At 64.8% G+C, this 54,834-nt stretch carries 56 protein-coding genes (2 of these 56 running past the window's edge); 27 read left to right on the forward strand and 29 right to left on the reverse strand.

The annotated features are described in order from the left end of the window. Positions 1-70, forward strand: the end of a protein-coding gene (locus tag AC5ZFO_RS12240; protein WP_282520261.1) for a hypothetical protein. The gene continues 503 nt to the left of window position 1, outside the view; 70 of the gene's 573 nt are visible here — the last part of the coding sequence; its start codon lies off the left edge, out of view; its stop codon occupies positions 68-70. 59 nt (positions 71-129) lie between these two features. Continuing rightward, complete coding sequence (ftsZ, locus tag AC5ZFO_RS12245) at positions 130-1,383, forward strand: cell division protein FtsZ (RefSeq protein WP_282520260.1); 1,254 nt, start codon at positions 130-132, stop codon at positions 1,381-1,383. Positions 1,384-1,659: 276 nt separating this feature from the next. Here the strand turns inward: ftsZ and AC5ZFO_RS12250 are convergent, their stop codons facing one another. Next, positions 1,660-2,298 (reverse strand): nucleotide exchange factor GrpE, encoded by a 639-nt coding sequence (locus AC5ZFO_RS12250; protein ID WP_282520259.1) that lies wholly within the window; start codon positions 2,296-2,298, stop codon positions 1,660-1,662. 197 nt (positions 2,299-2,495) lie between these two features. Between AC5ZFO_RS12250 and AC5ZFO_RS12255 the strand changes: the two genes are divergently transcribed. Both AC5ZFO_RS12255 and AC5ZFO_RS12260 read left to right on the forward strand, forming a co-directional pair. Continuing rightward, positions 2,496-3,872 (forward strand): T6SS phospholipase effector Tle1-like catalytic domain-containing protein, encoded by a 1,377-nt coding sequence (locus tag AC5ZFO_RS12255; protein ID WP_282520258.1) that lies wholly within the window; start codon positions 2,496-2,498, stop codon positions 3,870-3,872. Positions 3,873-4,147: 275 nt separating this feature from the next. Next, on the forward strand, positions 4,148-4,393 hold the full coding sequence (locus AC5ZFO_RS12260) for a PilZ domain-containing protein (RefSeq protein ID WP_282520257.1): 246 nt from the start codon (positions 4,148-4,150) through the stop codon (positions 4,391-4,393). Positions 4,394-4,450: 57 nt separating this feature from the next. On the opposite strand, the gene AC5ZFO_RS12265 is transcribed toward AC5ZFO_RS12260, so the two are convergent. The 7 genes from AC5ZFO_RS12265 to cobS all read right to left on the reverse strand — a co-directional run bounded on the left by AC5ZFO_RS12265 (position 4,451) and on the right by cobS (position 11,392). Next, on the reverse strand, positions 4,451-4,858 hold the full coding sequence (locus AC5ZFO_RS12265; RefSeq protein ID WP_282520256.1) for a hypothetical protein: 408 nt from the start codon (positions 4,856-4,858) through the stop codon (positions 4,451-4,453). Positions 4,859-4,973: 115 nt separating this feature from the next. Then, positions 4,974-6,086 carry an NADH:flavin oxidoreductase/NADH oxidase gene (locus tag AC5ZFO_RS12270; protein WP_282520255.1) on the reverse strand — a complete coding sequence of 371 codons (1,113 nt, stop codon included), beginning with the start codon at positions 6,084-6,086 and terminating at the stop codon, positions 4,974-4,976. 119 nt (positions 6,087-6,205) lie between these two features. Further along, a complete protein-coding gene (locus tag AC5ZFO_RS12275; protein ID WP_282520254.1) occupies positions 6,206-6,928 on the reverse strand; it encodes a hypothetical protein in 723 nt (240 codons plus the stop codon). 80 nt (positions 6,929-7,008) lie between these two features. Then, positions 7,009-8,079, reverse strand: a complete 1,071-nt coding sequence (locus tag AC5ZFO_RS12280; protein ID WP_282520253.1) for an esterase-like activity of phytase family protein — start codon at positions 8,077-8,079, stop codon at positions 7,009-7,011. Next, positions 8,076-9,983 carry a cobaltochelatase subunit CobT gene (cobT, locus tag AC5ZFO_RS12285; RefSeq protein WP_014490393.1) on the reverse strand — a complete coding sequence of 636 codons (1,908 nt, stop codon included), beginning with the start codon at positions 9,981-9,983 and terminating at the stop codon, positions 8,076-8,078. The genes AC5ZFO_RS12280 and cobT overlap by 4 nt, the downstream gene beginning before the upstream one ends. After that, complete coding sequence (locus AC5ZFO_RS12290; protein WP_282520252.1) at positions 9,980-10,390, reverse strand: GNAT family N-acetyltransferase; 411 nt, start codon at positions 10,388-10,390, stop codon at positions 9,980-9,982. Before AC5ZFO_RS12290 ends, cobT begins: the two co-directional genes overlap by 4 nt. Before the next feature lie 3 nt (positions 10,391-10,393). Next, entirely contained in the window at positions 10,394-11,392 is a 999-nt protein-coding gene (gene cobS, locus AC5ZFO_RS12295; RefSeq protein ID WP_282520251.1) for a cobaltochelatase subunit CobS, read from the reverse strand. Positions 11,393-11,690: 298 nt separating this feature from the next. On the opposite strand from cobS, the gene AC5ZFO_RS12300 reads away from it, so the two are divergent. Continuing rightward, on the forward strand, positions 11,691-12,350 hold the full coding sequence (locus tag AC5ZFO_RS12300) for a DedA family protein (protein ID WP_282520250.1): 660 nt from the start codon (positions 11,691-11,693) through the stop codon (positions 12,348-12,350). Between the two features lie 183 nt (positions 12,351-12,533). Here AC5ZFO_RS12300 and AC5ZFO_RS12305 read toward each other — a convergent pair whose 3' ends face one another. Further along, a complete protein-coding gene (locus AC5ZFO_RS12305; protein WP_282520249.1) occupies positions 12,534-13,763 on the reverse strand; it encodes a citrate synthase family protein in 1,230 nt (409 codons plus the stop codon). A 79-nt stretch (positions 13,764-13,842) separates the two neighbouring features. Here AC5ZFO_RS12305 and AC5ZFO_RS12310 point away from each other — a divergent pair, with 79 nt between their 5' ends. Beyond that, the gene (locus AC5ZFO_RS12310; RefSeq protein ID WP_282520248.1) at positions 13,843-14,946 is read left to right on the forward strand and encodes a citrate synthase/methylcitrate synthase; all 1,104 of its coding nucleotides are present in this window, start codon (positions 13,843-13,845) and stop codon (positions 14,944-14,946) included. A gap of 186 nt (positions 14,947-15,132) precedes the next feature. Continuing rightward, positions 15,133-16,179, forward strand: coding sequence for a sensor histidine kinase (locus AC5ZFO_RS12315; protein ID WP_282520247.1), 1,047 nt, complete (start codon positions 15,133-15,135; stop codon positions 16,177-16,179). On the opposite strand, the gene AC5ZFO_RS12320 is transcribed toward AC5ZFO_RS12315, so the two are convergent. Then, positions 16,176-16,808: a J domain-containing protein gene (locus AC5ZFO_RS12320; protein WP_014490400.1), complete on the reverse strand. Its 633-nt coding sequence runs from the start codon at positions 16,806-16,808 to the stop codon at positions 16,176-16,178. The two genes, AC5ZFO_RS12315 and AC5ZFO_RS12320, sit on opposite strands and share 4 nt — an antisense overlap. Before the next feature lie 158 nt (positions 16,809-16,966). Here AC5ZFO_RS12320 and AC5ZFO_RS12325 point away from each other — a divergent pair, with 158 nt between their 5' ends. Further along, on the forward strand, positions 16,967-17,236 hold the full coding sequence (locus AC5ZFO_RS12325; protein WP_404979752.1) for a BolA family protein: 270 nt from the start codon (positions 16,967-16,969) through the stop codon (positions 17,234-17,236). A gap of 118 nt (positions 17,237-17,354) precedes the next feature. On the opposite strand, the gene AC5ZFO_RS12330 is transcribed toward AC5ZFO_RS12325, so the two are convergent. The 3 genes from AC5ZFO_RS12330 to AC5ZFO_RS12340 form a co-directional block, all read right to left on the reverse strand. Then, the gene (locus tag AC5ZFO_RS12330) at positions 17,355-18,659 is read right to left on the reverse strand and encodes an HlyC/CorC family transporter (RefSeq protein ID WP_063980627.1); all 1,305 of its coding nucleotides are present in this window, start codon (positions 18,657-18,659) and stop codon (positions 17,355-17,357) included. A gap of 87 nt (positions 18,660-18,746) precedes the next feature. Beyond that, entirely contained in the window at positions 18,747-19,895 is a 1,149-nt protein-coding gene (gene aroB / locus AC5ZFO_RS12335) for a 3-dehydroquinate synthase (RefSeq protein WP_282520246.1), read from the reverse strand. After that, on the reverse strand, positions 19,892-20,518 hold the full coding sequence (locus tag AC5ZFO_RS12340; protein ID WP_496122115.1) for a shikimate kinase: 627 nt from the start codon (positions 20,516-20,518) through the stop codon (positions 19,892-19,894). The genes aroB and AC5ZFO_RS12340 overlap by 4 nt, the downstream gene beginning before the upstream one ends. A 170-nt stretch (positions 20,519-20,688) precedes the next feature. Between AC5ZFO_RS12340 and AC5ZFO_RS12345 the strand changes: the two genes are divergently transcribed. The 4 genes from AC5ZFO_RS12345 to AC5ZFO_RS12360 all read left to right on the forward strand — a co-directional run bounded on the left by AC5ZFO_RS12345 (position 20,689) and on the right by AC5ZFO_RS12360 (position 25,014). Then, positions 20,689-20,835 (forward strand): hypothetical protein, encoded by a 147-nt coding sequence (locus AC5ZFO_RS12345; protein WP_035730492.1) that lies wholly within the window; start codon positions 20,689-20,691, stop codon positions 20,833-20,835. Positions 20,836-20,852: 17 nt separating this feature from the next. Further along, positions 20,853-21,809: a site-specific tyrosine recombinase XerD gene (xerD, locus tag AC5ZFO_RS12350; protein ID WP_282520244.1), complete on the forward strand. Its 957-nt coding sequence runs from the start codon at positions 20,853-20,855 to the stop codon at positions 21,807-21,809. Between the two features lie 272 nt (positions 21,810-22,081). After that, positions 22,082-23,044, forward strand: coding sequence for an acetyl-CoA carboxylase carboxyltransferase subunit alpha (locus AC5ZFO_RS12355; protein WP_282520243.1), 963 nt, complete (start codon positions 22,082-22,084; stop codon positions 23,042-23,044). Positions 23,045-23,472: 428 nt separating this feature from the next. Then, positions 23,473-25,014: a L,D-transpeptidase family protein gene (locus tag AC5ZFO_RS12360; protein ID WP_282520242.1), complete on the forward strand. Its 1,542-nt coding sequence runs from the start codon at positions 23,473-23,475 to the stop codon at positions 25,012-25,014. 198 nt (positions 25,015-25,212) lie between these two features. Here the strand turns inward: AC5ZFO_RS12360 and AC5ZFO_RS12365 are convergent, their stop codons facing one another. The 7 genes from AC5ZFO_RS12365 to AC5ZFO_RS12395 form a co-directional block, all read right to left on the reverse strand. Beyond that, positions 25,213-25,908 carry a branched-chain amino acid ABC transporter ATP-binding protein gene (locus tag AC5ZFO_RS12365; RefSeq protein ID WP_282520241.1) on the reverse strand — a complete coding sequence of 232 codons (696 nt, stop codon included), beginning with the start codon at positions 25,906-25,908 and terminating at the stop codon, positions 25,213-25,215. Next, complete coding sequence (locus tag AC5ZFO_RS12370) at positions 25,901-26,635, reverse strand: ABC transporter ATP-binding protein (RefSeq protein ID WP_282520240.1); 735 nt, start codon at positions 26,633-26,635, stop codon at positions 25,901-25,903. The genes AC5ZFO_RS12365 and AC5ZFO_RS12370 overlap by 8 nt, the downstream gene beginning before the upstream one ends. Next, positions 26,622-27,755: a branched-chain amino acid ABC transporter permease gene (locus AC5ZFO_RS12375; protein WP_282520239.1), complete on the reverse strand. Its 1,134-nt coding sequence runs from the start codon at positions 27,753-27,755 to the stop codon at positions 26,622-26,624. The genes AC5ZFO_RS12370 and AC5ZFO_RS12375 overlap by 14 nt, the downstream gene beginning before the upstream one ends. A gap of 6 nt (positions 27,756-27,761) precedes the next feature. After that, entirely contained in the window at positions 27,762-28,979 is a 1,218-nt protein-coding gene (locus tag AC5ZFO_RS12380; protein ID WP_282520238.1) for a substrate-binding protein, read from the reverse strand. Positions 28,980-28,981: 2 nt separating this feature from the next. After that, positions 28,982-29,839, reverse strand: a complete 858-nt coding sequence (locus tag AC5ZFO_RS12385) for a branched-chain amino acid ABC transporter permease (RefSeq protein WP_282520237.1) — start codon at positions 29,837-29,839, stop codon at positions 28,982-28,984. 99 nt (positions 29,840-29,938) lie between these two features. Further along, entirely contained in the window at positions 29,939-31,453 is a 1,515-nt protein-coding gene (locus AC5ZFO_RS12390) for an amidase (RefSeq protein ID WP_282520236.1), read from the reverse strand. 152 nt (positions 31,454-31,605) lie between these two features. Next, on the reverse strand, positions 31,606-32,790 hold the full coding sequence (locus AC5ZFO_RS12395) for a substrate-binding domain-containing protein (protein ID WP_282520235.1): 1,185 nt from the start codon (positions 32,788-32,790) through the stop codon (positions 31,606-31,608). A 179-nt stretch (positions 32,791-32,969) separates the two neighbouring features. Between AC5ZFO_RS12395 and AC5ZFO_RS12400 the strand changes: the two genes are divergently transcribed. Further along, a complete protein-coding gene (locus tag AC5ZFO_RS12400; protein WP_014490415.1) occupies positions 32,970-33,404 on the forward strand; it encodes a MarR family winged helix-turn-helix transcriptional regulator in 435 nt (144 codons plus the stop codon). 129 nt (positions 33,405-33,533) lie between these two features. Here the strand turns inward: AC5ZFO_RS12400 and AC5ZFO_RS12405 are convergent, their stop codons facing one another. After that, positions 33,534-34,511, reverse strand: coding sequence for a hypothetical protein (locus AC5ZFO_RS12405; RefSeq protein ID WP_282520234.1), 978 nt, complete (start codon positions 34,509-34,511; stop codon positions 33,534-33,536). Position 34,512: 1 nt separating this feature from the next. On the opposite strand from AC5ZFO_RS12405, the gene AC5ZFO_RS12410 reads away from it, so the two are divergent. The 5 genes from AC5ZFO_RS12410 (at position 34,513) to AC5ZFO_RS12430 (ending at position 38,394) form a co-directional block, all read left to right on the forward strand. Continuing rightward, on the forward strand, positions 34,513-35,484 hold the full coding sequence (locus tag AC5ZFO_RS12410; RefSeq protein WP_282520233.1) for a hypothetical protein: 972 nt from the start codon (positions 34,513-34,515) through the stop codon (positions 35,482-35,484). A gap of 22 nt (positions 35,485-35,506) precedes the next feature. Then, a complete protein-coding gene (locus AC5ZFO_RS12415) occupies positions 35,507-35,959 on the forward strand; it encodes a hypothetical protein (protein ID WP_282520232.1) in 453 nt (150 codons plus the stop codon). Between the two features lie 146 nt (positions 35,960-36,105). After that, positions 36,106-36,579 (forward strand): hypothetical protein, encoded by a 474-nt coding sequence (locus tag AC5ZFO_RS12420; protein ID WP_282520231.1) that lies wholly within the window; start codon positions 36,106-36,108, stop codon positions 36,577-36,579. A 47-nt stretch (positions 36,580-36,626) separates the two neighbouring features. Then, positions 36,627-37,724 carry a tetratricopeptide repeat protein gene (locus AC5ZFO_RS12425; RefSeq protein WP_282520230.1) on the forward strand — a complete coding sequence of 366 codons (1,098 nt, stop codon included), beginning with the start codon at positions 36,627-36,629 and terminating at the stop codon, positions 37,722-37,724. Positions 37,725-37,737: 13 nt separating this feature from the next. Continuing rightward, complete coding sequence (locus tag AC5ZFO_RS12430) at positions 37,738-38,394, forward strand: hypothetical protein (protein ID WP_282520229.1); 657 nt, start codon at positions 37,738-37,740, stop codon at positions 38,392-38,394. Here AC5ZFO_RS12430 and AC5ZFO_RS12435 read toward each other — a convergent pair. Next, a complete protein-coding gene (locus AC5ZFO_RS12435; RefSeq protein ID WP_282520228.1) occupies positions 38,377-38,889 on the reverse strand; it encodes a hypothetical protein in 513 nt (170 codons plus the stop codon). The genes AC5ZFO_RS12430 and AC5ZFO_RS12435 overlap by 18 nt on opposite strands. Positions 38,890-38,958: 69 nt before the next feature. Beyond that, a complete protein-coding gene (secA, locus tag AC5ZFO_RS12440) occupies positions 38,959-41,799 on the reverse strand; it encodes a preprotein translocase subunit SecA (protein ID WP_282520227.1) in 2,841 nt (946 codons plus the stop codon). Positions 41,800-42,153: 354 nt separating this feature from the next. On the opposite strand from secA, the gene AC5ZFO_RS12445 reads away from it, so the two are divergent. The 3 genes from AC5ZFO_RS12445 to AC5ZFO_RS12455 all read left to right on the forward strand — a co-directional run bounded on the left by AC5ZFO_RS12445 (position 42,154) and on the right by AC5ZFO_RS12455 (position 44,837). Continuing rightward, positions 42,154-43,074 carry a peptidylprolyl isomerase gene (locus tag AC5ZFO_RS12445; protein ID WP_282520226.1) on the forward strand — a complete coding sequence of 307 codons (921 nt, stop codon included), beginning with the start codon at positions 42,154-42,156 and terminating at the stop codon, positions 43,072-43,074. A gap of 100 nt (positions 43,075-43,174) precedes the next feature. Then, positions 43,175-44,416: a bifunctional glutamate N-acetyltransferase/amino-acid acetyltransferase ArgJ gene (argJ, locus tag AC5ZFO_RS12450; RefSeq protein ID WP_282520225.1), complete on the forward strand. Its 1,242-nt coding sequence runs from the start codon at positions 43,175-43,177 to the stop codon at positions 44,414-44,416. 10 nt (positions 44,417-44,426) lie between these two features. Continuing rightward, a complete protein-coding gene (locus AC5ZFO_RS12455; protein WP_038959663.1) occupies positions 44,427-44,837 on the forward strand; it encodes a (deoxy)nucleoside triphosphate pyrophosphohydrolase in 411 nt (136 codons plus the stop codon). A gap of 136 nt (positions 44,838-44,973) precedes the next feature. Here AC5ZFO_RS12455 and AC5ZFO_RS12460 read toward each other — a convergent pair whose 3' ends face one another. Next, positions 44,974-45,840, reverse strand: a complete 867-nt coding sequence (locus tag AC5ZFO_RS12460) for a methyltransferase domain-containing protein (RefSeq protein ID WP_282520224.1) — start codon at positions 45,838-45,840, stop codon at positions 44,974-44,976. 118 nt (positions 45,841-45,958) lie between these two features. On the opposite strand from AC5ZFO_RS12460, the gene AC5ZFO_RS12465 reads away from it, so the two are divergent. From AC5ZFO_RS12465 to AC5ZFO_RS12480, 4 genes are read left to right on the forward strand one after another with little or no spacing between them, the layout of a single operon-like run. After that, positions 45,959-46,768, forward strand: a complete 810-nt coding sequence (locus AC5ZFO_RS12465; RefSeq protein ID WP_496122116.1) for a ComF family protein — start codon at positions 45,959-45,961, stop codon at positions 46,766-46,768. Positions 46,769-46,803: 35 nt separating this feature from the next. After that, the gene (grxC, locus tag AC5ZFO_RS12470; RefSeq protein ID WP_071908487.1) at positions 46,804-47,079 is read left to right on the forward strand and encodes a glutaredoxin 3; all 276 of its coding nucleotides are present in this window, start codon (positions 46,804-46,806) and stop codon (positions 47,077-47,079) included. Continuing rightward, positions 47,076-47,966, forward strand: coding sequence for a carbon-nitrogen hydrolase family protein (locus AC5ZFO_RS12475; protein WP_282520222.1), 891 nt, complete (start codon positions 47,076-47,078; stop codon positions 47,964-47,966). Before grxC ends, AC5ZFO_RS12475 begins: the two co-directional genes overlap by 4 nt. Then, positions 47,963-48,445 carry a DUF1178 family protein gene (locus AC5ZFO_RS12480; RefSeq protein WP_071908489.1) on the forward strand — a complete coding sequence of 161 codons (483 nt, stop codon included), beginning with the start codon at positions 47,963-47,965 and terminating at the stop codon, positions 48,443-48,445. Before AC5ZFO_RS12475 ends, AC5ZFO_RS12480 begins: the two co-directional genes overlap by 4 nt. 13 nt (positions 48,446-48,458) lie before the next feature. Here AC5ZFO_RS12480 and AC5ZFO_RS12485 read toward each other — a convergent pair whose 3' ends face one another. The 4 genes from AC5ZFO_RS12485 to AC5ZFO_RS12500 all read right to left on the reverse strand — a co-directional run bounded on the left by AC5ZFO_RS12485 (position 48,459) and on the right by AC5ZFO_RS12500 (position 51,255). Continuing rightward, entirely contained in the window at positions 48,459-49,358 is a 900-nt protein-coding gene (locus tag AC5ZFO_RS12485) for an EamA family transporter (protein WP_282520221.1), read from the reverse strand. Positions 49,359-49,623: 265 nt separating this feature from the next. Then, a complete protein-coding gene (locus AC5ZFO_RS12490; RefSeq protein ID WP_282520220.1) occupies positions 49,624-49,905 on the reverse strand; it encodes a GIY-YIG nuclease family protein in 282 nt (93 codons plus the stop codon). 94 nt (positions 49,906-49,999) lie between these two features. Continuing rightward, entirely contained in the window at positions 50,000-50,773 is a 774-nt protein-coding gene (gene ubiG / locus AC5ZFO_RS12495; RefSeq protein ID WP_282520219.1) for a bifunctional 2-polyprenyl-6-hydroxyphenol methylase/3-demethylubiquinol 3-O-methyltransferase UbiG, read from the reverse strand. 14 nt (positions 50,774-50,787) lie between these two features. After that, positions 50,788-51,255 (reverse strand): PH domain-containing protein, encoded by a 468-nt coding sequence (locus AC5ZFO_RS12500; RefSeq protein WP_282520218.1) that lies wholly within the window; start codon positions 51,253-51,255, stop codon positions 50,788-50,790. Positions 51,256-51,428: 173 nt separating this feature from the next. On the opposite strand from AC5ZFO_RS12500, the gene AC5ZFO_RS12505 reads away from it, so the two are divergent. Continuing rightward, positions 51,429-52,685 (forward strand): aspartate kinase, encoded by a 1,257-nt coding sequence (locus AC5ZFO_RS12505; protein WP_282520217.1) that lies wholly within the window; start codon positions 51,429-51,431, stop codon positions 52,683-52,685. Here the strand turns inward: AC5ZFO_RS12505 and AC5ZFO_RS12510 are convergent. Beyond that, entirely contained in the window at positions 52,682-52,975 is a 294-nt protein-coding gene (locus AC5ZFO_RS12510) for a hypothetical protein (protein WP_496122117.1), read from the reverse strand. The genes AC5ZFO_RS12505 and AC5ZFO_RS12510 overlap by 4 nt on opposite strands. Between AC5ZFO_RS12510 and ptsP the strand changes: the two genes are divergently transcribed. Beyond that, positions 52,974-54,834 carry the 5' portion of a phosphoenolpyruvate--protein phosphotransferase gene (gene ptsP / locus AC5ZFO_RS12515; RefSeq protein ID WP_282520216.1) on the forward strand. 407 nt of this gene lie beyond the right edge of the window, so 1,861 of the gene's 2,268 nt are visible here — the first part of the coding sequence; the start codon lies at positions 52,974-52,976; the stop codon falls past the right edge of the window. The two genes, AC5ZFO_RS12510 and ptsP, sit on opposite strands and share 2 nt — an antisense overlap.

The following is a 54,834-nucleotide window of genomic DNA, read 5'->3' on the forward strand; positions in this document are numbered from 1 at the left end:
CGGAGCCGCGCGTCGATTGGGACATCTGGCCGCGGCCATCGTGGGCGCAGACCGCGCGGCTCGCAGATAGCACTCGAACCCTTCTCCATCCCGGCCTGCCGGAGCAATCGCGAGGACAGAATGACTGGCATGACCGATATTCACGAGATGAAGGCCCGCATTGTCGTGTTCGGAGTCGGCGGCGCCGGCGGCAATGCCGTCAACAACATGATCACATCCGGGCTGCAGGGGGTCGACTTCGTCGTCGCCAATACCGACGCGCAGGCGCTTGCGATGTCGAAGGCGCCGCGCCTGATCCAGCTGGGCACCCAGGTCACCGCAGGCCTCGGCGCCGGCTCGCAGCCCGAACTCGGACGCGCCGCAGCCGAGGAGGTCATCGATACGATCCGCGATCAGTTGACCGGCGCGCACATGGTGTTCGTGACGGCCGGCATGGGCGGCGGCACTGGCACCGGGGCCGCACCCATCATCGCCAGGACCGCGCGCGAGCTCGGCATCCTCACGATCGGCGTGGTCACCAAGCCATTCTATTTCGAGGGCCAGCGCCGCATGCGCTTTGCCGAAGCCGGCATCGAGGAGCTGCTGACGACGGTCGACACCCTGCTGATCATCCCGAACCAGAACCTGTTCCGGGTGGCCAGCGCGAAGACCACATTCGCCGATGCCTTTGCCCTTGCCGACCAGGTGCTTTACTCGGGCGTGGCCTGCATCAGCGACCTCATCGTCAAGGAAGGCCTGATCAATCTCGATTTTGCCGACGTTCTCTCCGTGATGCGGGAGAAGGGCAAGGCCATGATGGGACGGGGCGAGGCTTCCGGCGAGAAACGCGTGCTCGCCGCCGCCGTGGCCGCCATTTCCAATCCGTTGATCGAGAACCCCTCGATCAAGCGCGCCAGCGGCCTCATCATCTCCATCACCGGCGGCAAGGATCTCATGCTGTACGAGGTCGACGAAGCCGCGACGCGGATTCGCGACGAGGCCGACCCGGACGCCAACATCATCGTCGGCGCGTCGTTCGACGAAAGCCTCGAAGGCATCGTCCGCGTCTCGGTGGTGGCGACCGGGATCGACAATGTCGACCCGGCACTCCTGGCGCGACCGGCGGAAACTCCGCTCACGCAACTCGCCGGCAGGCTGCGCGACGACAGCCGCCGCATCGCCGATCGCATCGAGCAGCGCAGTGCGCCGCTTCCGCAGGTGGAAAGCCCGCCGCTCCGCCCGGCGGCCGGCCGACCCGCGGGGCAACCGGCAAGGCCCGATCCGGAATATGCCCGCCGCGCAGCTCAACAGCCGCTCGATCCTTACGGCCGCACGTCTCCGCGCAATATAGCCGACGAAGACCTTCTCGACATCCCGGCCTTCCTGCGCCGCTCGGCAAACTGAGCGCGATACCGCCAGAGCGTCATGGCCGGGCGTAGCCGTCTGAAGGACGGCGTCGCTTCGCTCGCCTATGTCCCGGCCATCCACGCCTTTCCCAAGGCACGGAGAACGTGGATGCCCGGGACAAGCCCGGGCATGACGACCTCGTGTAAATCTTCATATGCGATTGCCCTCCGCTTGTGGGGGAAGGCTACGCGCCGCAAAACGCGTCCTCATCCTGAGGAGCCCGCCGAAGGCGGGCGTCTCGAAGGATGGGCCGCAAGGAACCAACCGCCGCGTTCACGCTGCCGTGCTGCGCGGGGTCTCCGCTGATTCCTTTTTCTCCGGCTCCTTGTCGCGAGACAGCCATGCCGGGAAGCGAAGCAGGCGATCGATGCTGTCTTTTGATGGCTCGATGGGCGGCACGATGGGCGCTTCATTGGCCGAACGCGGGAGGTCCAGCACGGCCTGTCCTGCCCGCACCGCATCCGCGCGCTGATCGAGTTCGCGCAACAGGGGATCAAGCACGCTGTCGATTTCGGTCGCCACCGACACGATGAAACTATTGAGATCGCGGGCCTCGGGCACGACGGCCGAGGCCGACTCGATCGCCCTGGAGAGACCATCGACGACCGGTGCAAACGCGCCGGCGGCTTGCTTGATTCGCGTTCTTATCGCGTCGATTTCGCCCAGGACGCGATCACGCTCCCGCCTGGTCTTCTCTTCCGAAAGGCGGGCTTCGATTTCGGCGATCTGAGCCGTGAGAGTCGTGGCTTCGGATGCGAGTGCGTCGCGTCGCAGGCGCGCACGATCGAGATCGCGGCTGAGATTGTCCACTAGATCGTCCTTCCCGAACATGGTTTTGCTCCGTAGGACAGCCGTAACGCGAACCGCCGGCCCGATCAGCGCATGAAAGGCTGGATCGGCCAAAACAGGCATCAATTTCGGTCGCGTCATATGGGCCGACATGGTGACCCCCCATTGTCCACATTAGGCGACGGCATGGTTAACAAGCGGTTAATGTCAACAGATGATGGAGCAATGAGGCACCATGCCACTGATGCCGACTTCGTCTCCTCGCTGCCATCCGTTTTCGCTATACTCGTCCCGGTAGCATCACCGGGAGGGGCTGACCTGTGCAGCACGACGACCAGCACAAACCCAAAACCGAGCCGAAAAACCTCGTCATCTGCTGTGACGGCACCGGCAACGAGATCTCGGAGAACATCTCCAACGTCCTGAAGCTCTATCGCTGCCTGCGCAAGACCGACAAGACGCAGCCGCGGCAGATGGTGTTTTACGATCCGGGCGTCGGCACGGTGACGGAGCCTTCGACGTGGCACCGGCTCAAGGCCAACGTCAATCTCGTGCTGGGGCTCGCCACCGGCTACGGGCTCGATGACAACGTGCTCTCAGCCTATTGCTTCCTGGTCGAGCATTACGCGCCGGGCGACCGCATCTACCTGTTCGGCTTCTCGCGCGGCGCCTATACCGTGCGGGTGCTGGCGGGGCTGATCCACAAAATTGGTCTGATCTCGCCGGAGCAGGCGAACCTCGCAGGCTCCGGCCTCGTCGCCTACAAGCAATATTCCGGCACCGGGCGCGGCAACGACATCGAGGACCTCAAGGATGTCGCCTTCGACGAGAGCGGGCCGCTGCCGAAGGACGAATTCGACCTCGCGGCACAATTCGCGCGCATCACCTCGACGCGCTGGCCGACCATCCACTTCATCGGGGTCTGGGACACGGTGGCGAGCGTGATCGTGCCGCGGCGCGACAATTTCTTCTTCGTGTTCAGCCTGGAGGAGCTCGCCTTCACGCTGCGCAATCCGAGCGTCAAAATCTTCCGGCAGGCGATCGCGATCGACGAGCGGCGCTGCATGTTCCGCCTGAAAGAGTATGAGGAGCCGCAGGAATATTGGCGCAACCGCTATGTGCCCGACGAGAAGAAGGAGCCGCAGGACATTTTGCAGGTTTGGTTCGCCGGCGTGCATTGCGACGTCGGCGGCGGCTATCCGGAAGCCGAAAGCGGCGAGTCCAAATATCCGCTGATCTGGATGATCGAGGAAGCCGCGAAGGCCGGGCTGAACTTCAACCCGCGCACCGTGAACCAGCTCGCCTGGGGCATCCAGCGCAAGAACTCGCCGTTCAGGTATGTCGAGCCTGAATACACCGGCAAGGTGGGCGAGCTGCACAATTCGATGACGGCGCTCTGGCGCGTGCTGGAATATCTGCCGAAGAGCGCGAAGTACAAGGAATGGCCGGAGCGGAAGGTTTTCCTGGGCTTCTACATCCCCGATTGCGAGCCGCGCGTGATCCCCGAAGGCGCCCATGTGCACGAGAGCGTGCTGAAGCGGATGGCGGTGGAGCCGGGCTACCGGCCGGTGAACTTGCCGAAGGATTATGTGACCGTGCCGATGCCGGTGAGGCCGCATGCTGAAGCCGCTCCGGACTCGCTGCCACCCTCCCCTGGAGGGGGAGGGTCGGCTCATATTGAGCACAGCGAAATATGAGACGGGGTGGGGTGAAGGTCTCTCCACCTCCAACACTGCCCGTGTTGAGAGATCACCCCACCCCGCTCGCGCTACGCGCGATCGACCCACGAGCGAGCTTCGCTCGTCTCGGCCCCCTCCAGGGGAGGGTGGGCACCCCGCTACCGGCGCTTTCTCCGTTCGCTGCTACTTTTCATTAAAATTCTCAGGCCGGCCTTAGTCGGATCGCATCAACTCTTTTCCATCATGTCGCTCAAGACCACCCGCGCCGTCCGCGGAATTGGAGGAGAGTGCCAATGCATCCGCGCCGACATGCCCGCGTGAAACCTTCCGGGCTGGTGTCCCGCCAGGCCAAGATCATCACCGACCCGCGCGCGCCGGTGATCCCCTGCACGCTGATCGACTATTCGCCCGGCGGCGCCTGCGTCGATCTCGGCGGGCAGGTGACTATCCCCGACAGGTTCGAGCTGCTCCACGTCAACACCAAGAAGCGCTGTCGCATCGCCTGGAAGCGCGGCTCGCGGATCGGCGTGGTGTTTTAGGGAAAATAACGAGCCGCTTGCTTACCCTCCCCTGGAGGGGGAGGGTAAGAAAGAAAGCTACGCCCGCATCCTGGCTTTCGTGCCGGCGACGATCTGCATGGCGACGCCGGCGACCCAGCCGAACAGAGCGAGCCAGGTCCACGCCAAATGCGGCTCGAGGCGCAGCACGATGACGGCGACGGAGGCGAGCGCGGTGAGCGTGGCGCAGAGCGTGCCGGCGGCGCTCAGGAATTCCGCGGCGTCGATGGCGCTGTGGGCATCGTCGAACGGCAGCTGCGGCGTGTCGATGCCGAGATAGAAGCCGACGAAGCCGAGCAGCATCATCATCAGCAGAAAACCCTGCGTGGTGAGCGGGGCGATCGCAGATCCCACATAGGCGCCGACGAACAACCCGCACGCCGCGCCTGCCATCGCGAGGCCCACGCGTTCGAACACGTGGGCAGTCTTGCGAACACGAAACCGCATGGCGGGCCTCCGTGAGGAGTTGAACGCGCAGAGGTTAGGCCAGTTTTGCGGAGCGTGGAAGGTGAGGAGAGTTACGGATGCGTGAGGGCGCGGGACTTGGGCGTGCGGCGCCGCCCTACCTCGCCCCGAACGTGGTCTTGCCGAACAGCGCCTTTTGCGTCGACGGCTGCGAGCGCCAGTATTGCGGCGGGGCTTCGACTTCGCCGCCGAGTTCGGCCGCGGCGTGCCAGCCCCAGCGGGGATCGTAGAGCAAGCTGCGGCCGAGCGCGACCATGTCGGCCTTGCCGGATGCCACAATCTCCTCGGCGTGTTTGGCTTCGGTGATCAGGCCGACGGCGATGGTGGGCAATCCGGTCTCGCGCTTGATGGCCTCGGCAAACTGCACCTGATAGCCGGGGCCGAGCGGGATCTTCTGCAGCGGCGAGACGCCGCCGGAGGAGGCATCGATCCAGTCGACGCCGCGCGCCTTCAGCGCGTTGGCGAACGTGATGGTCTGCGCCAGATCCCAGCCGCCCTCGACCCAGTCGGTCGACGACACCCGCATGCCGACCGGCTTGTCGTGCGGGAAGACCGCGCGCACCGCGTCGTAGATCTCCAGCGGAAAGCGCATGCGGTTCTCGAGCGAGCCGCCATACTCGTCGGTGCGCCTGTTCGAGATCGGCGAGAGGAACTGATGCATGAGATAGCCGTGCGCGCCGTGCAGCTCGATCGCGTCGATGCCGAGCCGGGCCGCGCGCTTCGCACTGTCGACGAAGGCGTCGCGGATGCGCTTCAGGCCCGCGGCATCGAGCGCCAGCGGCGCGGCCTCGCCCTCCTTGTGCGGCAACGCCGACGGCGCCACCGTCTGCCAGCCGCCCGCACTCTGCGGAATGAGCTGGCCGCCGTCCCAGGGCCGCGCGCTGGAGGCCTTGCGGCCGGCATGGGCGAGCTGCATCGCGATGGCCGTCGAGGAATGCTTGCGCACGGAGGTGAGGATCTGCTTCAGCGCGGCCTCGCAAGCGTCGCTGTAGAGCCCGAGACAGCCCGGCGTGATGCGCCCGATCGCCTCGACATGGGTCGCCTCGATGCAGAACATCGACGCGCCCGACAGCGCGAGGTTGTTGATGTGGGTGAAATGCCAGTCGGTGGCGACGCCGTCGTCGGCCGAATATTGGCACATCGGCGACACGACAACGCGGTTCTTCAGCGTCAGGCCGCGCAGCTTGATCGGGGAAAACAGGGCGCTCATGCGGGGAGTTCCGGGGGATGGAGGGATGGAAGCGATTGCATGAAGTTTAGTAGGCGAATCGCGAATTGCCAGTTGCGCAGGCGGCATGGCCGCAGGCCGGGCCATGCATTGCGGGCGCGCTAATCCACGTCCTGGAACTTCCCCGGCTGCGGCTTGCCCATGCGGATCTTGCCATCGGGCATCAGCTCGCCATCGGCCTCCGCCGAGAACTGGATCGTATTGCCGCCGCCGTCGCGCTTCGACGCCTTGCCGAGCGGGCCGAGTTTATCGGCGAGGACAGTGTCGTCTTCCACGAACACACGATACTCGGTGAGGTGGAAGCGGCGCGGCGACAGCCAAGTCAGCGCCGGCACGGAGGTGCGCATGTCGCCGTCATTGGCGCGATCGACGGTGCGGCTGGTCGCGTCGCGGAACAGGTCCGGCCCGTCGAGCAGCTTCGCGCGGTTGCCGTCGATAGCATAGATGTTCAGCGTGACGATGTGGCGCTCGCTGCGGAACGACACCGCGACGGTGCGCGAGTCCGGCGACCAGGCGGCGTGGAAGGCATCCGGCGCCGAGTCCAGAATGTTGTCGTCGTCAACATTGTCGAGCGTCATCAGCCGGCGATGGCCGGGCTCAGCCATCAGGTAGATGCGAAAGCCTTCGCTCCCGGACTCGCCGCCGCCATGGGCTGCGACGGACAGCTTCCCGTTCGGCGCGCGGCCGCCCTGGATGATGGCGTATTCGTTCTTTCCATACCGATGCTCGGCCGTGGCGAAGGCCGGCGAGGATGCAGCGAGCGTGAGGGCAAGGGCGAGGATGGCGCGGCGGAGGGGCATGATGTTGTGTCGCAGGACGGGCATTGCACGTTCATCCTCGGAAGGTGTGGATTGACGACCCCGGCAACGTCAAGCCGAAAGGCCAGCGCCTGTGAGGACGAGCCCTACTCCATCAGCGTGAACTGCAGCAGCAGCGTGCGCTGGAGCATCGAGAAATTGTCGTCCGACACCATCGTCAGCACCGTCTCGCCTTCGGGGGTGACGTGGGCGTCGATGCCTTCCATGTTGTCGACCTCGTGGCCGAGATCGGCGGCGAACAGCGCGGGGCCGTCGACCAGCGCGCCCGGCGCGATCGATTTCAGGGGGATCGACCGAATGCGGATGTTGATACCGGTGAACCAGGAGAATTTGCGCTCGAGGATGAGAAGCTCGCCGGACGGCAGCAGCACGGCGTCGCTGATGTCGAATTTTTCGGTGCGGCGGACGCTGAACTGGCCGGGCGACGGACCGCCGATCAGGAACGCGACCAGATTGCCGTCGGCGTCGAGCCCGCGCTCGGAGAAGGCGACCAGGGTGCCCGCCAGCGGCTGGCCTTTCGGCACGACGACCATCGCTTCGAGCCCCTTGTTGGAGGGCAGCTTCCGCAGGGCGGGCGGCGTCGGCAACACCTCGCCGCGGGCGCGCGTGCCGCCTTTCGCAAAATCAAAGCGCAGGATCTGGTTGACGCGTTCGAGTCCGACATAAACGACATTACCGTCGCGCGCGAGCGACTCGGTGTCGTACCAGAACCGCTTCTCCGTGATCGGCCGGCCCTCGGAATTGAGCATCGGGGACGCCTCGACATCGTCGAGCCCGATCATCTTGCCGCCGGAATAGCGGATGCTGCCGGTGAACCAGCCGCCCTGGTCGGAGAGCGCGAGGAAGCGCTCGCCCTTCGCATCGAGCCGGATGCCGGACAGGCCGCCGAAGCCGCGATAGGGCGAGGTCAGCACCAGGCCGCTGCGATATTGCAGCTGACCGAAGCGCACGCGCGAGCGGTCGCGCGGCTCGAAATTGGGAATCGGCCGCGCGTTCACCTCGACGCTGACAGGCTCGGTGACGGCGTGCTCGATCTGCGCGGCGCGCGGCGGCGGCTCTGTCGTCGGCTGCGCTTGCGCCAGTCGGGCGAGTGCGAGAGTGGAAAATCCCGCCGCCGCGTGGCCAAGAAAGCTGCGGCGGGACGATTGCGTGCTCACGAATGCAATTTGCGCCGCGGGCGACCGGCCTGATGCGTGGGCGCGGTGTTGGTCTCGCTGAACAGCTCGGCGAGCTTCTCGGTGATGGCACCGCCGAGCTCTTCGGCATCCACGATCGTCACCGCGCGGCGATAGTAGCGCGTCACGTCATGGCCGATGCCGATCGCGATCAGCTCGACCGGCGAGCGGGTCTCGATCTCCTCGATGATGTGGCGCAGGTGCCGCTCGAGATAGTTGCCGGGATTGACCGACAGCGTGGAATCGTCGACCGGCGCACCATCGGAGATCATCATCAGGATCTTGCGCTGCTCGGGCCGGCCGAGCAGGCGCTTGTGCGCCCAGTCCAGCGCCTCGCCGTCGATGTTCTCCTTCAGCAGCCCCTCACGCATCATCAGGCCGAGGTTCTTGCGCGCGCGGCGCCAGGGGGCATCCGCCGACTTGTAGATGATGTGGCGGAGATCGTTGAGGCGGCCGGGATTGGCCGGCTTGCCGGCGGCAAGCCACGCCTCGCGCGATTGCCCGCCCTTCCAGGCGCGCGTGGTGAAGCCGAGGATCTCGACCTTGACGCCGCAACGCTCCAGCGTGCGCGCCAGGATGTCGGCGCAGGTCGCGGCGACCGTGATCGGGCGGCCGCGCATCGAGCCGGAATTGTCGAGCAGCAGCGTCACCACGGTGTCGCGGAACGTCGCCTCCTTCTCGTGCATGAAGGAGAGCGGGTGATAGGGATCGGTCACCACGCGCGACAGCCGCGCCGGATCCAGAATGCCCTCTTCGAGGTCGAAGTCCCAGGCGCGGTTCTGCTGCGCCATCAAGCGCCTCTGAAGGCGGTTGGCGAGGCGGGCGACGATGCCCTGCAGATGCGCGAGCTGCTTGTCGAGATAGGCGCGCAGGCGCTCCAGCTCGTCATGGTCGCAGAGGTCTTCGGCCGCGATGACCTCGTCGAATTTCGGCGCGAAGGCGTGATATTCCGGCCCGCGCGGCTCGTTCTTGCCGTGCGCGTTCGGACGCGTCGCCTCGCCCGGGGTCTCGTCGTCGCCGAGCTCACCGTCGTCGAACGTGTCGGAGGTCGAGGCCTGCGCGCTTTCCATCGCGCTCTCGCTCATCTCCTCGCTGGAGGCCTGCGCCTGGTCGGCGCTCATCTCCTGCGCGGCATCGGAATCGGGCGAGCCCTCGGCGCCGGACTGATCGTTGTCGCCGTCGCGGTTCTCCTCGTCGTCGTCATTGTCTTCGCTGTCGGCGCTGCGCTCGTCGCCGAGCTCGAGCGCGGTCAACAGGTCATGCACGGCGTCGCCGAACCTGGTCTGGTCCTCGACCAGGCCATCGAGCCGGTCGAGCCGCTTGCCGATCTTGTCCTCGAGAATGGGCCGCCAGAGATCGACCATCTTCTTCGCCGCAGTGGGCGGCGCCATGCCGGTCAGGCGCTCGCGCACCAGCATCGCCAGCGCATCCGCCAGCGGCGCATCGGCACGGTCGGTGATTTCGTCGAACTTGCCGCGATGGAAATGATCGTCGAGCATCGCGCTGAGGTTTTTCGCAACGCCCGCCATGCGGCGCGCGCCGATCGCCTCGACGCGGGCCTGCTCGACAGCCTCGAACACGCCGCGCGCCTGCGGATTGCCGGGCATCAGCTTGCGATGCAGCTTTGCATCGTGGCAGGCGATCTTGAGCGCGATGGAATCGGCGTGGCCGCGCACGATCGCAGCGTCACGTTTTGTCATTTTTCGCGCCGGCTCCGGCAGCCGCGCTTTGCCCGGCGCCAGACCGGGGCGCTCGGCCGCAAAACTGACCTCGAGCTCGGGCGACTTCGCGATCGCCTTCAGGCAGGAGGCCACCGAGCGCTTGAACGGCTCGGTCGGGGCTTCCTTGGTGTTACGGAATTTGGAATTGGATGATGATGTGCTCATAGCGACTTCGTAAACGAATGGCGCGTCACGCCGCCGGGATAGCCCTTGAGGGTGCCGAACTCCTCGTACCCTTGGGAACGATAGAAGCCCGGCGCCTGGAAACTCATCGTATCGACATGGGCCTGGACCGCGCCCTGCCGTCTTGCCTCGTCCTCGATCGCTGCGATCAGCTTCGTCCCAGAACCCTTGCCGCGCTGCTTCTGGTCGATCCAAAAATACTGGATGAACAGAACCGTGCCCCAGAGGTGTCCGACGACGCCGCCGACGATCTTGCCGCGATCTTTCAGCGAGACCGCGATGCTCTTGACCTTCTGCTTCCCGAACTGCTCGTCGTTATAGGCGCCGAGCCCGGCGAGCACAGCCTTCTTGGTGGTCCCAATGGTGCGCTCGACGGTGATGTTCGGCATGGTCTAGCTGAGCGCCACGTTGACCGCCGATTCCGGCAGCTCCGCGTTGAAGCAGCGCTGGTAGAACTCGGCGACCAGGGGACGCTCGAGCTCGTCGCACTTGTTGAGGAAGGTGACCCGGAACGCGAAGCCGATATCGCCGAAGATATCGGCGTTCTCGGCCCAGGTGATCACCGTGCGCGGGCTCATCACCGTCGACAGATCGCCATTGGCGAAGGCGTTGCGGGTGAGATCGGCGAGGCGAACCATCTTGTTGACGATGTCGCGGCCCTCCTGGGTGCGATAGTGCTTGGCCTTGGCCAGCACGATCTCCACTTCCTCGTCGTGGCTGAGATAGTTCAGCGTGGTGACGATCGACCAGCGGTCCATCTGGCCCTGGTTGATCTGCTGGGTGCCGTGATAGAGGCCCGAGGTGTCGCCGAGGCCGACCGTGTTGGCGGTCGAGAACAGGCGAAACGCCGGGTGCGGCTTGATCACCTTGTTCTGGTCGAGCAGCGTCAGGCGGCCGGAGACCTCCAGCACGCGCTGGATCACGAACATCACGTCGGGGCGGCCGGCGTCGTATTCGTCGAACACCAGCGCGACGTTGTTCTGGAGCGCCCAGGGCAGGATGCCGTCGCGGAATTCGGTGACCTGCTTGCCGTCGCGGACCACGATCGAGTCCTTGCCGACGAGGTCGATACGGCTGATGTGGCTGTCGAGGTTGACGCGCACGCAGGGCCAGTTCAGGCGCGCGGCGACCTGCTCGATATGGGTGGATTTACCGGTGCCGTGATAGCCGGTGACCATCACGCGGCGATTGCGGGCAAAGCCGGCGAGAATGGCGAGCGTGGTGGCGCGGTCGAAGCGGTAGTCGGAATCGACTTCGGGCACATGAGGATCGACTTCGGAATAGGCCGGGACTTCGAGATCGCTGTCGATCCCGAACACCTGGCGCACCGACACCTTCATGTCGGGCAAACCGGAAACTTCCTCAACTTTGGACAGGGCGGCGGTCGTCATCAATCCTCCGAGGCCCCGGGCGGTCCCGAGACCAGTTATTTGCACGTTGGCTGCGGCTGGGTGCGGTTGCGAACCTATCAGAGACAACGTGCCGGCAGAAGCCCGCGCCCCAATCAAAGTTCCATTGTCTTTTCATTTAGATAGGCAAGGAACGCGATTTTTGGAGGGCTGCCTTGCGAATCACGCTCGAATTTCGGGCGGGAGGCGTGGCCTGCCCACGCGAATGGCACTTTTACCGCGTGCGACTACTTATGTAGGGTCCGAACCCCCGGTGCTCCAGCCCCCCGCGAAAGACGACGTGACGTCCTTTCTCGATCCCCTCATCTCCTTCGTTTCGGCCCATGCGTGGCTGGCCTATCTGACCCTGTTCCTGGCGGCGCTGCTCGAAGCCGTCCCGGTGGTGGGGTCGGTGATCCCCGGCTCGACCATCATTCTGGCGCTGAGCGCGCTGGTTCCAGGCGGGGAATTGAAGCTCCAATGGGTGCTGCTGGCGGCGGCAATCGGCGCCGTGCTTGGCGACGGCTCGGCCTACTGGATCGGGCACCGGCAGCAGCGCGAGATCCTCAACACCTGGCCCCTGACCAAATATCCGCGCGTGGTCGCGGAGAGCGAAAGCTTCTTCCACCGCTTCGGCACCTGGGCCGTGTTCTTTGCCCGCTTCGTGCCGCCGATCCGCGCTTTCGTGCCGGTGACAGCCGGGGCGCTCGGCATGGCGCCGGCAAAATTCTATGCGGTGAACATCCCGGCGATCCTGGTCTGGGCGCCAGCACATGTGCTGCCGGGCGTGCTGGCGGTGTCGGCGTTTCACCAATATTTCGGGGTGCCGCACCACGGGCATCCGTTCAAGCACATCTGGATTTTGATGGTGGTGGCCGTGGCGATCATCGGCGGCCTTGGCATCTGGTACTACCGCCGCCGGCAGAACGGCCTCGTCGCGACGTCCAAGCCGCGGGCTTAGTTCTTACCCTCCCCTGGAGGGGGAGGGTCGATCGCGCGAAGCGCGAGCGGGGTGGGGTGATCTCTCCACTCGAACAGTGCCCGTGTGGAGAGATCACCCCTCCCCGTCGCCCGCTTCGCTGCGCTCAACGTGCGCCGACCCTCCCCCTCCAGGGGAGGGTGACAGCGCACCTCGCCGCCCCTCTCAGCTCTTCAACTCCACCGCCACCACCCTTCGCCCCGGGGCCGGCCCCACATACCTTGCGCGCGGGCGGATCAGCTTGCCGAACTGCAATTGCTCGCTGGCGTGCGCGATCCAGCCGACGCTGCGGGCCATCGCGAACAGCGCGAGCTCGCTGCCTAAGGGCAGGCGCAGCGCGTGCACGAGGACGGCGAGCGCGTAGTCGATATTGACGAGCTCGCCGGTCGCCTCGACGATCCGCTCCGGCACTTCGCGCGTGAATTTGCGCGGTGCGCCGGCACGCGCCAGCGCGTTCAGCAGCGACTGCGCGCGGGGATCGCCGCGCTTGTAGACGCCGTGGCCGAAGCCGGCAAAGCGCTCACCCAAGGCGACGCGCTCGCGAACCATCGGGGCGACATCGCGATCGACCAGTGCCTTGACGAGCTGCGAGGCCAGCACGCCGGCGCCACCATGCTTCGGCCCTTTCAACGCGGCGAGGCCGGCTATGACGGAGTCATAGAGGTTGAGGCCGGTCGATGCCGCGCAGCGCGCGGTGAAGGTCGAGGCGTTCAATTCATGATCGGCGAGCAGCACCAGCGCGCGGCGGATGAGGTCGGGCGCGTGCTTGTTGTCGGGCGCCCAGGCCTTCGCGATCTGCTGGTGCAGCGGCTCGGACGACGGCTCGGCATTGAGCATGGTCGCAACCAGGAGCCGGACAATGCGCCCGCCGACCATCGCGCGGCCGTCGGGCGCGCGGGTGAATGCACGCGCGTCCGCGCTGGTCGCAAGCGCCAGCACCGCGATGGCACGGTCGATCGGCGCGGCGCGGCGCGCGGCCTCTGCGATCGCGCGCATCTCGTCGGAGATATGGGGCTGATTGTCCGGCGTGAAGGGATCGACGTCGGAGACGTCCCACAGCAGCGTCGCCGTGTGCTCCAGCGTGTCGTTCTCGGCGAGATCGACGCAATTGACGCCGCGGTAGATCGCGCCCTCCTCGGTGATGGTCGAGATCTCCGTGTCCATGACCGGCAGGTCGGCATCGAAGCTGCGCAAGCCGCGCGGCTCCGGCGACGGCACCCGGCGCTCCTTGAGGGCGCGGACGTCCTCGGCCCGGTAGCGGTTTTTTCGCGAATCCGGCGTCGGCTCGGAGCGGATCAGGCCACGGCTGACATAGGCGTAGAGGGTGGCCGGCGAGATCGCGAGCTCGGCGGCAGCTTCCCGGGCCGACAGATAGAGCTCCTCGGAATTATTCATATTGATTTATGTAATCAAGATTGATCAATCTGTCGAGAGGCCTGATTTTCTCCTGGTGCAGTGCAAAGGAGATTGGGTCATGAACATCCACCTCACCAAAAGCCAGATCGGGCTGGACGGCGTTCCCGCGGCCGAGACCGTGCTGAGCCATGTCGATGGCGAGCGCGGCGAGCTGATCATCGCCGGCGAGCATGTCGGTACCCTCGCAAGCCAGTCGAGCTTCGAGGGCGTCACCGCCCGGCTCTGGAATGGCGCGAGCAAGACCACGCTGAGCGAAGCCAATGTGCGGGCGAGCCTCGGTGCCGCGCGCGAGCGGGCCTTCGCGCGGCTGGACGAGCTGCTGCCGGCGACGCACGGCATGGGTATCGTCGACGGGTTCCGCGCGGCGGTCGCAGGACTTCGCGCCGAGCACGGGCTCGAGCATGAAGCGACCATCGTCGGCGCCTTTCCGGTGATCGCAGGCGCGCTGGTCCGGCGCACCAAGGGGCTCGATCCGATCGCGCCCGATCCGAACGCGAGCCACGGCGCCGATACGCTTCGCATGCTGCATGGGCGCGCGCCTGCAACGCGCGAGGTCACCGCGCTGGACGCCTATCTCGTCACCGCCAGCGACCACGGCATGAACGCCTCGACCTTCACCGCGCGCGTGGTGGCCTCGACGCAGGCCGATCTGTTTGCCGCAGTGACCGCCGGCTATTGCGCGCTCACGGGCCCCTTGCACGGCGGCGCGCCGGAGCCGGTGCTGGAAATGCTCGACGCGATCGGTTCGCGCGAGCGAATCCAGCCGTGGGTGGATGCGGCGCTGGCGCGCGGCGAGCGGATGATGGGCTTTGGCCACCGCGTCTATCGCGTCCGCGATCCGCGCGCCGACGTGCTCAAGACCGCGGTCGAGGCGCTGGCGTCCAATGGCACCGATCTGCCGTTTGCCGGCGAGGTCGAGGCCTATATCCGCAGCGCGCTGCGCAAGAAAAATCCGGACCGGCCGCTGGAGACGAATGTCGAGTTCTTTACCGCGATCCTGCTCGATGCGCTCGCGATTCCACGGCAGGCTTTCACGCCGATCTTCGCGGTGGCGCGTAGCGCAGGATGGACCGCGCATGCGCGCGAGCAGCAGCGGACGGGGCGGTTGATCCGGCCGAGTTCGTCCTATGTGGGGGAAATGCCGAAGGCTTCCGGCGAATAGGGCAGAAGGGCACGACAGCCGGGCCGTTCACTGCGCTGTCGTGCCTCGCCCGGACGCACGATGAGACGGCAGAGCCGTCGCGCGAGATCGTGATTGCGGGAACGCGCGCACGGTCCGGGGCGACGACCTTGGAACATCTCAGGGTCTGGGGACTTAACCGTGTGCCCCCTCGGATCAGGATTTCCAATGCTGGACTTGTTTGGACAATCGGACGAGGCGAGGATTGGCGAGATCGCCGCCGGCTATGCCGCCAGCCGGACCCAGACCAGCACGGATTCTGAAAGACGATTCCGCGACTTGCTGCAGGCTCTGCCGGCCGCGATCTACACAACCGACGCGGAAGGCTGCATCACCTTCTTCAATCGCGCCTGCATCGATTTTGCCGGACGCACGCCGAAGATCGGCGAGATGTGGTGCGTGACCTGGAAGCTCTATCTGCCCGACGGCACGGCGCTTCCCCACGCTGAATGCCCGATGGCCATCGCGCTCAAGCAGAACCGGCCAGTGCGCGACGTCGAGGCCGTGGCCGAGCGGCCGGACGGCTCCCGGATCTGCTTCATGCCCTATCCGACGCCGCTGCGCGACGAACGCGGCCGGTTGGTCGGCGCGGTGAACATGCTGGTCGACATCACGGCTCGCAAGCAGGCCGAGCAGAGGATGATGCTCCTCACCTCCGAGGTCGATCATCGTTCCAACAACCTGCTCGCAGTGGCTCAGGCGATGCTGCGGCTGACGAAGGCGGATACCGCAGAAGAGTTCCAGACCGCGTTTGCAGGCCGGCTCAGCGCGCTTGCCAACGTGCAGAGGCTGTTCTCGGCTTCGCGTTGGACCGGCGCAAATCTGAAGACCATCGTCGAGGAGGAACTCCGGCCGTACGCATGCCGGGACGGCGAGCGGATCAAAATCGCGGGAGACGACGTCCGCCTGCCGCCCACGCTGGCCCAGTCGATCGCAGTCGCGCTGCATGAGCTCGCCACCAACGCCGCCAAATATGGCGCGCTGTCGAGGCCTTCGGGCAGGTTGGAGATCAGCTGGGAGACCAATGGTGCAGAACCTCTCGTGCTGCACTGGTCGGAGAGCGGCGGTCCTCGGGTCAACGAGGCGCCGACGCGCAAGGGCTTTGGAATCGGCGCGGTCGACGGCATCATCCGGACCTTGCGCGGAACCATTACCCGGCAATGGAGGCCGGAAGGACTGGTTTGCGAACTGTCCTTCCCGGAAGGCGTAGCCTAGGCCTCGCGGACCACCGTCTTCAAATAATTATACGCCTTGATGATCTCGATCAGGCGGTCTTCGGTCGACCGGTCGCCGCCGTTGGCGTCGGGGTGGTGCTGCTTGACCAGCGCCTTGTACTTGCTCTTGACGTCGGCGAGCGTGGAATCGGGGCCGAGGCCCATGACCTGGAGCGCCTTGCGCTCGGCGTTCATCACCTTGCGCGTCTCGGCCTTGGGCTCGGCCTGCGGACCCTTCCGCCAGCCCGCGCGGCCGTTGATCTCACTGAACATGCTGAACGGATCGGACGCCATGTCGATCTCGGCTTCCGCGCCCTTCTTGCCGCCATTGGCGCCCATCTTCCAGGTCGGGCGGTGGCCGGTCAGCGCATCCTTCTGGTAGCGCGCGACGGCATCGGCATTCATGCCGGAGAAGAAATTGTAGTTCTGGTTGTACTCGCGCACGTGGTTCAAGCAGAAGTGCCAGTACTCGCGCTGGTTCTCGCGGCCCTTCGGCGCACGGTGCGCGCCCTTGTTCTGACACCCGGCCCATTCGCAGTTGACCACGGCGTCGCGCGGCTTCACTTCCGGCTGCTTGCCTTTCGGCTTGACCCGGATGGAGTCGAAGAACTTTGATGAATCGATCGGCATGACTGACTTTGACTACGCAATGCAAAAACCTTCAAGTCTTGACATTGCAATTAGCTGGGAACCCGCAGCCGAAGTTTCACTCCGGCGTCTTCGAGGTACGGCCGCCGCAGGCGGCCTATGCAATTGACGGAGTGCGGCCGCACGCTTTAATGGCACTCATGGTTATGAAAGACACTATCAGCAACAAGTTGCAGGAAGCTTTCACGCCGGAAAGCCTGCAGGTTGTCGACGAGTCACATTTGCATGAGGGCCACGCCGGCCATCGACCGAGCGGCGAGACGCACTTTCGCGTCTATATCGTGTCTCAGGCCTTCAAAGGGAAGAGCCGGGTCGATCGCCACCGCATGATAAATTCGGCGCTGGCCGCGGAACTCTCAGGCAGCGTGCACGCGCTCGCGATCCACGCGCAGGCGCCGGAGGAAGGATAACGGCTGTCATGCCCCGCGAAGGCGGGCATCCAGTAATCCGAGACGGCGCAGCTGGAATCGAACTGCCGCGGCGTACTGGATCGCCCGCCTTCGCGGGCGATGACACCTGTTGTGACGGCTAGAACGACGTCCCCGCCCTTCTCGGCTTGGCTTCCTCCATCTCCGCGTCACGCGGCACCGGTGAAATACGGAGCGCGGTGATGCGGTTGCGTTCGCGGCGGAGGACGCGGAAACGGAAACCGTGGAACGTGAAACTCTGGCCGCGGTCGGGGATCGAGCGCGCCTCGTGAATGACGAGGCCGGCGACCGTCGTTGCCTCTTCATCGGGCAGGTGCCAGTCCATGGCGCGATTGAGATCGCGGATCGGCACCGAGCCGTCGACCACGACCGAGCCGTCCGGCTGGGCGCGCACGCCGGCGACCACGACGTCGTGCTCGTCGGAGATGTCGCCGACGATCTCTTCCAAAATGTCTTCCAGCGTCACGAGACCTTCAACCTCGCCGTATTCGTCGACGACGAGGGCGAAATGGGTCTTTCGGCGCCGGAACGCCTTGAGCTGCTCGGAGACCGGGCGCATTTCCGGCACGAACCAAGGCGGCAATGCGATGGTGGAGACGTCGATGCGCGAGGTGTCACCGTCGGATGCACGGATTGCGCGCAACAAATCCTTGGCGTGAAGCACGCCGATGATGTTTTCCGGCTTCTCGCGCCACAGCGGAATGCGGGTGTACTCGGTCGCCAGCACCTCGCGCACCAGTTCCTCCGGCGGCAGGTCGGCATTGATCATCATCATCTCGGTGCGGTGGATCATGACGTCGGAAACCTGGAGTTCGCGCAGATCGAGCAGGCCGCCGAGCATGTCGCGGTCCTGCTTCTCGACCTTGCCCTCGTGGTGCAGCAGGTCGACGGCGCCGCGCAGGCGCTCGGTCGGCGACAGGATCGCCTGATGCTCGCCGGCCAAACCAAACAAGCGCATCAACAGGCGGACGATGACCTCGACGATCCGCAGCAGCGGTCCCAGCACGTACATCGTCAGCCGCATCGGGCGGGCGACCGCAAGCGCCATGCGGTCGGGCGCGTTGATGGCGATGGTCTTCGGCAGCACCTCCGCGAAGATCACGACCAGTGCCGTCATCACGCCGGTGGCATAGAGCACGCCGACATCGCCGAACCAGGCCGTGAAGATGCTGGTGGCGAGCGCGGACGCGCTGATATTGGCGATGTTGTTGCCGAGCAGCAGCGCGCCGATCAGGCGCTCGCGCATGTCGAGCAGCTGCGAGACGACATCGGCGTCGTGGTTACCCTGCTTGGAGAGCCGCAGCATGCTGGCGCGCGAGGCGCCGGTCAGCGCGGTCTCGCTCGCGGCGAAGAAGCCCGAGACGAGCAGGCAGAGAATGACGATGGTGAATCCGAGCCAGTCCATGCACCACTCTGGTTTTTTGCTTTGACGCGTTTTCGCGAACCGGTACCCACTTCGCTCGAAAACGCCTTAGCGCCGTTCAGCCGCGCATCAAGCCTTCTGCGCGAGCTTCTCTTTGAGGAAATCGCGCACAGGCGCCGGCTCGACGTCCTTCGCGATCACGGCGCGCCCGACCGCCTCCAGCAGGATGAAGGTGAGCTTGCCGCGCTTGACCTTCTTGTCCTGCGCCATCAGCGCCATCAGCGCGTCGGCGTCGGCAAGTCCTTCCTGCGCGAAACCGGCGATGTCCTGCAGTCGCGTCGGCAGGCCGGCCTCGATGAGGTGACGCTCGACGCGCGCGGCATCGGCCTCGCCGAGCACGCCAAGCTTCGCCGAGAACTGCGCCGCCAGCGTCATGCCGATCGAAACACCCTCGCCATGGAAGAGGCGATCGGAGAAACCGGTCGCGGCTTCCAGAGCGTGACCAAAGGTATGGCCGAGATTGAGCAGCGCGCGCTCGCCGGTCTCGCGCTCATCGCGCGAGACGACGCCGGCCTTGGCGCGGCACGAGGTCGCGATCGCGTGCTCGCGCGCCGAGCCGCCCTTGAAGATATCGGAATGGTTCTTCTCCAGCCAGGTGAAGAAGGCTTCGTCGCCGAGCACACCGTATTTGGCGACCTCGGCATAGCCGGCGCGAAACTGCCGCGGCGACAGCGTGTCGAGCACGGCGGTGTCGGCAATGACCAGCAGCGGTTGGTGGAAGGCGCCGAGCAGATTTTTGCCCTGCGGCGAGTTGATGCCGGTCTTGCCGCCGACGGAGGAATCGACCTGCGCCAGCAGCGAGGTCGGCACCTGCACGAAATCGACGCCGCGGCGCAGAATCGCGGCCGCAAAGCCGGCGAGATCGCCGACCACGCCGCCGCCGAGCGCGATGACGAGATCGTTGCGCTCGATCTTCGCGGCGATCAGGGCCTCGCTGACCTTTTCGAGGCCGGCATAGGTTTTGGAGATCTCGCCTTCCTCGACCACGATGCGCGAGGTCGGAATGCCGGCAGACGCGAGCGACGCTTCGGTCGGCTCGAGCCAGTGTTTTGCGACGGTGCGATCGGTGACGATCGCCGTACGCACGCCGGGCCGCAAGCGCGCGACCCGCTCGCCGAGCGAGGCCAGCACGCCGCGGCCGATGACGATGTCATAGGCGCGATCGCCGAGCGCGACGTCGACGTTGACTGGATCGGAATGTTTCAACGGCGCAGTCATCGTACGGCACTCGCAACGTCGGCAGGTGATTGGGCGGCTTGTTCGCCGCGGAGATGGGCGCGCAGCGTCTCGATGCATTCCTCGACGATCTTGTCGTGCGGCACGTCGCGCGAGGCGATGGTGAGATCGGCATGGCCGTAGATCGGCTCGCGCTCGGTGAGCAGGCGCGTCACGGTTCCTTCGGGATCGGCGGTCTGGAGCAGCGGGCGATCGGCGCGGCGGCGCACCCGGCGCATGATGACGTCAGGGTCGGCCTTGAGCCAGATCGAGACCGCCTTGGCCGCAATGCGGTTGCGCGTCTCCTCGCGCATGAAGGCACCGCCGCCGGTCGCCAGCACGATCGGCTCGCCGTCGAGCAGGCGCGCGATCACCCGCGCCTCGCCATCCCGGAAATACGGCTCGCCATGGCGCTCGAAAATCTCCGGTATGGTCATGCCGGCATGAGCGATCTCGATCTCGGTGTCGGCGTCAACGAAGGGCAGCTTGAGCCGGGCCGCCATGCGGCGGCCGATGGTGGATTTGCCCACCCCCATCATGCCGACGAGCACGATCGAGCGCGTCCCGAGCGCCGACAGGATGTCGGCCTCAGGGGCAGCTTGTATCGGCAACGCGGCGTCGGGCATAAATCTCGCTCTGGGTCTCGCTCGATCTGCCGCCGGAGGCGGCATGCTTTGGCCACCTATACGACCCCCTCGGGGCCCTCGCCAGAGGACTCTTGCCACGAAACGGCGAACATGTTGGATGATTTCATTGGTTAATTTGGACGCCTGAGACCCTCCCGAGACCTTGCCCGATGCCCAGCCTGTTCCGCTTCCTGACGGTCGTCGCCGTGCTCGCCGGCATCGTCTATGGCGTGGTCTTCGCGCTGGCGAACTTCGTGAGCCCGAAGTCGCGGGAAATGACGGTGACGATCCCGCCGGATAAATTTCTCAAGAAATAGGAGCTAGCCTCCAGGGCATGCGCGTGCAGCCCTCAGACAGCAAGCTCACCGGCCTGTTCCTCGACATGCTCGCGGCGGAACAGGGCGCCGGCCCCAATACGCTCGATGCCTACCGCCGCGACCTCACCGATTTCTCGGAATTTTTGGGCCGCGGCGGGCACAGCTTTGCCGACGCCGAGACGCAGATCCTGCGCGATTACCTCGCCGATCTCGACAGCCGCGGCTTCAAATCCACCAGCGTCGCGCGGCGGCTGTCGGCGATGCGGCATCTCTACCGCTTTCTCCTGAACGAGCGCATCCGCACCGAGGATCCCGCGGCAATCCTGTCCGGCCCCAAGCGCGGCCGAGGCCTGCCGAAGGTGCTGTCGATCGCGGATGTCGACCGCATGCTCCGCCGCGCCAAGGAATTGAGCGAGGCGGCGGATGCCTCGCCCTCGAAGCAGCTGCGCGCGTTACGGCTCTATTGCCTGCTCGAGGTGCTCTACGCCACGGGCCTGCGCGTCTCCGAGCTGGTGGCGCTGCCGCGCTCCGCGGCCAAACGCGACGCCCGCATGATCGTGGTGCGCGGCAAGGGCAACAAGGAACGCCTGGTGCCGCTCAACGAGGCCTCACGGCAGGCGATGGCGGATTATCTCGCGGCGACGGAAGCGGCAAAGGCCGACAAGAAGAACAGCGTGGCCGCCTCGAAATGGCTGTTCCCATCGTTCGGCGAGAGCGGGCATCTGACGCGGCAGCATTTCGCCCGCGACCTGAAGGAGCTCGCGGTCGCCTCGGGGCTGCAGGCCCGGCTGGTCTCCCCGCACGTGCTGCGCCACGCCTTTGCCAGCCACCTCCTGCACAACGGCGCGGATCTGCGCATCGTGCAGACCCTGCTCGGCCACACCGACATCTCCACGACCCAGATCTACACCCATGTGGTCGAGGAGCGCCTGAAGAGCCTAGTGCGCGACCTGCACCCGCTGGCGGAGAAGTAGTTCTCTTGTAGCCCGGATGGAGCGCAGCGTAATCCGGGGCTCTGGCGTCACGGAAAGACTTTCCCGGATTGCGCTTCGCTCCATCCGGGCTACCGGCAACCCATGAAACCGCCTTGACTTCGGCCACATCTCCGCAGAAAGAGCCGTGGCCTCACGCATGATTTGGCGGGCTGCTTCCAAGCCCACAAGCCAACTCATTGAAGAAGCTACATTTCTTTCCACCGATCCAAACCTGCTTCGACGCCCCGCCCCGTCCCCGCTATATTGAGTTGATGCCAGATCACATGCGCAGCTATCTCGACTTCGAAAAGCCGGTCGCCGAGCTCGACTCCAAGGTCGACGAGCTGCGGACGCTTGCGGCCTCGGGCACTGACATCTCCGAGGAGATCGGGAAGATCGAGGACAAGGCGGCGCAGGCGCTGGCCGACCTCTATCTGAACCTGACGCCGTGGCAGAAGACGCTGGTCGCGCGACACCCGCAGCGGCCGCATTTCAACGACTTCATCAAGGGCCTGATCACCGAATTCACCCCGCTCGCGGGCGACCGCAAGTTCGGCGAGGACGAGGCGCTGGTTGCCGGCTTCGGCCGCTTCCGCGGTGAGGCCATCTGCGTGATGGGCCAGGAAAAGGGCGATTCCACCGAGAGTCGCATCCGGCACAATTTCGGCATGGCGCGGCCCGAGGGCTATCGCAAATGCGTGCGGCTGATGGAGATGGCCGAGCGGTTCGGCCTGCCCGTGCTGTCGCTCGCCGATTCCGCCGGCGCCTATCCCGGCATCGGCGCCGAAGAGCGCGGCCAGGCCGAGGCGATCGCGCGCTCGACCGACGCCTGCATGGCGCTGACCGTGCCCAACGTCGCCATCATCACCGGCGAAGGCATGTCGGGCGGCGCCATCGCCATCACCACCGCCAACAAGGTCTTGATGCTGGAGCACGCGATCTACAGCGTGATCTCGCCCGAGGCCGCCTCCTCGATCCTTTGGCGCGACGGCTCCAAGGCGCAGGAAGCCGCCAACAACATGAAGATCACCGCGCAGGACATGCTGCGCTTCGGGGTGATCGACAGCATCCTGAAGGAGCCGGTCGGCGGCGCCCACCGCGACCCCGCCGCCATGATCGCCACCACGGGCGATGCCATCGCCAAGGCGTTTGACGAGATGCGTGGCCTGGACGGCGACACCATCCGCAAGCAGCGGCGGCAGAAATTCCTCGATATCGGCCGGAAACTGGGCTGATTCGGCCGTTTTCGGTGCCGTAGGGTGGGCAAAGGCGCGAAGCGCCGTGCCCACCAGCCGGTCGGACGGCAGAGAATGGTGGGCACGCTTCGCTTTGCCCACCCTACGAGACCTCCAGTAACTCCCCGTTAACCCTTTTTTTGCCCAAATCAGCGATCTCTGTCCTGATTGGGCCGAAAGGCCCAAGTACGGCCCAAAGTCGCGTCCATTTAGTCTTCGTTGACCATGCCACTGGGCCAACGGGCTCGTGATCCCAGCTCGGGTTGCGACCACATGACCCAGAGGTTAGAATTTTAATCAATGGCTTCAGGGCACAAGCGCTGGAGCGTGGTTCGAAAAAGCCCGTCACGACGGGTCCGGATCTCCGGTCGGATCATGCTTCGAGATTGGGGTTCGCGCTGCTTGCCCGGCACGGTGTGGGGTCCATCTTGATTTCTCGTTCGCTTGCTCGCGCGCTTTTGGCTTCGGTCGCGCTGCTGACGGCCAGTGTTCTGCTGGCCGGCTGCGATACCGACCAGGTTTCGCTCGCGACCAACGCCAAGGCCAACCAGCCGGTGCCGCCAAAGCTTCTCGCCGCGATGGTCGAGAAGAACATGGACCTGCAATCGCCGATCCTGGTCCGTCTGTTCAAGCAGGAGGCCGAGCTCGAGGTCTGGAAGCAGGCCCGCAACGGCCAGTTCGCGCTGCTCAAGACCTATCCGATCTGCCGCTGGTCGGGCGATCTCGGTCCGAAGGTGCGCGAAGGCGACCGCCAGGCGCCGGAAGGATTCTACTCGATCAATCCGGGCCAGATGAATCCGCAGTCGGCCTATTACCTGTCGTTCAACACGGGTTACCCGAACGCCTTCGACAAGGCTTTGGGCCGCAGCGGCTCGCAGTTGATGGTGCACGGCGATTGTTCGTCGCGCGGCTGCTACGCGATGACGGACGAGCAGATCGCGGAGATCTATTCGCTTGGCCGCGAGTCGTTCTTCGGTGGCCAGAAGGCGTTCCAGCTCCAGGCCTATCCGTTCAAGATGACGCCGGTGAACATGGCCAAGCACCGGAACAACCCGAACATGCCGTTCTGGAAGATGATCAAGGAAGGCTATGATCATTTCGAGGTGACGCGGCAGGAGCCGAAGGTCGATTTCTGCGAGAAGAAGTACGTCTTCGACGCAGCCAAGACGCCCGACGCCAAGCGCGATCCGGTGTTCGACGCCTCCGCGAAGTGCCCGGCCTACGTCATCCCCGAGGACATCGCCAGCGCGGTGCGCGAGAAGGATGCGCGCGACCAGGTCGAGTACAACAAGCTCGTCGCCAAGGGCACGCCGATGGCGCGCATGAACACCGGCATCGATGGCGGCATGAACAAGATTTTTGCCTCGAAGATTCCGGAGGGATCGACCGGCCTGTCGGAGAATGCCGAAGGCTCGACCCTGGAGATGCTGGCGATGGCGAAGGCGCCGGGCACGATCCCCGGACACGTCAATCCGCCCAAGCCCAATCTCGATGCGGTCGCCGCCGCTCCCGCGAACCAGGAGCCGGTCGTCGCCGTCAGCGCGCCCGCCGCCAATACCCGCGTCGCCGCAGCCGCTCCGGCTGAAAAATCTGGCGGCTTCTTCTCCAACCTCGGTCGCAAGATGGGCATGGGCACCGCCGACACGACGGCAACCACGCCTCCGCCGCAGGCGACCGCCTCCGTGGCTCCGGCCGCTGCGCCCACAACGCCGCCCACCGCGACGTCGAGGCTGAAGGCCGCAGTGACGAGGTTCGTGCCCGGCCGCGACACGTCCAAGGACACACCGAAGCCAGCCGTCGCCGCCGCCAAGCCCGCCGAACCGGTGAAGCCGGATACGCGGCTTGCGGCGACGCGTCCGGCGCTGAAGCCGTCGGTGAGCGATGGTGCGGGTGAAGCGACGCAGATCATGGGCGCCGCGCCGGTGGTGTCGTCGAACTCGTTCGACAGCCGCTTTGGGGCGGTGAAGTAAGGCGGCGCTCAGGTCTTCCCCGACCGACAACCTCTCACCGTCACCCTGAGGCGCTCGCGCAGCGAGCCTCAAAGGGCGACGGCCCAGCTGCGGCAGCGGGGCCGCTCATCCTTCGAGGCTCGCTACGCTCGCACCTCAGGATGACGGAACCGGCAAAGCGCCGCGGTGAGATATAGCTGCAGAGCGAGTGGCGAGTCCCTACGGTGCCAGATACCGCATCAGCTCCGGATTGCCCCTCACCTCGCCCGCCTGCCCTTGCAGCGCGACTCTGCCGCGGTCCAACACATAGGCGTAATCGGCGACGCGCAGCGCGAGGTCGAGGTGCTGCTCGACGATGATGACGGCGATGCTCTTCGCGAGCTCGATCAGGCGCTCGGTGATCTCCTCGATCACGCCGATCCAGACGCCTTCGGTCGGCTCGTCCAGTAACAACAGCTTTGGATCGCCCAGCATGGCGCGGCCGATGGCGAGCATCTTGCGCTCGCCGCCGGAGAGGGTGCCGGCGGGCTGGTCGAGGCGCTGGCCGAGTTTCGGGAAGATGGTCAGCACATGGTCGACCGCGTCGGCCTTCTTGCTGGCGAGCGAGCCGACCGCGAGATTGTCGCGCACCGACAGGCGCGCGAACACCGAGTGCTCCTGCGGGACGTAGCCGATGCCGGCGCGCACGCGCTCCTGGGTCGCGCGACGGCTGATGTCGCGTCCATCGAAGGCGACCTCGCCCTTCCATGCCGGCAGCTCGCCGACGATGGTCTTCATCAGCGTGGTCTTGCCGGCGCCATTGCGGCCGAGCACGGCAACGCCGCCGCGCCAGGGAATGCCGAGGGTGACGTCGAACAGGACCTGGCTGCGGCCATAGCCCGCGTCGAGATGCTTGATGTCCAAAAATTCAGGCACGGCGCAGATAGATCTCCTGAACGGATTTGTTGGCCTGGATCTCCGACACGGTGCCCGATGCCAGCACCTTGCCCTGGTCGAGCACAGTCAACCGATCACAGATGTCGCGGATGAAATCGAGGTCGTGCTCGACGATAACGAGCGAGCAATGTTTCTTGATCGGCTGCAGCAATTCACCGGTGACGCGGCGCTCCTCCAGGCTCATGCCGCCGGTCGGCTCGTCCAGCAGCAGCAGTTTTGGCTTACCGGCGAGCGCCATCGCAATCTCCAGCCATTGCTGCTGGCCGTGCGACAATGCGGCCGCCGCGTCGAAGGCGCGATCGGCCAGCCGAAACTGTGTCAGCATGGTCATGACCTGGTCGTGCAGCGCGCCCCGCGTGCGCGAGAACACGAGATCGAACAGCGAGGACTGCGCCTGCAGCGCGAGCAGGATGTTGTCGTAGAGCGTCAGCGTCGGCAGCACGCTGGTGATCTGGAATTTCAGGCTCATGCCGGCCCGGGCCCGTTCGGTCGGCGTGAACGCGGTGATGTCGGTGTTGACGAAGGAGACTTTGCCTTGGGTCGGCACCTCGGCTCCCGCAATGCACTTCATCAGCGTGCTCTTGCCGGAGCCGTTCGGTCCGATCAGGCCGTGAAACTCGTTCTCGCCGACGGTGAGCGCGGCGCCGTCGAGCGCGGTGAGCTTGCCAAAAATCTTCTTGATATCGGCGGCTTCAAGGAGCGGCATTGCGCTTCTCCTTCTCAGTCTGCTTCTCGGTCTTCCTCTCGGTCTCCTTGGGCCTGGCACCAAAGCTGCCGACCCGTTCGCGCTCGCCGAGCACAAAACTGATCAGGCCAAGCGGCCGGAACAGGATCACGAGCAGCAGCAGCAGACCGAGGATGATCGGCCAGATCTCGCGATAATTGTCGGAGAGCCAGAAGCTGACGCCCTCGACGATCACGGTGCCGATGACGGCGCCGATCAACGTTCCGGAGCCGCCGAACAGCACATAGAGCACCACCTGCGTCGAGACGACGACGCCGACCATGTTGGGCCAGACGAAACCTTCATGGAAAGCATAAAGGCTGCCGGCAAGACCTGCGATGGCGCCGCCGATCGCGAAGATGATCGCCTTGAGATGCTGCGCCTTGTAGCCGAAGAAGGCGATGCGCTGCTCGTTCTCACGCAGGCCTGCGAGCGCCAGCCCGAATTGCGAGCGCACCAGGAATCTGCAGAGCAGATAAACGACGACGAGGATGCCGAGCACGAGATAGTAGAAAGCCGGGCCTTCAGTAAATTCGTAGCCGCCGAGCGACATCGGCGCGATCGAGGGGATGCCGTTCTGGCCTCCGAGATAGTACCAGCCGCGCGCAAGGCGATCGGCGGCGTAGGAGCCGGTCAGCGTGCCCAGCGACACGAAGATGACGCTGGAGGGATGCCGTCCGAGCAGCAGGAAGCCGCCGAGCAGCAGCGCGAAGGTGAGGCCGATGATCGTGCCGGCAGGGAGGACCAGGAGGATGTTGGTGATATCGAGGTCGCGCGCGAGCAGCGCGACGCCATAGCCGGCCGAGCCGAAGAACAGGGCCTGGCCGAAGCTCATGATGCCGGCATAGCCCCAGACCAGATCGAACGACAACGCGAACAGCGCGAGGATGATCACGCGGGTCGCGAACACCGTGAGGTAGTCCTGCAGCACCAACGGCGCGAGCAGCGCCGCGACGAGCACGACGCCCTCCACGATCGGCAGGACCTTTCGCCCTGCCTTGACCTGTTCCTTGGCCTGTCCCGCTGCCACGCGTTCAGCCATCGCATCGTCCGCTTCGTCGCCGGCGATGGCTTCTCTTACCACACTCATCGACTTCGGCATTCCGCCTCAGCATTCCTTGGGATCGACGAGCCCGTCGCTGCGTCCGACGATCTCGTAGTTCCCGCCCTTGGCGACCGCAGTGTACATCTTCATCTTGCAGTGCCGCTTGCCCGGCACCATCTCGGCCGGTCCGCCCGGGCCTTCGGCGATCTTGGCGTGATCAAGCGCGGCGGCAACCGAGTCGCGATCGACCTTGCCGGCTTCCTTCACGGCCGCTTCCCACAACTTGAGGCCGCGATAGGTGCCGGTCGCGGCACTGCCGGCCGCGAACAGGAAGTTGCCGGGAAAGTCCTTCTCGTAGGCTGCCTGGATCTTGGCGTCGAACGGGTTCTCCTTGGTCAGCACCTTGAAATAGTCGAGACAGCTTGCGAGCCCCTCGATCTCGGCGGCCTGGTTGATGTTGAGCGTGTTCTCGTCATAGTAGACGCAGGCCAGGCGCCCGCCGTTCTTGAGGAAGCCAGCTTCATAGAGCTGTTTGAAGAACGGGCCGACGCCCGGCGGAATGACCGTGTTGAAGACGACGTCGACCTTGTTGGAGACGATCCGGTTGACGGTCGCGGAGAAATCGACCTGGTCGAGCGGGTAATATTCCTCGAAGACGACCTCGCCGCCGTTCTGCTCGATCACCTTGCGGGCGTAGACGTTGAGCGTATGCGGCCAGACATAGTTGGCGCTCGGCAGCGCGAACTTCTTGCCGCCGTTCTTGATCAGCCAGGGGATGAACTCGTCACATTGCTGCGCCGGCGTCGGCCCGGTGCAGAACAGATAGGGCGTGCACTCCTTGCCTTCGTAGAGCTGCGGATAGATGTAGAGCGTCTTGCCGCGCGCCACGATCGGGTCCTTGATCGCGTTGCGCATCGATGAGGTGATGCCGCCCAGCACCATGTCGACCTTGTCGCGCTGGATCAGTTTTCGGACGTTGCCGACCGCGACGGATTCGTTCGAGGCGGTGTCCTCGATATAGAGCTCGAGCGGACGGCCGAGCAGACCACCGGCCGTATTGATCTCCTTGATCACCATCTTGGCGACATTGGCGTCGGCATTGCCGGCATAGGCGATCGGGCCGGTGAGATCGGTTGCGATGCCGACCTTGATCGGGCCTTCCGCCGCATTGGCCCACGGCGCCGGAACCACCCAGCTGCCGACGCCGGTCGCGACCGCGCCGGTGGTAAAGGCAAGATTGGAGAGGAAGCGGCGGCGCGAAAGCTCAGTACGATCGAACATGACTAAACCCCTTTTCCAGCGATGAGGCCCTGCGGCCGAAATTTGATGAAGACAATGGCGAGCACGAAGACGAGGACGTCGGCGACGACGGGCGCCATCACCCATGGCAGCGCGGCACTGAGGGTGCCGATGACGCCGGCGCCCGCCACCGGTCCGATGAAGGAGCCGACGCCGCCGACCATCACCGCGACAAAGCCCTGGATCAGGAAGCGCAGGCCGAGATCGGCGTACAGGCTGAACACCGGGACGATCAGCGCGCCGGCAAGGCCGGCGAGCGCGGAGCCGAACGCAAACGTGGCGCCGTACATCAAGGGCGTGGAAATGCCTGAGGCCCGCGCCAGCGAGGGATTTTCCAGGGTGGCGCGCATGCGCAGGCCAAAGCTCGTGCGCGACAGCAGGAGGTAGCAGCCCGCCATCACCAGGAGCGTGATGACGATGATGGTGAAGCGCCAGGCCGAGATGTGCGTGGCGCCGATATCGATCGAGCCGCCGATCGGCTCGGGCACGGTGAGATAGAAGCCGCCGATCAGGCCGCGCACCGATTCGCGGATGATCAGGCCGAGCGCATAGGTGCCGAGCATCGCCACGATCGGCGCGGCGTAGAAGCGGCGGATGATCAGCGCCTCCAGCACGAAGCCGAGCGCACCGACCACGAAGGGCGCCGCGACCATGCCGGCCCAGATCGGCAGGCCCTTGGCGTAGGCGAGATAGGTGATGTAGGCCCCGAGCAGGACGAACTCGCCCTGCGCGAAGTTGAAGATGCCCATCATGCTGGCGATGATTCCGAGCCCCAGCACGATCAGGACAATGATCGCGCCGAAGCTCAGGATCTCGAACGCCGCGACGAACGCGTTAGCCATGCGATAGATTCTTGTTTTGACGCGTTTTCTCGACGCGAACCGGTATCCACTTCGCTCGAAAACGCTCTGGTCTTCCGTCCGTCTGCATGAATTCCCCGCTCACATCTTCTTCCAGTCGCCGATCTGCTCGAAGGCATGGGCGGCGCGGTAGATGGTGGATTCCTCGAACATGCGGCCGACCAGCATCAGGCCGACGGGTAGGCCGTCGACCATGCCGCAGGGCAGCGACATCGCGGGATGATGGGTGATGTCGAACGGCGCGGTGTTGGAGATCATCTCCAGCGCGCGGGCGACATAGTCCTCGCGGCTGGCGGTGGGCTCCGGCAGCTTCGTCGCCTTCATCGGCGTGGTCGGCAGCAGCAGCAGGTCGTATGCGCCGAACGCCTTGTCATAGGCCGCGGTCAGGCGGCGCGAGATGTTGAGGGCCTTGCCGTAATAGCGGGGACCGAAGCTATTGTTGATGTAAGTCCCGAGCATCAGGAACAGTTTTGTCGTCTCCGACAGCGAATCCGCCTGCCGGCGCCAGCCGCGATGGAAGTCCATCAGCGAGGTCGAATAGAGGTCGCCGCGGCTGAGCCCGTAGCCGTCGCCATACATCATGGTCTGGGTCATGCCCTCGGTACCGATCGGGGTCCAGATCGCCGGGCCCGCGAGATGCATCGGGATCGAGACGGTCTCGACGGTGGCGCCGAGATCCTTGAAACGTTTTGCCGCCTCGCGGACGCTTTCGTTCACCGCGGCCTCCGCGTTCGCCTGCTCAAAACCTTCCTTGAGGATGCCGATCTTCATGCCCTTGACGCCCTGGCCGAGCGCCTTGGTGTAGTCCTCGACCTTCGGTGCCTTGATGCGGGGATCGTAGCCGTCGTCGCCGGCGAGCACTTCGAGCAGCAGCGCATTGTCGGCGACGGTCGCCGTCATCGGACCGGTGTGATCGACGAAGATCTCGATCGGCATGATGCCGGTGTAGGGGACGAGGCCCCAGGTCGGCTTCATGCCGTAGGTGCCGCAGAACGAGGACGGCATGCGGATCGAGCCGCCCTGGTCGCCGCCGATCGCCATGTCGACCTCGCCGAGCGCGACCACGACGCCACTGCCCGAGGACGAGCCACCGGCCGAATAGCCCATCTTGTGCGGATTATGCACGGCACCGACCGCGCCGGTGTGGCTGCCGCCGGACATGCAGAAGGATTCGCAATGCACTTTTCCGGCGATCTCGGCGCCGGCATCGAGCATGCGCGTGACGATGGTGGCGTCGAAATCGGGGACATAGCCTTCGAGCGTCGCGGAACCATTCATCATGGGCACGCCGGCGAGCATGATGTTGTCCTTCAGCGCGACGGTCTTGCCCTTCAGCTTGCCGCTCGCCGCACCCTTCACGGTCGACTTGCGGTACCAGGCGTTGCGCGGGTTCTCCTCGGGCGAGGGCCGATAGCCCGGCGTGCGGGGATATTTGACCTCCGGCACTTCATCCGGCATCGCGCCGACGAGATTATAGGCTTCGATCGACCCCTGCATCAGGCCGCGGAACGAGGCGACGTCAGCATCAGTCAGCGAAAGGCCGCACTGCTTGGCGACGTCGAGAAGTTGGGCAGGCGTGGGAAGGACAACTGTCACGGCGCTCTCCTGAAGTTTCTTGGTACGGTCCCTGCGCGCGGCCGCGATTGGCGCGACGCGCCCAGCGGCCTTGGCTGAAACATTCAAAGCGGAAATATTTTCCTTTTCAAGTATTATTTTGAAATGCGGCTGTCCGGATCGCCGCAGCAGGCTCAGACCGGCTTGATCAGCTTGAAGTCGAGGCCGTCGGCCTCGGCGAGATACATCTGCATGCGGGCGTGGCCGTTGCGAACGACAACCGGTCCGCGCGCGCCGCCGTAAACGATGTTGCGGCCCGCCGCGAGCATGGGCGCCATCGACAGCGAACCTGCCTTTTTCGCCACGGCTTCGAGGAAACGCAGGCCTTCATAGCTGGACTGGCCAAGCGAGCCGATCGGCGGGGCGTTCGGCCCGAACATCGCGCGATAGCGGATCTGGAAGTCGTCATTGGCCCGCGAGCCGATACCCGAGAAATAGCCGGAGGCGCAGAACATGTTCTCGCTGTTGTCGGCGCCGATGCCGAGCAGCACCGTCTCGTCCATGGCCCCCGCCAGCCGCAGCGTCGTGGCGCCGAGGCCGCATTCGCCGAAGGCACGATTGAAGGTGACGCTGTCGGTGCCGATCAGCGAGATCAGCACGACATCGGGCCGCGCGGCACGGATGCGCGCCAGGTGCGGCTCGTGATTGTCCTCGCCGAGGGGGACGAACTCCTCGCCGACGACGTGGCCTCCGGTTTCCCTGATGTAGTTCTTCACGGCGCGGTGCGACTGCCAGGGCCAGACGTAATCGCTGCCGATCAGATACCAGCGCGACGCCTTCTTGACGTCGGCAAGCCAGTGGATCGACGGCCGGCTCTGCCAGCGCGGCGTCTCGCCGATCGCCATCACGCCGGGCGTGCGCTCGCCGCCTTCGTAGACCGGCGTATAGATGTAGGGGATGCGATGACGCGTGGTGACGTCGCGCAAGCCGACGCGGACCGCGCTGGTGTGCAGCCCGACGATGAGATCGACTTCGTCGAACGCGATCGCCTGCTCGGCGCGGTTCAGCACCTCGTCGAGCGGGCCGCCGGCGTCGTAGATCGACAGCTCGATCTCGCGGCCGAGGATGCCGCCGCGCTTGTTGATCTCGGCAACGGCGAGCTGCGCGCTGTTGGTCGCGCAGGGGCCCCACACCCCCGGCGATCCCGTGCAGCAGATGAAGCCGCCGATGCGCAGCTTGTTCGCGCCACGCCGCCTGCGGAAGGCATGATCGCCCGGCGACAGCGAGCTATCGGCTCCCGACGACGACAGATTCCTCAGCAGCAAGGACGGCGGCATCGCCGGACTGCCGTGAGCCGGGAAGTTTACCGTCGCGCGCACGCCAACTCCTGTCTGGCACCAGACCTGAAAGCACAATGAGCAGGCGGCCGCGGCATCCGCCCTTTTGTTAGGCAAACATCCTATTTTGAAAATATTGAATATTCAACAATTGAAGTGCATATAGATGCAGCATTGATTGCAAGACATTCACTCATTTGGGTCAAGACGAAGTCTTAGCCGTGGCAAAACCGAACTCCCCGATCACCGAACACCTCGCCTACCTGCTGGCGCAAGCCAACCGGGAGATCAACCGGCAGCTGGAACTGCGCCTCAGCAAGGAAGGCGTTCCCGTCGAGCAGTGGCGCATCCTTAAGGTGTTGTCGGACGGCGATGGCCACTCGATGGGCGAACTCGCAGACGCGGTGCTGCTCAATCATCCGACGCTGACCAAGATGATCGACCGCATGGTCTCCGACACGCTGGTCTATCGCGTGCAGGACCCGAACGACCGCCGCAAGGTTTTGATGTTCATCTCCGACCGCGGCAAGGTGCTGTGCAAGAAGCTCAACTCGCTCGCAGTGGACCAGGAGGAGCACATCCTGGAGAGCTACGGCGACAAGTCGACGAGCGAATTGAAGCGGCTGCTGGAGAGTTTGATCGACAGCTCGAATTGAGTGGAATTTCACGCAAGGGAAGCGCTGAGGCGGCTGGTCCGGTCACGGACCCCGCCTTGAGGCACCATTCCATTTCCTGACTGAGGCCGCCCCGCCGAGGTAAAGCCGCCTCATGCGCTGCATCCTGGTTCAATCGCATGTGTCCTGACCGCAAGCCGCCTTGGCACTGTCGTAGAGGCGGCAGACAGGCGATTTGAACGAAGATTCCCAACCCTTGAGCTCCGCGGGCGAAGGTCGTTGCGCATAGTCATATCCTTCGGGAACGACGGTGCGGAGAGACTTCGAAAGCGAAGTGACGTTACAATCCGATTCGGAGCGACGTTCGATTTCGACCACTCCCGAGTGCTTCTGGATATAATAGAGCGGGCCACCATCCCTGGATTTGTACCCTCCCTCGACGCCCTTGTAAGTGTGGCTCCAGTTGATCGCGAAGGACGCCGCCGACGTTCGACAATCCGCTTCGATCAAGGCCACTGTATCAGCGCCGTCAGTCTTCGCTCGGATGACACGCTTTTCGTTGGCTGCGCAGCTCACTTTGTTCTCGAGCAAGCTGAAGCGATAACCATCGCCCAGTATCCCGAGGTAGAAAGTCTCGGTTGCGCATGGCGATTTGAAGTCCACCTTGCCGTTCTTGGTAAAAGTCGTGCAGCCGGTAACCGTGATTTTGGCCCACTTGCTGACTGGCGGGGCTTGGGCAGATAGCGTGGACGCAAGCAGCAAATACAGTACGCCAGCGACCGTCGCCCGGCGCCAAAGACGCCGCAGCGCAGCAATGTTGAAAACGGGATCGCGCACGGGCGCATGCTTCATACCGATCTTTCCTTTTCCAAAGCGATCAAGCATCATCAGTATCGTTAGCGGCGCATAACCCGTTGGGTTAAGCGCCGCCGAATCTATTGCAATATCGCTGGCATTTTGGCTGGGGTCACGCAGAACTGTCCAGGACCTCTTCGTGAGGGCGTCAGCGACCGGCGACCTGGATGGGTGGCACGTGAAAGGGACGTTCGAATTGAAACGATGGGTTCTGATCGCCGTCCTGGCGGTCGCCGCCGGCGCAGCACGTTCGGAGACGCTCCAGCAGAAGTTCGGACCCAACTGGTCCTGCAAGATGATCTCTGCGGAGCTCGATTCCCTGTATCGAAACTGCCTCGATTGCGAAAGGCAGCACCTGGATTTCGTCCAGACGTCCAAGAACAACGGCGTGTGCGCCACGCCGAATTCGCTGCGTGACAAAGTCGACGAGCTTCAGGGCAAGAAACCCGCGGTTCCGCCCGATATCGCCAGAGACCAGGAGCGCCAGAAGCAGATTCAGGATCAGGTCAATGCCAAGGAATCCGCGATCCTGGAAAAGATGCGCAGCGACCGCCTCAGGCAGGCACCCGAATCGGGCGTGAGCGGATCGAGCCGGGCACCGGGCGACAAGAGCGCCGACGAACTCGCCAGGCTGAACGCGGAGATGCAGGCCATCGAAGCGAGGCAGAAGGACGACGACAGGCGCCGGACCGAGCGGGAAGCCGCAAAGCTCGAGATGGAAATGCGGCAGATGGAATCAGATGCGAAGCGGCCCTCCCCGCGCCCGGCAGAAGCTGCGTCGAGCGATTTCGGTCCGAACGTCGTCGTCTTCGCTCTGAGAAGCAGCTACAAGTTCCGGATCCAGGCAAGCTTCTACTCGCAGGGCCGCAATCATGAATGGCCGGGCGGAGGCGAAGCCTACGCTTTGAACGATTCGCAGCTGCACAAGTATCGTTTGAGCTGTCAGCCCGGCGAGAAAATCTGCTTTGGGGCTTGGGCGACGGGTAGCGCCAGCCCCTACTGGGGCGTTGGTCCGGACGACAAGCATGGTTGCGAGGACTGCTGCGCCACCTGCGGTAGCACCACGGTCCACGGCCACAACCTGGTCTACACCGGCGGCGGCGAGAGCTCCTCGAGCGGCATCAGCGCCGCCGATCTGCTGGGCGCGGCGATCGGGATTGCAGGGATCGCGGCCGGGAGCAGCGGCTCGGCAAATCGGGCCACGCCCCGCTATTCACCAGGACCACCTCCACGAAATCGCGAGAGCGGCGTATCGGGCGGACGCTGAAGCCTGCCGCGAAACTGCGAGATTGAAGGCGGACGACATGAGCTTTAACCGCGTCCGGCCCATCCTTTATCTAGCTGCTTTTGCCGCGTCTGCGCTCGGATCGATCGGCCAGGCTGCGGGCAGTCCCGTCGATCCACCGATCGGCGCCCGCATTGTCGAACTCATGCAGACATACGGGCCGCCTGATCATATCACGGGGGCAAGCGGCGGCGGCCAAATCTATCAGTGGCGGCTCAAGGCCACGACCGCTTCCGAACGGCCCGACGACGATGGCGCGCGCCTCGAAGATTTCTTCTGCGACGTGACCGCGACCGTCGGGCCGGGCGGAAGGGTGAAGGGCTTTCGGGCCGAGCCCGCGAATGTCGGCGCCGGCGTTCTGGCTTCCGCCGGCGCGTTCGGCCCCCTGTGCAGGCAATCATTCGGCCTGAAGCCGAGCCGAATAAGGCATGACAACCCAAGCGTGATGCGCCGCTAACCAAATGAGTCGCTCTCGTCGTCAGCCCCCCAATCAATTGGTCGCCGATGGACAAACCGAGCCTCGTCAGCAAAGCTCCGAAATTCATATCCCGCACAGGCCGATCCACGATGTCACAGGCTCGCCAGCCACTCTCAATTGCCCTGATGGCGTTGTTCTTCCTTTTGTTGCTTTCCGCCCTCGGCCGGGCCGACGGCTGGAAGCTTGAATTCGATTCACGCAAGCTTCCCTCGCTGAGTTATGCGGAAAACGGAGCGATGATGTTCCAGCTCGGGTGCGGCCGCGCGTTCGGGCTGCACGCCAAATATCCGGGCACGGCAAAGAAGGCCGGCAAAGCTTCCATCGCCATAGGCAGGGTTCGTGCTCGCGTGACGCTGCATGGTGAGTTTGAAGAGCCTGAAGGCGCGGACCAAACGAGTTTCGTGCAATGGGACCTCGGCTTTTCCCGGCAGGATCCGGAGCTGTTCGGCAAGCGATGGCAGAAGGCGCAGTCACGCCTGCTGGACGTGATCGAGCGCGCGGACCCGTTGATCATTTCGCAGGGACCGAACAGCTATCGACTGCCGCGCATCGACGCCGCGAACTGGCGATCCGCCATCGAGAAGTGCGGCGGCGCATAGAACCCGAGACTTCACCCTCCAAGGCCGTTGCTTTCATGACATCTCACATGGTCGACAAACATCTCGTCCACATTGCGGGACTCGAGAAGAAGTTCGGCGCGGCGAGCGAGGAGGTCGCAGTGGCGCTCGACACGCTCGCCGGCCTGATCTGCCAATATGAGGAATCGGAGGACGCGGTCCCCTATTTCGAGCGCTGCCTCGCGATTCGGGAGACGCTGCGCGGACCCGCGTCGATCCTGCCCTGGATTGACGGGTGGCTCGGCCAGCGCCACCCCATGAGCTTCAAGGCGCGCGAGCCGTTCCTGCTGAAGCGGCTCGACATCATGGCGAGCACGCAGGGGGAATTCGATCGGCGCATCAGCGACCAATGCGACTCGCTTGCTTCGATCTATCTCAATCTCAATCGGCTGGCGGATGCACGAAGGCTGCTCGAACGCAGCCTCGCGATCAAGGAACGTTTGAAAGGCGCCCACAGCGCAGACGTCGTGCCGACGCTCGGAACCCTGATCGATATCTGCCTTCGCGAACGCAAGCGGGAGCAGGCCGACCGCTATCTCGAGCAACATCTCGATGCGATGGACGCCGCCTTTGGCGAGACCACCAAGGAGGCGGCCGCGGCGATGGTCCCGCTCGCGGTGACGCTGATCTCATCGAGCCAATTCGAGCGGCCGCGCTACGAGCCGGAAGGCATCCGCAGGGCACGCGTGCTGTTCGAGGCGGCTCTCACGATCTACGAGGAGCAATCCGGTCCGGACAGCGTGGAGGTCCAACGAACGTTGGAGAGGATTTCGCGCGCATGCCTGGAAAGCGGCCAGTTTCACCACGCCGCCCCTCTCCTCAAGCGCCTGCTGTCGATCTGCGAGCGCATCTACGGTGACGATGCCGCGGCTCTGCTCTGGATTCTCAGCGAGCTCGCGCATGGCTATGCCGATGCCGGATCGATGGAGGCTGAGCCATTGCTGGAGCGCAGCCACGACGTGCTGCGCCGTTTCCTCGACGCCGGCAAACCGACCGTCCGGCAAGAGATCAGGGATTTGGCAGGGGACAAGCAGGTGCTCTACCGCGGTCGCGGCAATCTCGTCGAGCGACTCGTCCGTACATCGGAGATGGTTCGCGGCATCACGAGGAAACGATGGGGCGCATAGAGGAACATTCAGGATGACCAGCTACGACACCAAGAGGCTGCGCTGCTATTGCTGCGGCAAGACGTCCGAGCAGACCATCCTGATGAGCACGAACTCGTTCGGCTCACCCGACCTCGATCAACGATCGGCCGGAATGGAGCGCTCCACAATCGACACTTGGCTGCAGGAGTGCCCGTTTTGCGGCTACGTGGCCTTCGATCTCGAGAAGGGAGACGAACGCGCAATGACCTTCGTCGAGACCGCCGAATTCCGCGCCGCCTCGACCGATCCCTCGCCCGATCCGGTGGAGCGGCGTTTTCTGGCCCGCGCCGCCTTCGACGTGCACTGCGGCGACCGGCGGGCGGCGTTCCTGAGTACGCTCTCTGCGGCCTGGGTCGCCGACGACCGGAAGGCGCTATCGGAGGCGACCGCGTTGCGCCTCAAGGCCGCTGCACATCTAGCAGGACACAGGATCAGGTCGATGGACACACGGTTGCTGCTGCTCGACGTGCTGAGGCGAGCGTCGAGCTGGGAGGCCGCGGATGCGTTGACAACCGAGCTGATCGCGGAAGAGCTCGAGCATCCTTTCGCCGAGATCGTGTCGTTTCATCGCGAGCGGATCGAGGCAAAGGACAATGGCCGCTACACGATTGCAGAGGCTCTCGCGGGTAAATCAAAAGCAGCTGGATGAGTCGTCGCCACGGCAAGCTGCTTTGTACCGCGCCGCGGATTCCCAAGGCTTGCCCTCCATTCCCATCATTCCGAAATTGGCCACCTGGCTCCGGTTATCCGGCGGTTGTCCGCCAGCATTTGCTGGTAACGGGCAAAGTACTCCTTCGTGCCGTCGCAAATGTCCCTTTTCAAAATCCCGCAGTGCCTGGAGAGAATTTCGGAGCAGCGTTCGAGTTCGCTCCTCCAGACGGCGATCAATCTCGTCTTCAGCAACATCGTAGTTTGTCCGAAACTTCCAATCGGTGCCTTGGTGGCGAACGGAAAGGGTCAGCCTGTTACCCTTCATCGCCATTCGGGTGTATCGGCCAGCCGCGTTCGCACTCACGAGAGACAACTCGTCGGCCGAGCCGGCCGGGCAACCGATCGATATGGGGAAGAATCGTTCTGCATCGACCTCGGCAGATGCTGAGACCGCCATCGCCAACAAGACAGCGAGCGCTGTCAGCGACGTCAAGGGAGTTATCCACTTAAGGCCGTCGTGACGAATCTGCATCATCACGACAGCCACCGTTCGCCAGCGCCCTTACGCGTACCGCCCGTGACAGTGCTTGTACTTCTTGCCTGAGCCACACGGGCAATCCTCGTTGCGGCCGACCTTGCCCCAGCTTGCCGGGTTCTTCGGATCGCGAAGAGCTGCATCGGAAGCCTGCGCACCGAGCGTGACGCTGGCGAGCGCCATTTCGTCCTCGCCGGTGTTCGGGTCGAACTTGTGCGCTTCCATCTGCGGCAGGACAGGAGCTTCCTGCTCCGGCGGGACGATCTCGACGCGCATCAGCTGCGCCGTGACGGCCTCGCGCAGATGCGCGCTCATCTCCTGGAAGAGATTGAAGGCCTCGGTCTTGTACTCCTGCAACGGATCGCGCTGGCCGTAGCCACGCAGGCCGATGACCTGGCGCAGATGGTCGAGCATGATCAGATGCTCGCGCCAGAGATGGTCGAGCGTCTGGAGCAAAATGGTCTTCTCGACGTAACGCATCACGTCGGGACCCCATTGCCCGACCTTGGCCGCCATGTGCTCCTCGGCTTTGGTCTCGATGCGGGTGAGCAGCTCCTCGTCGGCGATGCCCTCTTCCTTGGCCCAGTCGTCGACCGGCAGGTCGAGATCGAGCACGCGCTTCAGCTCTTCCTTCAGGCCGGCCACGTCCCACTGCTCGGCATAGGCATGCTCGGGCACGTGCTTGGCGACGAGATCGTCGATGAAGGCGTGCCGCATGTCGGAGATCGTCTCGGCGACGCTCTCGTCCTTCATCAGGTCGACGCGCTGGTCGAAGATCACCTTGCGCTGGTCGTTCTGGACGTTGTCGAACTTGAGCAGGTTCTTGCGGATGTCGAAGTTGCGCGCCTCGACCTTCTGCTGCGCCTTCTCCAGCGCCTTGTTGATCCAGGGATGGATGATCGCCTCGCCTTCCTTGAGGCCGAGACGCTGCAGCATGCTGTCGAGGCGATCCGAGCCGAAGATGCGCATCAGATCGTCTTCCAGCGACAGGAAGAACTTCGAGCGGCCGGGGTCGCCCTGACGGCCGGAACGGCCGCGCAGCTGGTTGTCGATGCGGCGGGATTCGTGACGCTCGGATCCCATGATGTAGAGGCCGCCGGGCTTCTTCACGGTCTTGGCGGGCTTGCTACCCTTCGCCGGCTCGATCTCGACCTCTTCCTCGGCCTTCAGCACGATGTCGCGGAAGTGCTCGATGTCGGCCTTGATCTGCTCGATCTTCTTCGCCTTCTCGGCCTCGTCCTCGATGCCCGCAGTCTCCTGCTGGATCCGCATCTCGAGCGAGCCGCCGAGCTTGATGTCGGTACCGCGGCCGGCCATGTTGGTGGCGATCGTGATCGCGCCGGGCACGCCGGCTTCCGCGACGATATAGGCTTCCTGCTCGTGGAAGCGCGCGTTCAGCACCGCGAACAGCTTTGCCGGCTTGCCGGCGCGGGCCGCGGCGTACAGCTTCTGCATCGAGTTCTCGTTGCCGAAATCGATCTGCCGGTAGCCGTGCTTCTTGAGGTATTCGGCGATCACTTCCGATTTTTCGATCGAGGCGGTGCCGACCAGCACCGGCTGCAGCCGCGCATTGGCGCGCTCGATCTCGGCCAGGATCGCGGCGTATTTCTCGTTCTGGGTGCGATAGACCTCGTCGTCCTCGTCCAGACGGGCGACTGCGAGGTTGGTCGGGATTTCCACGACCTCGAGCTTGTAGATGTCGAACAATTCGTCGGCTTCGGTCAGCGCCGTGCCGGTCATGCCGGCGAGCTTTTCGTACATCCGGAAATAGTTCTGGAAGGTGATCGAGGCCAGCGTCTGGTTTTCCGGCTGGACCTGGACATGCTCCTTGGCTTCAAGCGCCTGGTGCAGGCCTTCCGAATAGCGCCGGCCGGCCATCATGCGTCCGGTGAACTCGTCGATGATGACGACCTCGTCGTCGCGGACGATGTAGTCCTTGTCGCGCGTGAACAGGGTGTGGGCGCGCAGCGCCTGGTTGATGTGGTGCACGACGGAAACGTTCTCGACGTCGTAGAGCGACTCGCCCTTGAGCTGGCCGGCGTCGCGCAGCAACGTCTCGATCTTCTCCATGCCGCCTTCGGTCAGCGTCACCGTACGCTGCTTCTCGTCGACCTCGTAATCGGTCTTGTCGAGCTTGGGCAGGAAGCCGTCGATGGTATTGTAGAAGTCCGAACGGTCGTCGAGCGGGCCGGAGATGATCAGCGGCGTGCGCGCTTCGTCGATCAGGATGGAGTCGACCTCGTCGACGATGGCGTAGAAGTGCGGCCGCTGGACCATGTCCTCGAGCCGGTACTTCATGTTGTCGCGCAGATAGTCGAAGCCGTATTCGTTGTTGGTGCCGTAGGTGATGTCACAGGCATAGGCCGTCTTGCGCTCGGCATCGTCCAGGCCGTGCACGATCACGCCGGTGGTCATGCCGAGGAAGCCGTAGATCTGACCCATCCAGCCGGAGTCGCGGCGGGCGAGGTAGTCGTTGACGGTGACGACGTGGACGCCTTTGCCCGCGAGCGCGTTGAGGTACACCGCGAGCGTTGCGACCAGCGTCTTGCCTTCGCCGGTCTTCATCTCGGCGATGTCGCCCTCGTGCAGCACGATGCCGCCGATCAGCTGCACGTCGAAATGCCGCTGGCCGAGCGTGCGCTTGGCGGCTTCGCGCACGGTGGCGAAGGCCGGCACCAGCAGATCGTCGAGCGTCTTGCCCTCGGCGAGCTGCTTCTTGAATTCGGCGGTACGGGCCTTCAGCGCCTCGTCGGAGAGTTTCGAAACCTCCGGCTCCAGCGCGTTGATCGCGTTGACGCGGGACTGGTATCCCTTCACCCGCCGGTCGTTGGCGGAGCCGAAAAACTTGCGGGCGAGCGCGCCGATCATGCCTAGTTCCTGTGTTCGCGATTCAACCGCGTTGCAGCCAAGAAGTTGTCACCCCCCTGCCTATCAACTCACCGTGACGCCTGATGGCGCCAGAGCCCGGACTGCGGGGGGTCATCCGCCATATGGGTGGGAATTGGGCAAGTCTGGGTTCAACGGCCAAAAACGCAGCAAAATAAACGCCATCGCCATGGTCGCGACCGGGCAGAGATATGGCCCGGTCAGGGCCTTGTCAACGGCGGGCGCATTGCGGCTAATTCATCATTTTGACAGACTTTTCGCGTTGCCAAGGCCCCCTGAATTAGGCGAGTGTCCGCCCGCTTCGAGCAGCCCCCTGCTTCAACAAAAGGATTTTCCATGACCACCTCGTTCCCGGTAACCAAAACCGGCCTGCGCTTCGGCCTCGCCACCGCCCTCGTGGGCTGCCTTGCGCTGGCGCTGATCGCGGGTCCCGGCCGGGCCGCCGACGATCCGGTGCTGGCGAAGGTCAATGGCGCGGAAATCAAGAAGAGCGACGTCGCCATGGCCGAGGAGGAACTCGGGGCGAGCCTCGCCCAGATGGACCCGGCGACCAAGGACGAGAACGTCCTGTCCTTCCTGATCGACATGAAAATCGTCAGCAAGGCTGCCGAGGACAAGAAGGTTGCCGACAGCGAGGAGTTCAAGAAGCGCCTGGCGTTCGCCCGCAACCGCCTGCTGATGGATAGCCTGCTCGCCAACGAGGGCAAGGCCGCCAACACCCCCGACGCCATGAAGAAGGTCTATGAGGAGGCCTCCAAGCAGATCACCGGCGAGCAGGAGGTACGCGCCCGCCACATCCTGGTCGAGACCGAGGACGAGGCCAAGGCGGTGAAGGCCGAGCTCGACAAGGGCGCCGATTTCGCCGAGCTCGCCAAGAAGAAGTCCAAGGATCCGGGCTCCGCCGATGGCGGCGACCTCGGCTTCTTCACCAAGGAGCAGATGGTGCCGGAATTCTCGGCCGTGGCCTTCGCGCTGGAGCCAGGCAAGATCTCCGATCCCGTGAAGTCGCAGTTCGGCTGGCACATCATCAAGGTCGAGGAAAAGCGCAGCCGCAAGGCGCCGGACTTCGAGCAGGTCAAGGCCCAGATCGAGAGCTACGTCACCCGCAAGGCCCAGGCCGACTTCGTCGCCAAGCTCCGCACTGAAGCCAAGGTCGAGCGGCTGGACCAGCCCGCGGCGGATGCCAAGCCGGATGCCAAGCCGGCCGACCCTGCCAAGCCGTCCGACAGCAAGATGGCGCCCCCCGCGAAGAAGTAAGAATTCGCTGTCACTTCGCGGACGCCAATAGTATCTAACGTCGCAATGGCCGGGCAAATGCCCGGCCATCTGCATATCCAGACCTCACCAAGGCGCCCCGATGTCCTCCTCCGTCTCCCCGCTCGCCCCCAAAACTGTCCCCGACATGCCCGTGATCGCGGGTGTCCGTCTTGCGACGGCCGAAGCCGGCATCCGCTACAAGAACCGCACCGACGTGCTGCTGGCGGTGATGGACAAGGGCACCGCGGTCGCGGGCGTCTTCACCAGGTCGAAATGCCCCTCCGCACCGGTGGAATGGTGCCGCGCCAAGCTGAAGGGCGGCAAGGCGCGCGCGCTGGTGGTGAATTCCGGCAACGCCAATGCCTTCACCGGTAAGACCGGCCGCAGCTCCACCGCACTGACCGCGAAGATCGCGGCCAAGGCGGTCGGATGCAGCGAGGGTGAGATCTTCCTGGCCTCGACCGGCGTGATCGGCGAGCCGCTGGACGCGACCAAGTTCGACGGTGTGCTTGGCCGGCTGGCCGAGACGGCCGAGTCCGGCGACTATCTCGCCGCGGCCAAGGCGATCATGACCACCGACACCTTCCCGAAGGTCGCGACCGCGACCGTCAAGCTCGGCAAGGCCAAGGTTACCATCAACGGCATGGCCAAGGGCGCCGGCATGATCGCCCCCGACATGGCGACGATGCTGTCCTTCATCTTCACCGACGCGCCGATCGCGCCGGCCGCCCTGCAAGCGCTGCTCAAGGCCGGCGTCGAGGACACCTTCAACGCGGTGACGATCGACGGCGACACCTCGACCTCGGACACGCTGCTGGCCTTCGCCACCGGCGCCGCCGCCGAGCACGGCGCGCCAAAGATCAGCCGGGCCAGCGATCCCCGCCTGAAGGCCTTCGTCAAGGCCTTCAACCAGGTGCTCGCCAATCTCTCCGAGCAGGTCGCCCGCGACGGCGAAGGCGCGCGAAAGCTGGTCGAGATCACCGTCGAGGGCGCCAAGACCAAGGCCTCGGCGCGCAAGATCGCGATGTCGATTGCCAACTCGCCGCTGGTCAAGACCGCAATCGCCGGCGAGGACGCCAATTGGGGCCGCGTGGTGATGGCGGTCGGCAAGGCCGGCGAGCCGGCCGATCGCGACAAGCTCTCGATCTCCTTCAACGGCATCCGCGTCGCCAAGAGCGGCACGCGCGATCCGTCCTATGACGAGAAGCAGGTGTCGGAGGCGATGAAGGCGCCGGAGATCGCGATCAAGGTCTCGCTCGGCCTCGGCAAGGGCCGCGACCGCGTGCTGACCTGCGACCTCACCAAGGAATATGTCGCGATCAACGGGGACTACAGGTCTTAAGCGGACGCCGATGGCCGATCTCAAACTGACACTGGTGGTGGCCTGCGCGCTCGTCGACGCCGACAAGCGCGTCCTGATCGCGCAGCGCCCGGAGGGCAAGACGCTTGCGGGCCTCTGGGAATTCCCCGGCGGCAAGCTCGAGCCCGGCGAGCGGCCGGAGCAGAGCCTGATCCGCGAGCTGCATGAAGAGCTCGGCATCACCGTCGCCGAACCGTGCCTGGCGCCGCTGACCTTTGCGAGCTACGGCTACGAGACCTTTCACCTGCTGATGCCGCTTTACATCTGCCGGCGCTGGGAGGGGCTGGTCACCCCGCGCGAAGGCCAGACCCTGGCCTGGGTCCGCGCCAACAAGCTGCGCGACTACCCGATGCCGCCCGCGGACATCCCGCTGATCCCGCATCTCATTGATTTGCTGATGTGAGGCCGGACCTCATCCTGAGGAGCGCGGCACGCGCGTCTCGAAGGATGGCCACACGGCAACAGCAGGGCCTGCATGGTTCTCGCGGCGATGCGAAGCATCGTCCGCTAGGCGCTGACGCGCCTCCTCACCATGAGGATTACTCTTTCCCCGCCTTCTTCACCGCCTCCGCCAGGCTCGCTTTCGCCGACCCCGGCTTGAGCGGCTGCTGCTGGCTCGCATGCGGGGCCCAGCCGGAGAGCCAGATGATGTCGAATGTCGCACGGATGCGGCCGTCGGCATCGGCAAAGCGTTCGGCGTAGATTTCGGCCATGCGCAGCAGCGTCGCGCGGGGCGTCGGCGTGCGCCGCCGCTCGATCAGCACATTGGCCGCGCCCATGCGGCGGAGATCCTGCATCAGCGCAAACGCATTGGCGTAGCGCACCACGACACGGTCGACATCGGTGACCGGAAGCGCAAAGCCTGCGCGCTGCAACAGCGCGCCGATGTCGCGCAAATCCGCGAACGGGGCCACGCGCGGCGACACGCCGCCCTCGCATTCGGCCTCCGCCGCGGCAAAGGCCTGCCGCAGCTCCGTTAAACTGTCGCCTCCGATCATCGCGGCGAGCAGCAGACCATCGGGCTTCAGCGCACGGCGGATCTGCGCGAACACGCCCGGCAGGTCGTTGACGAATTGCAGCGCCAGCGCCGAGACGACGAGGTCGAGACTTTCCGGGGCAAAGGGCAGTTTTTCCGCGCCCGCTTCGTCGAGCGCGATCCGCCGAAGTGATGGCGGCCCCGTGAGCCCCTCTCCGGGCGTCCAGAGATCGGCCGCAGCATGAAACTCCCGCATCACGGCGGCCAGCCGGTCGGTCATGTCCTCTGCAACGCGATCGAGCAGGAATGTCGCCTTGCCCTGCGCATGTGCGCGCCGCTGCCGCGCATGCAGCAATGCGCGATCGAACAGAGCGGGCGGGATTTGCGGGTTCTGGGCCATGCCGCTGGTTACGCCGATCACGACCGCCATGGCAATCTCCTCTCTCGTGTCCCGGACGCGCAGCAGCGCTCTTAGCGCTGCTGCGCTGCGTCCGGGGCACGAGACTGAGTCACTTGAGCCCTCGCAAGCGGAACGCTAGCCTCCCCCCATGGAAGCCGACATCGCCCCCACCCGCTCCATCGCCGCGCCGTTGCGTGCCGCGTGGACGGCCGGCCGCCACGTGCTGTCACGCGCCGCACGGCTCGCGCTTGACATTGCGCTGCCGACGCTGTGCGTGTCCTGCCGCGAGCCGGTCGATGGCGAGGGCGTCTGCGCGGCCTGCTGGGCGCGGCTGTCGTTCATCGAACGGCCCTATTGCCCGCGGCTCGGCATTCCCTTCGTCTATGATCCCGGCCCCGAGATGCTGTCGATGGAGGCGATCGCGAGCCCGCCGGCCTACCAGCGTGCACGCGCGGCGGTGCGCTATGACGACGTCGCGCGCACGCTGGTGCATGCGCTGAAATACCAGGACCGTACCGATCTGGCGCCGGCCATGGGCCGCTGGATGGCGCGCGCGGGCGCCGAACTGCTCACCGGAGCCGACATGCTGGTGCCCGTTCCCCTGCATTGGCGCCGGGCATGGCGCCGCCGCTACAACCAGTCCGGGGCGCTGGCGCGCATCATCGCGCGGCAGAGCGGTGTCAGGGTGCGCGGCGACGTGCTGCGCCGGGTGCGCGCGACCGAGCAGCAGATCGGCCTGTCGCGGACCCAGCGCGCCACCAATGTGCAGGGCGCATTTCAGGTATCCCCCGACCGCCAGGCGGACATCCAGGGCCGTCGCATCGTCCTGATCGACGATGTCCTGACCTCGGGGGCGACGCTGGACGCCTGTGCGCGAGCCCTGCTCCGTGCCAAGGCGGCCCAGGTGGACGTGCTGGTCTTCGCCCGGGTTGTCGAGAGCGGCCCCCGTCCCATATAATTCAATGACTTCATGACATGAGAGCGCCAGACGACATGACCGACGCTGTCGAAATCTACACCAGGCCGGGCTGTGGCTATTGTTCCGCCGCCAAATCGCTGCTGACCCGCAAGAAGGCGACCTTCACGGAGTTCGACATCGCCAAGAACCCGTCCTGGCGCGAAGAGATGTACGACCGCGCCGGCGGGGGCTCGACTTTCCCGCAGATCTGGATCGGCGGAACCCATGTCGGCGGTTGCGACGAGCTCTATGCGCTCGACCGCGAGGGCAAGCTCGACGGCCTGCTCGAAAGCGTAAAGGCGGTGTCATGAGCCAGGATCAAGCTCAAGATCGCACCTTCACCGCCGCGATGGTGCAGATGCGCACCGGCCTGATGCCGGAGCCCAGCCTCGCGCAGGCCACCAGGCTGATCCGGCAGGCTGCGGCCGATGGCGCCGACTACGTGCAGACGCCCGAAGTCAGCAATATGATGCAGCTCAACCGCACGGCGCTGTTCGAGCACCTCCAGAGCGAAGAGGACGACACCTCGCTGAGGGCCTATCGCGCGCTCGCGGCCGAGCTGAAGATCCACATCCATGTCGGATCGCTGGCGCTGCGCTTCTCGCCGGAGAAGGCGGTCAATCGGTCCTTCCTGATCGGGCCCGAGGGCAATGTGCTCGCGAGCTACGACAAGATCCACATGTTCGACATCGAGTTGCCGGACGGCGAGAGCTATCGCGAATCCGCCAACTACCAGCCGGGCGAGACCGCCGTGATCTCCGACCTGCCCTGGGGCCGCGTCGGGCTGACGATCTGCTACGACGTGCGCTTCCCCGCGCTCTACCGCGCGCTGGCCGAGAGCGGCGCGTATTTCATCACCGTGCCCTCGGCCTTCACCCGCAAGACCGGCGAGGCGCACTGGCACATCCTGCTGCGCTCACGCGCGATCGAGACCGGCTGCTTCATCTTCGCGGCGGCGCAGGCCGGCCTGCACGAGAACAAGCGCGAGACCTATGGTCACTCGCTGATCATCGACCCCTGGGGCGAGATCCTCGCCGAGGGCGATGTCGAGCCCGGCATCATCATGGCCAAGATCGACCCGGCCAAGGTCGAGACCGCCCGCCGCGCGATCCCCTCGCTCCAGCACGGCCGCCGCTTCGGCGTCGCCGATCCCAAGGCCGGGCCGGACCATCTCCACCTCGTGCGGGGATCGGCATGATCCGCTACGCGCTCCACTGCGACCAAAGCCACGCATTCGAAAGCTGGTTCCAGAGCTCGTCGGCTTATGATTCGCAGGTGAAGCGCAAGCTCGTGACTTGCCCGATCTGCGGCTCGGCCAAGGTCGAGAAGGCGATCATGGCCCCGCGGATCATCGGCAAGAAGGGCCGCGGACGGGCGACGCCGCCGCCGGAGCCGGCCTCAACGCCAGCGCCCGAGGCTGCGCCGTCGGGACCGACCTCGCTGATGATGGCGCAGGAGCGCGAGTTGCGCGCCAAGCTCAAGGAGCTGCGCGATCACATCGTCAAGCACGCCGACAATGTCGGCGAGCGCTTTGCGAACGAAGCCCGCGCGATGCATTACGGCGACAAGGAGCACCGCCCGATCTATGGCGAGGCTTCGCCCGACGAGGCCAAGTCGCTGATCGACGAAGGCATCGAGGTGTCACCGCTGCCGACGCTGCCGGAAGACCGGAACTGACGCGCGAAGCGCGTCAGACTCCCACCAGCAACGCGACTCCAACCACGATCAGCGCGATACCAAAGATCTCGCGCGGCGCGATCGGCTGCTTGAACGAGTAGTACGCCACGCCTTGCGCGAACAGCACCTCGATCAAAGCGAGCGTGCGGACATTGGCGGCGGCCGTCAGCGCGAAAGCCAGGAACCAGAACTGCGAGGCGAAGGCGCCCATGAAGCCGGCGAGCAGCGACGGCTTCCACAATCCCAGGATCGACTGGAGCACCTTTGGCGCGCGCCAGAGCAGATAGATGGTCAGGATCAGCGTCTGCACGAACAGGCCGAGCACCAGTGTGAACGACGCCGCCGTCACGAAGGAGACGTCAGGCACGTTGATGATGGCGCCGCGGAAGCCAACGGCTGAGAGCGCGAACGCCGCGGCTGCAACGAGGCCCGTGATGGTCGGCCTCAATTCCGCAAAGCTCTTCTCGCCGCCGGGCCGAAGTGCGGTGATGACGACGCCGACGGTCGCGATCACGATCGCCAATACCTTCAGCCAGGTCAGATGATCGCCGAGGAACACGAAGCCGAAAATCGCGGTCTGGATCGCCTCGGTCTTCAGGTAGGCCGTCGTCACCACGAAGGAGCGATCGTTCATCGCGAGCAGCATCAGCCCGGTGGCGACGATCTGGCTGAGCGCCCCGAGCAGCAGCCAGGGCCAGAACACGGTCGGCGGCATGCCGAGGTGATCACCGGTTGCCACCAGCACCACGCCCAGAAACAGCAGCGAGAACGGGAAGCCGAACAGGAAGCGGATATTGGTCGCGCCCCAGGTCCCCAGCGGCTTCGTCAGCGACCGCTGCATCGCATTGCGCGCGACCTGGCCGAGCGCAGCAATGACGGTAAAGGGAATCCAGAGGCTGGCGATGGTGAGCATGGGTGGAAATGAGGCGGAGGGCTGAAGACTTTGGCCAACCTGCCGTTAGCGGCGAAGCAGGTCAATCACGCCCAGATCATAGGAGCGATGCTCACGCAACAAATTCGGTGTCGTCCCTGCGAACGCAGGGACCCATACCCCCAGGGAGAAGTGTGGCGAAGACTGCCGACCCGCACGTCTACCACCGCGCCGCTACCGACAGATTCCGCGGTATGGGTCCCTGCGTTCGCAGGGACGACAGCACTTGCTTGGCAACATCACACCGTCAAACCAGCAGATCGCCCAGGTCACGCCACTCGGGATTTTCCCGCTCGATCAGTTCGATCTTCCAGTCGCGTTTCCAGCGTTTCAGCTGCTTTTCGCGGGCAATCGCCTCTTCCGCTCGCTCGAAAGCCTCGGTGTAGACGAGCCGGTACACGTCGTAACGCTTAACGAATTTCGAGCCCTTGCCGGTCCGGTGCTCTTCCAACCGCTTCTGGAGCGAGTTGGTGATGCCGATGTAGAGCGTTCCGTGGTGGCGGCTGGCGAGGATGTAGACGTAGTACATGCTCGGGGCGCCTGTCTTAATTAGATCGGCCGGTGGTTATGGGTCCCTGCGTTCGCAGGGACGACACCTGCCCGTGAGTGACCAGCTCGGAACATCACACCATCCCTTCCGCCACGACCATGTAGTTCACGTCCATGTCGGAGGAGAGGGTCCATTTGTCGGCGAAGGGTGAGTAGACGACGCCGGTCTGCTCGGTGATGACGAGACGGTTGTCCAAAAGATACTTCGCCAGCTCGTCGGGGGTGACGAACTTGTTCCATTCGTGGGTGCCGCGCGGCAGCCAGCGCAGGACATATTCGGCGCCGACGATGGCGAGCGCAAAGCTCTTCCAGTTCCGGTTCAGCGTCGAGACCACCATCAGCCCGTTCGGCTTCAGCATCGCCGCGCAGCGCTTCAGGAAAACGCCGACATCGACGACGTGCTCGACCACTTCCATCGCCAGCACGATGTCGAAGCGCTCGCGCGGGTCGATCTCCTCGACCGTGGTGCAGCGGTAATCGATCGACAGATGGCTCTTGTCGGCATGCAGCTTCGCGGCGGCAATGTTGCTGACCGAGGGATCGACGCCGATGACCTGGGCACCGAGGCGCGACAGCGGCTCGCACAACAGGCCGGCGCCGCAGCCGATGTCGAGCACGCGCAGGCCGCCGAGGCAGTTGAGGCTGCGCACATTGCGCTCGAACTTGCGGCAGGCGGCGTCGCGGATGTAGCCGAGCCGTAGCGGGTTGATCCGGTGCAGCGGCGCCATCTTGCCGTTGGGATCCCACCACTCGGCCGAAAGTTTCGAGAATTTCGCGATCTCGGCGGCGTCGACGGTCGAGCCCGGCTGCGGGCTTGCGGTTGCGGAAGTATTTTGCTGCATGCTCATGGTTAGGCGCGGTCCTACCGCGTGGTGATCGAACTACGGAAGGCGAGCGGCGAGTCGACGGTCGTGATCTTTTCGATCCCCTCGCCAACGCCGCGAATCGTCACGTCGCCGTAGTTGAGAATACGTCCAAGAATCGACTGATCGACATCGACACTCTCGACCTTGTCCAGCGCCATTTCAAAGGTCCGGCGCTTGATGAACCCCGTCTTGTGCACAACCCGCAAGTTGGTGACGTCGGTCTCGGTCGTGAAGCGATGGAACCAGCCCTTGATGGTCCAGTAAAGGGCGGCCAGAGCTACGACGCCGGCGGCTATGAGGCACAGCACCCTGAGGCCATCGGCGGTGGCCTGCGGCATCAGGACGAGAAAGGCGAGAGCCACGATCCAGGCCACGATGGCCGGAAAATAGAAGATCCAGTGCGCATTGGTCGAATACAGCACCCGCTCGCCCGGTTGCAGGATCTCGTCGATATAACGCGCCATGATCTCGGTTAACCCATACCCCCAAGCCCAACCTTAGGCCGGACCTTACCCTGCCCCCGCAGGAACCCGCTTGCCCCCGGCCCCGCCGCTATGTATACGCGCGGTCGGTGTCCGCAGGCATTGCCTCGCGCGGGTCACCATACTGATCCTTATGAGGGAATGCACGCGTCGTCATGAGCCGCCTCGTGATGAAATTCGGCGGCACGTCCGTCGCCAATATCGAACGTATCCGCAACGTCGCACGCCATGTGAAGCGTGAGGTCGACGCCGGCCATGAAGTGGCCGTGGTCGTCTCGGCGATGTCCGGCAAAACCAACGAGCTGGTGGCCTGGTGCACCGAGGCCTCGCCGATGCACGACGCGCGCGAATACGACGCCGTGGTCGCCTCCGGCGAACAGGTGACGTCGGGCCTGCTCGCCATCGTGCTTCAGAGCATGGGCATCCAGGCCCGCTCCTGGCAGGGCTGGCAGATCCCGATCAAGACCAGCGACGCCCATGCCTCGGCCCGGATCGAGGACATCGACGGCAGCGAGATCATCAAGCGCTTCCGGGATCGCAAGGAAGTCGCGGTCATCGCCGGCTTCCAGGGCATCAACCCCGAAACGAATCGCATCACCACGCTCGGCCGCGGCGGCTCCGACACCTCGGCCGTGGCGATCGCCGCCGCCGTCAAGGCCGACCGCTGCGACATCTACACCGACGTCGACGGCGTCTACACCACCGACCCGCGAATCGTGCCGAAGGCCCGCCGCCTCGACAAGATCGCGTTCGAAGACATGCTGGAACTGGCCTCCCAGGGCGCAAAAGTGCTCCAGGTCCGCTCGGTGGAACTCGGCATGGTCCACAACATGCCGATCTTCGTCCGCTCGAGCTTCGACAAGCCCGAGGATATCGACCCGCATGCCAACCAGCCGCCCGGCACGCTGATCTGCAGCGAGGAGGAGATCATGGAAAGCCACGTCGTCACCGGCATCGCCTTTTCGAAGGACGAGGCCCAGATCTCGGTACGCCAGATCGAGGACAAGCCCGGCGTGGCAGCGTCGATCTTCGGCCCGCTGGCGGATGCCAATATCAACGTCGACATGATCGTTCAGAACGTCTCCGAGGACGGCAAGACCACCGATCTCACCTTCACGGTGCCGGCGGCCGACTACACCCGCGCCAAGGACACGATCACGGCCGCCAAGGGCAAGATCGGCTATGCCCGGCTCGATACCGCCACCGATGTCGCCAAGATATCGGTAATCGGCAGCGGCATGCGCAGCCATGCCGGTGTCGCCGCCCAGGCGTTCTCGGCCCTCGCCGGACGGAATATCAACATCCGGGCCATTACAACCTCCGAGATCAAATTCTCGGTTTTGATCGACACCGCCTATACCGAGCTTGCGGTGCGCACCCTGCATACGCTTTACGGTCTCGATCAGGCCTAGACGAATTTTCTCTTAGCGGCCGCAGCAAACGCGAAGGTGTACACACCTTCGCGTTTGGCAGGCGTTTTGCTTGGCAAAACAAGCCCCAATTCGCTATAGGGCGAAGAGGGTGGGCTGCCGCAGACTGTGTCCCAGTTCAGGCGGCGCTGATTCGGTGTAAGCACTAAATCTTGAGTAGATTTGTGTTTGTGCCTGCGCCGGACGAACAATTTGGTTGTTTTTCTGGAAATTTGGGCCAGCCGCCGGCCGATACCGCCGGGCCAGGCAGACGGAGGAGATTGACGGTTCATGCGGAGCGCGTCGGGAGGTCCCCGCGTCTTGTTGAGACGGCTCCGCGAAACCATGGCGGAGCAGGTCTCGGCCCAGGAGCGGCTGGACAAGATCGTGGTGCTGATCGCCGCCAATATGGTGGCCGAAGTGTGCTCGGTCTATGTGCTGCGCATCGACAACACGCTCGAGCTCTACGCCACCGAAGGCCTCAACCGCGAGGCGGTGCACCACACCGTGCTGAGCGCCCATGAGGGCCTGGTCGGCCTCGTCGCCAGCGAGGCGACCCCGCTCAACCTCAGCGACGCGCAAAGCCACCCGGCCTTCTCGTTCCGCCCGGAGACCGGCGAAGAAATCTACCACTCCTTCCTCGGCGTGCCGATCCTGCGCGCCGGCAACACGCTCGGCGTGCTGGTGGTGCAGAACCGCGCCAAGCGCAATTATGTCGAGGAGGAGCTCGAGGCGCTCCAGACCACCGCGATGGTGCTGGCGGAGCTGATCGCCTCCGGCGAATTGTCTGCGCTGGCCCAGCCGGGCCAGGAGCCGGCCGCGCGCCATTCGGCTCAGAAGGTCGGCGCCATCCTCTCGGAAGGCATCGCGCTCGGCCATGTCGTGCTGCACGAGCCGCGCGTCGTCATCAAGGACTACATCGCCGAGGATCTGCCGAAGGAGATCAAGCGGCTCGACACCGCGCTCGCCAAGCTGCGCGCCGATCTCGACCGCATGCTGGAGCGTGGCGACGTTGCCGAGGGCGGCGAGCACCGCGAGGTGCTGGAAGCCTACCGCATGTTCGCCAACGACCAGGGCTGGTCGCACAAGCTGCATGAGGCGGTCGCCACCGGCCTCACGGCGGAAGCCGCCGTCGAACGCGTGCAGTCCGACACCCGTGCACGCATGCTGCGCTCGACCGATCCCTATTTGCGCGACCGGCTGCACGATCTCGAGGATCTCGGCTACCGCCTGATGCGGCAGCTGGTCGGCCAGGACCATGCGCCCTCACGCGAGCAATTGCCCGACAATGCCATCGTCATCGCGCGCGCGATGGGCCCCGCGGCGCTGCTCGACTACGACCGCAAGCGCCTGCGCGGCATCGTGCTGGAGGAAGGCACCGCCAACTCGCACGTCTCGATCGTGGCCCGCGCGCTCGGCATTCCCGCGGTCGGCGAAGTGCCGAACGCGCCGGGCATCGCCGATCCCGGCGACGCCATCATCGTGGACGGCACCTCGGGCTCGATCTATGTGCGCCCGTCGCAGGAGGTCGAAGCGGCTTTCGCCGAACGCGTGCGCTTCCGCGCCCGCCGCCAGGCGCAATACCTTGCGCTGCGCGACCGCCCCTGCGTCACCAGGGACGGGCAGAAGGTCGAGCTGATGATCAACGCAGGTCTTGCGATCGACCTGCCGCATATCGAGGACACCGGCAGCGCCGGCATCGGCCTGTTCCGCACCGAGCTGCAATTCATGGTGGGACAGAGCCTGCCGCGCACCAGCGACCAGCTCGCGCTCTATCGCACGGTGCTGGATGCCGCCGGCACCAAGCCCGTCACCTTCCGTACCCTCGACATCGGCGGCGACAAGGCACTGCCCTATATGGAAGCAGTGATCGAGGAGAATCCCGCCCTCGGCTGGCGCGCGATCCGGCTCGGGCTCGATCGCCCCGGCCTGCTGCGCGGCCAGATCCGCGCGCTGCTGCGCGCCGGCGGCGGCCGCGCGCTGCGCATCATGTTCCCGATGATCTCGGAGGTCGCTGAATTCGACTCGGCGAAAGCGCTGGTCGAGCGCGAACTGACCTATCTGCGCCAGCACGGCCACACCCTGCCGGAGCGCATCGACATCGGCACCATGGTCGAGGTGCCCGCCCTGCTCTACCAGCTCGACGAGCTGC

This window comes from Bradyrhizobium sp. Unk1, from assembly GCF_059512345.1.

What these genes read in the sequence shown, in the direction of transcription:
- ftsZ (WP_282520260.1), top strand. Translation starts at nt 130, where the DNA reads ATGACCGATATTCACGAGATGAAGGCCCGCATTGTCGTGTTCGGAGTC.
- AC5ZFO_RS12250 (WP_282520259.1), bottom strand. Translation starts at nt 2,298, where the DNA reads ATGCCTGTTTTGGCCGATCCAGCCTTTCATGCGCTGATCGGGCCGGCG.
- AC5ZFO_RS12260 (WP_282520257.1), top strand. Translation starts at nt 4,148, where the DNA reads ATGCATCCGCGCCGACATGCCCGCGTGAAACCTTCCGGGCTGGTGTCC.
- AC5ZFO_RS12265 (WP_282520256.1), bottom strand. Translation starts at nt 4,858, where the DNA reads ATGCGGTTTCGTGTTCGCAAGACTGCCCACGTGTTCGAACGCGTGGGC.
- AC5ZFO_RS12270 (WP_282520255.1), bottom strand. Translation starts at nt 6,086, where the DNA reads ATGAGCGCCCTGTTTTCCCCGATCAAGCTGCGCGGCCTGACGCTGAAG.
- AC5ZFO_RS12275 (WP_282520254.1), bottom strand. Translation starts at nt 6,928, where the DNA reads ATGCCCGTCCTGCGACACAACATCATGCCCCTCCGCCGCGCCATCCTC.
- cobT (WP_014490393.1), bottom strand. Translation starts at nt 9,983, where the DNA reads ATGAGCACATCATCATCCAATTCCAAATTCCGTAACACCAAGGAAGCC.
- AC5ZFO_RS12290 (WP_282520252.1), bottom strand. Translation starts at nt 10,390, where the DNA reads ATGCCGAACATCACCGTCGAGCGCACCATTGGGACCACCAAGAAGGCT.
- cobS (WP_282520251.1), bottom strand. Translation starts at nt 11,392, where the DNA reads ATGACGACCGCCGCCCTGTCCAAAGTTGAGGAAGTTTCCGGTTTGCCC.
- AC5ZFO_RS12305 (WP_282520249.1), bottom strand. Translation starts at nt 13,763, where the DNA reads ATGAATAATTCCGAGGAGCTCTATCTGTCGGCCCGGGAAGCTGCCGCC.
- AC5ZFO_RS12310 (WP_282520248.1), top strand. Translation starts at nt 13,843, where the DNA reads ATGAACATCCACCTCACCAAAAGCCAGATCGGGCTGGACGGCGTTCCC.
- AC5ZFO_RS12315 (WP_282520247.1), top strand. Translation starts at nt 15,133, where the DNA reads ATGCTGGACTTGTTTGGACAATCGGACGAGGCGAGGATTGGCGAGATC.
- AC5ZFO_RS12320 (WP_014490400.1), bottom strand. Translation starts at nt 16,808, where the DNA reads ATGCCGATCGATTCATCAAAGTTCTTCGACTCCATCCGGGTCAAGCCG.
- AC5ZFO_RS12325 (WP_404979752.1), top strand. Translation starts at nt 16,967, where the DNA reads ATGGTTATGAAAGACACTATCAGCAACAAGTTGCAGGAAGCTTTCACG.
- AC5ZFO_RS12330 (WP_063980627.1), bottom strand. Translation starts at nt 18,659, where the DNA reads ATGGACTGGCTCGGATTCACCATCGTCATTCTCTGCCTGCTCGTCTCG.
- aroB (WP_282520246.1), bottom strand. Translation starts at nt 19,895, where the DNA reads ATGACTGCGCCGTTGAAACATTCCGATCCAGTCAACGTCGACGTCGCG.
- AC5ZFO_RS12340 (WP_496122115.1), bottom strand. Translation starts at nt 20,518, where the DNA reads ATGCCCGACGCCGCGTTGCCGATACAAGCTGCCCCTGAGGCCGACATC.
- AC5ZFO_RS12345 (WP_035730492.1), top strand. Translation starts at nt 20,689, where the DNA reads ATGCCCAGCCTGTTCCGCTTCCTGACGGTCGTCGCCGTGCTCGCCGGC.
- xerD (WP_282520244.1), top strand. Translation starts at nt 20,853, where the DNA reads ATGCGCGTGCAGCCCTCAGACAGCAAGCTCACCGGCCTGTTCCTCGAC.
- AC5ZFO_RS12355 (WP_282520243.1), top strand. Translation starts at nt 22,082, where the DNA reads ATGCCAGATCACATGCGCAGCTATCTCGACTTCGAAAAGCCGGTCGCC.
- AC5ZFO_RS12370 (WP_282520240.1), bottom strand. Translation starts at nt 26,635, where the DNA reads ATGCCGCTCCTTGAAGCCGCCGATATCAAGAAGATTTTTGGCAAGCTC.
- AC5ZFO_RS12375 (WP_282520239.1), bottom strand. Translation starts at nt 27,755, where the DNA reads ATGCCGAAGTCGATGAGTGTGGTAAGAGAAGCCATCGCCGGCGACGAA.
- AC5ZFO_RS12380 (WP_282520238.1), bottom strand. Translation starts at nt 28,979, where the DNA reads ATGTTCGATCGTACTGAGCTTTCGCGCCGCCGCTTCCTCTCCAATCTT.
- AC5ZFO_RS12385 (WP_282520237.1), bottom strand. Translation starts at nt 29,839, where the DNA reads ATGGCTAACGCGTTCGTCGCGGCGTTCGAGATCCTGAGCTTCGGCGCG.
- AC5ZFO_RS12410 (WP_282520233.1), top strand. Translation starts at nt 34,513, where the DNA reads ATGATCTCTGCGGAGCTCGATTCCCTGTATCGAAACTGCCTCGATTGC.
- AC5ZFO_RS12420 (WP_282520231.1), top strand. Translation starts at nt 36,106, where the DNA reads ATGGCGTTGTTCTTCCTTTTGTTGCTTTCCGCCCTCGGCCGGGCCGAC.
- AC5ZFO_RS12425 (WP_282520230.1), top strand. Translation starts at nt 36,627, where the DNA reads ATGGTCGACAAACATCTCGTCCACATTGCGGGACTCGAGAAGAAGTTC.
- AC5ZFO_RS12430 (WP_282520229.1), top strand. Translation starts at nt 37,738, where the DNA reads ATGACCAGCTACGACACCAAGAGGCTGCGCTGCTATTGCTGCGGCAAG.
- secA (WP_282520227.1), bottom strand. Translation starts at nt 41,799, where the DNA reads ATGATCGGCGCGCTCGCCCGCAAGTTTTTCGGCTCCGCCAACGACCGG.
- AC5ZFO_RS12445 (WP_282520226.1), top strand. Translation starts at nt 42,154, where the DNA reads ATGACCACCTCGTTCCCGGTAACCAAAACCGGCCTGCGCTTCGGCCTC.
- argJ (WP_282520225.1), top strand. Translation starts at nt 43,175, where the DNA reads ATGTCCTCCTCCGTCTCCCCGCTCGCCCCCAAAACTGTCCCCGACATG.
- AC5ZFO_RS12455 (WP_038959663.1), top strand. Translation starts at nt 44,427, where the DNA reads ATGGCCGATCTCAAACTGACACTGGTGGTGGCCTGCGCGCTCGTCGAC.
- AC5ZFO_RS12460 (WP_282520224.1), bottom strand. Translation starts at nt 45,840, where the DNA reads ATGGCGGTCGTGATCGGCGTAACCAGCGGCATGGCCCAGAACCCGCAA.
- AC5ZFO_RS12465 (WP_496122116.1), top strand. Translation starts at nt 45,959, where the DNA reads ATGGAAGCCGACATCGCCCCCACCCGCTCCATCGCCGCGCCGTTGCGT.
- grxC (WP_071908487.1), top strand. Translation starts at nt 46,804, where the DNA reads ATGACCGACGCTGTCGAAATCTACACCAGGCCGGGCTGTGGCTATTGT.
- AC5ZFO_RS12475 (WP_282520222.1), top strand. Translation starts at nt 47,076, where the DNA reads ATGAGCCAGGATCAAGCTCAAGATCGCACCTTCACCGCCGCGATGGTG.
- AC5ZFO_RS12480 (WP_071908489.1), top strand. Translation starts at nt 47,963, where the DNA reads ATGATCCGCTACGCGCTCCACTGCGACCAAAGCCACGCATTCGAAAGC.
- AC5ZFO_RS12485 (WP_282520221.1), bottom strand. Translation starts at nt 49,358, where the DNA reads ATGCTCACCATCGCCAGCCTCTGGATTCCCTTTACCGTCATTGCTGCG.
- AC5ZFO_RS12490 (WP_282520220.1), bottom strand. Translation starts at nt 49,905, where the DNA reads ATGTACTACGTCTACATCCTCGCCAGCCGCCACCACGGAACGCTCTAC.
- ubiG (WP_282520219.1), bottom strand. Translation starts at nt 50,773, where the DNA reads ATGAGCATGCAGCAAAATACTTCCGCAACCGCAAGCCCGCAGCCGGGC.
- AC5ZFO_RS12500 (WP_282520218.1), bottom strand. Translation starts at nt 51,255, where the DNA reads ATGGCGCGTTATATCGACGAGATCCTGCAACCGGGCGAGCGGGTGCTG.
- AC5ZFO_RS12505 (WP_282520217.1), top strand. Translation starts at nt 51,429, where the DNA reads ATGAGCCGCCTCGTGATGAAATTCGGCGGCACGTCCGTCGCCAATATC.
- AC5ZFO_RS12510 (WP_496122117.1), bottom strand. Translation starts at nt 52,975, where the DNA reads ATGAACCGTCAATCTCCTCCGTCTGCCTGGCCCGGCGGTATCGGCCGG.